The sequence below is a fragment of the Corallococcus silvisoli genome (genome assembly GCF_009909145.1).
Classification (GTDB): domain Bacteria; phylum Myxococcota; class Myxococcia; order Myxococcales; family Myxococcaceae; genus Corallococcus; species Corallococcus silvisoli.
The window spans coordinates 402108-459363 of the sequence record NZ_JAAAPJ010000008.1 but is presented as its reverse complement, the minus strand read 5'-3'; the positions used below and the strand labels follow the sequence as shown (position 1 = coordinate 459363).

Annotated in this window: 47 protein-coding genes and 1 other RNA gene (1 of these 48 running past the window's edge); 26 read left to right on the top strand and 22 right to left on the bottom strand. The window is 70.0% G+C overall.

Features of this window, described 5'->3' with window-relative positions:
* Nucleotides 1-215 precede the first annotated feature (215 nt).
* Both GTY96_RS18390 and GTY96_RS18385 read left to right on the top strand, forming a co-directional pair.
* Entirely contained in the window at nucleotides 216-3344 is a 3129-nt protein-coding gene (locus GTY96_RS18390; RefSeq protein ID WP_235685683.1) for a glycosyltransferase family 4 protein, read from the top strand.
* Between the two features lie 99 nt (nucleotides 3345-3443).
* Entirely contained in the window at nucleotides 3444-8033 is a 4590-nt protein-coding gene (locus GTY96_RS18385; protein ID WP_161665377.1) for a response regulator, read from the top strand.
* 93 nt (nucleotides 8034-8126) lie between these two features.
* Here the strand turns inward: GTY96_RS18385 and GTY96_RS18380 are convergent, their stop codons facing one another.
* Nucleotides 8127-8351: a hypothetical protein gene (locus tag GTY96_RS18380; RefSeq protein ID WP_143901480.1), complete on the bottom strand. Its 225-nt coding sequence runs from the start codon at nucleotides 8349-8351 to the stop codon at nucleotides 8127-8129.
* A gap of 192 nt (nucleotides 8352-8543) precedes the next feature.
* Here GTY96_RS18380 and GTY96_RS18375 point away from each other — a divergent pair, with 192 nt between their 5' ends.
* The 6 genes from GTY96_RS18375 to GTY96_RS18350 all read left to right on the top strand — a co-directional run bounded on the left by GTY96_RS18375 (nucleotide 8544) and on the right by GTY96_RS18350 (nucleotide 15390).
* The gene (locus GTY96_RS18375; protein ID WP_143901482.1) at nucleotides 8544-9485 is read left to right on the top strand and encodes an AAA family ATPase; all 942 of its coding nucleotides are present in this window, start codon (nucleotides 8544-8546) and stop codon (nucleotides 9483-9485) included.
* Nucleotides 9486-9635: 150 nt separating this feature from the next.
* Complete coding sequence (locus GTY96_RS18370) at nucleotides 9636-10583, top strand: branched-chain amino acid transaminase (protein ID WP_143901484.1); 948 nt, start codon at nucleotides 9636-9638, stop codon at nucleotides 10581-10583.
* Nucleotides 10584-10642: 59 nt separating this feature from the next.
* Complete coding sequence (locus GTY96_RS18365; protein ID WP_143901486.1) at nucleotides 10643-11980, top strand: AAA family ATPase; 1338 nt, start codon at nucleotides 10643-10645, stop codon at nucleotides 11978-11980.
* Between the two features lie 120 nt (nucleotides 11981-12100).
* Complete coding sequence (locus tag GTY96_RS18360; protein ID WP_143901488.1) at nucleotides 12101-12940, top strand: Fic family protein; 840 nt, start codon at nucleotides 12101-12103, stop codon at nucleotides 12938-12940.
* A 180-nt stretch (nucleotides 12941-13120) separates the two neighbouring features.
* Nucleotides 13121-14242: a DHH family phosphoesterase gene (locus GTY96_RS18355; RefSeq protein ID WP_143901490.1), complete on the top strand. Its 1122-nt coding sequence runs from the start codon at nucleotides 13121-13123 to the stop codon at nucleotides 14240-14242.
* Complete coding sequence (locus GTY96_RS18350) at nucleotides 14239-15390, top strand: cysteine desulfurase family protein (protein WP_161665376.1); 1152 nt, start codon at nucleotides 14239-14241, stop codon at nucleotides 15388-15390. Before GTY96_RS18355 ends, GTY96_RS18350 begins: the two co-directional genes overlap by 4 nt.
* A 26-nt stretch (nucleotides 15391-15416) precedes the next feature.
* Here the strand turns inward: GTY96_RS18350 and GTY96_RS37235 are convergent, their stop codons facing one another.
* From GTY96_RS37235 to GTY96_RS18340, 3 genes are all read right to left on the bottom strand, one after another.
* A complete protein-coding gene (locus GTY96_RS37235; protein WP_186001889.1) occupies nucleotides 15417-15590 on the bottom strand; it encodes a hypothetical protein in 174 nt (57 codons plus the stop codon).
* Nucleotides 15591-15697: 107 nt separating this feature from the next.
* Nucleotides 15698-16690, bottom strand: coding sequence for a serine/threonine-protein kinase (locus GTY96_RS18345; RefSeq protein WP_161665375.1), 993 nt, complete (start codon nucleotides 16688-16690; stop codon nucleotides 15698-15700).
* Nucleotides 16687-17703 (bottom strand): tetratricopeptide repeat protein, encoded by a 1017-nt coding sequence (locus tag GTY96_RS18340; protein ID WP_143901496.1) that lies wholly within the window; start codon nucleotides 17701-17703, stop codon nucleotides 16687-16689. Before GTY96_RS18340 ends, GTY96_RS18345 begins: the two co-directional genes overlap by 4 nt.
* Nucleotides 17704-17862: 159 nt before the next feature.
* Between GTY96_RS18340 and ssrS the strand changes: the two genes are divergently transcribed.
* The 3 genes from ssrS to tyrS all read left to right on the top strand — a co-directional run bounded on the left by ssrS (nucleotide 17863) and on the right by tyrS (nucleotide 20059).
* Nucleotides 17863-18053: non-coding RNA, 6S RNA (ssrS, locus tag GTY96_RS18335), on the top strand.
* Nucleotides 18054-18072: 19 nt separating this feature from the next.
* Nucleotides 18073-18702 carry a 5-formyltetrahydrofolate cyclo-ligase gene (locus GTY96_RS18330; protein ID WP_143901498.1) on the top strand — a complete coding sequence of 210 codons (630 nt, stop codon included), beginning with the start codon at nucleotides 18073-18075 and terminating at the stop codon, nucleotides 18700-18702.
* Between the two features lie 94 nt (nucleotides 18703-18796).
* Nucleotides 18797-20059, top strand: a complete 1263-nt coding sequence (tyrS, locus tag GTY96_RS18325; RefSeq protein WP_143901500.1) for a tyrosine--tRNA ligase — start codon at nucleotides 18797-18799, stop codon at nucleotides 20057-20059.
* Nucleotides 20060-20089: 30 nt separating this feature from the next.
* Here tyrS and GTY96_RS18320 read toward each other — a convergent pair whose 3' ends face one another.
* Nucleotides 20090-20914, bottom strand: a complete 825-nt coding sequence (locus GTY96_RS18320; RefSeq protein WP_161665374.1) for an SDR family NAD(P)-dependent oxidoreductase — start codon at nucleotides 20912-20914, stop codon at nucleotides 20090-20092.
* A gap of 86 nt (nucleotides 20915-21000) precedes the next feature.
* On the opposite strand from GTY96_RS18320, the gene GTY96_RS18315 reads away from it, so the two are divergent.
* Complete coding sequence (locus GTY96_RS18315) at nucleotides 21001-22191, top strand: EndoU domain-containing protein (protein WP_161665373.1); 1191 nt, start codon at nucleotides 21001-21003, stop codon at nucleotides 22189-22191.
* Between the two features lie 252 nt (nucleotides 22192-22443).
* Here the strand turns inward: GTY96_RS18315 and GTY96_RS18310 are convergent, their stop codons facing one another.
* Nucleotides 22444-28485, bottom strand: a complete 6042-nt coding sequence (locus GTY96_RS18310; protein WP_161665372.1) for an alpha-2-macroglobulin family protein — start codon at nucleotides 28483-28485, stop codon at nucleotides 22444-22446.
* Between the two features lie 49 nt (nucleotides 28486-28534).
* Complete coding sequence (locus GTY96_RS18305) at nucleotides 28535-29170, bottom strand: SAM-dependent methyltransferase (protein ID WP_143901508.1); 636 nt, start codon at nucleotides 29168-29170, stop codon at nucleotides 28535-28537.
* A gap of 79 nt (nucleotides 29171-29249) precedes the next feature.
* Here GTY96_RS18305 and GTY96_RS18300 point away from each other — a divergent pair, with 79 nt between their 5' ends.
* Nucleotides 29250-29657 carry a hypothetical protein gene (locus GTY96_RS18300; RefSeq protein ID WP_143901510.1) on the top strand — a complete coding sequence of 136 codons (408 nt, stop codon included), beginning with the start codon at nucleotides 29250-29252 and terminating at the stop codon, nucleotides 29655-29657.
* Nucleotides 29658-29737: 80 nt separating this feature from the next.
* Nucleotides 29738-30025: a hypothetical protein gene (locus tag GTY96_RS18295; RefSeq protein ID WP_143902157.1), complete on the top strand. Its 288-nt coding sequence runs from the start codon at nucleotides 29738-29740 to the stop codon at nucleotides 30023-30025.
* Here GTY96_RS18295 and GTY96_RS18290 read toward each other — a convergent pair whose 3' ends face one another.
* Nucleotides 30026-31165 (bottom strand): acyl-CoA dehydrogenase family protein, encoded by a 1140-nt coding sequence (locus GTY96_RS18290; RefSeq protein ID WP_143901512.1) that lies wholly within the window; start codon nucleotides 31163-31165, stop codon nucleotides 30026-30028.
* 321 nt (nucleotides 31166-31486) lie between these two features.
* Here GTY96_RS18290 and GTY96_RS18285 point away from each other — a divergent pair, with 321 nt between their 5' ends.
* From GTY96_RS18285 to GTY96_RS18270, 4 genes are read left to right on the top strand one after another with little or no spacing between them, the layout of a single operon-like run.
* On the top strand, nucleotides 31487-32587 hold the full coding sequence (locus GTY96_RS18285; protein ID WP_161665371.1) for an efflux RND transporter periplasmic adaptor subunit: 1101 nt from the start codon (nucleotides 31487-31489) through the stop codon (nucleotides 32585-32587).
* Between the two features lie 39 nt (nucleotides 32588-32626).
* On the top strand, nucleotides 32627-35779 hold the full coding sequence (locus GTY96_RS18280; protein WP_143901516.1) for an efflux RND transporter permease subunit: 3153 nt from the start codon (nucleotides 32627-32629) through the stop codon (nucleotides 35777-35779).
* Entirely contained in the window at nucleotides 35779-36342 is a 564-nt protein-coding gene (locus tag GTY96_RS18275; protein ID WP_161665370.1) for a MarR family winged helix-turn-helix transcriptional regulator, read from the top strand. Before GTY96_RS18280 ends, GTY96_RS18275 begins: the two co-directional genes overlap by 1 nt.
* Before the next feature lie 53 nt (nucleotides 36343-36395).
* On the top strand, nucleotides 36396-37499 hold the full coding sequence (locus tag GTY96_RS18270; protein WP_161665369.1) for a hypothetical protein: 1104 nt from the start codon (nucleotides 36396-36398) through the stop codon (nucleotides 37497-37499).
* A 10-nt stretch (nucleotides 37500-37509) separates the two neighbouring features.
* On the opposite strand, the gene GTY96_RS18265 is transcribed toward GTY96_RS18270, so the two are convergent.
* From GTY96_RS18265 to GTY96_RS18225, 9 genes are all read right to left on the bottom strand, one after another.
* Nucleotides 37510-39261 carry an AMP-binding protein gene (locus GTY96_RS18265; RefSeq protein ID WP_161665368.1) on the bottom strand — a complete coding sequence of 584 codons (1752 nt, stop codon included), beginning with the start codon at nucleotides 39259-39261 and terminating at the stop codon, nucleotides 37510-37512.
* Between the two features lie 24 nt (nucleotides 39262-39285).
* Nucleotides 39286-40206 (bottom strand): alpha/beta fold hydrolase, encoded by a 921-nt coding sequence (locus GTY96_RS18260; protein ID WP_161665367.1) that lies wholly within the window; start codon nucleotides 40204-40206, stop codon nucleotides 39286-39288.
* Nucleotides 40203-40649, bottom strand: a complete 447-nt coding sequence (locus tag GTY96_RS18255; RefSeq protein ID WP_143901525.1) for an acyl-CoA thioesterase — start codon at nucleotides 40647-40649, stop codon at nucleotides 40203-40205. Before GTY96_RS18255 ends, GTY96_RS18260 begins: the two co-directional genes overlap by 4 nt.
* A gap of 39 nt (nucleotides 40650-40688) precedes the next feature.
* Nucleotides 40689-41054: a holo-ACP synthase gene (locus tag GTY96_RS18250; RefSeq protein WP_235685707.1), complete on the bottom strand. Its 366-nt coding sequence runs from the start codon at nucleotides 41052-41054 to the stop codon at nucleotides 40689-40691.
* A complete protein-coding gene (locus GTY96_RS18245; protein ID WP_201756160.1) occupies nucleotides 41054-42019 on the bottom strand; it encodes a ferritin-like domain-containing protein in 966 nt (321 codons plus the stop codon). The genes GTY96_RS18250 and GTY96_RS18245 overlap by 1 nt, the downstream gene beginning before the upstream one ends.
* Nucleotides 42016-42312 (bottom strand): hypothetical protein, encoded by a 297-nt coding sequence (locus GTY96_RS18240; RefSeq protein ID WP_143901529.1) that lies wholly within the window; start codon nucleotides 42310-42312, stop codon nucleotides 42016-42018. Before GTY96_RS18240 ends, GTY96_RS18245 begins: the two co-directional genes overlap by 4 nt.
* Before the next feature lie 147 nt (nucleotides 42313-42459).
* The gene (locus GTY96_RS18235) at nucleotides 42460-43638 is read right to left on the bottom strand and encodes a CaiB/BaiF CoA transferase family protein (RefSeq protein ID WP_143901531.1); all 1179 of its coding nucleotides are present in this window, start codon (nucleotides 43636-43638) and stop codon (nucleotides 42460-42462) included.
* A gap of 93 nt (nucleotides 43639-43731) precedes the next feature.
* The gene (locus tag GTY96_RS18230) at nucleotides 43732-44061 is read right to left on the bottom strand and encodes an SCP2 sterol-binding domain-containing protein (protein WP_143901533.1); all 330 of its coding nucleotides are present in this window, start codon (nucleotides 44059-44061) and stop codon (nucleotides 43732-43734) included.
* A gap of 97 nt (nucleotides 44062-44158) precedes the next feature.
* Entirely contained in the window at nucleotides 44159-44536 is a 378-nt protein-coding gene (locus GTY96_RS18225) for a response regulator (protein ID WP_143901535.1), read from the bottom strand.
* 208 nt (nucleotides 44537-44744) lie between these two features.
* On the opposite strand from GTY96_RS18225, the gene GTY96_RS18220 reads away from it, so the two are divergent.
* A complete protein-coding gene (locus GTY96_RS18220; protein ID WP_143902161.1) occupies nucleotides 44745-45773 on the top strand; it encodes a sensor histidine kinase in 1029 nt (342 codons plus the stop codon).
* Nucleotides 45774-45851: 78 nt separating this feature from the next.
* Nucleotides 45852-46085, top strand: coding sequence for a twin-arginine translocase TatA/TatE family subunit (locus GTY96_RS18215; RefSeq protein ID WP_143901537.1), 234 nt, complete (start codon nucleotides 45852-45854; stop codon nucleotides 46083-46085).
* Nucleotides 46086-46254: 169 nt separating this feature from the next.
* Here GTY96_RS18215 and GTY96_RS18210 read toward each other — a convergent pair whose 3' ends face one another.
* The 5 genes from GTY96_RS18210 to folE form a co-directional block, all read right to left on the bottom strand.
* Nucleotides 46255-48123 carry an AMP-dependent synthetase/ligase gene (locus GTY96_RS18210; RefSeq protein WP_143901539.1) on the bottom strand — a complete coding sequence of 623 codons (1869 nt, stop codon included), beginning with the start codon at nucleotides 48121-48123 and terminating at the stop codon, nucleotides 46255-46257.
* Nucleotides 48120-48860, bottom strand: coding sequence for a tetratricopeptide repeat protein (locus tag GTY96_RS18205; protein WP_143901541.1), 741 nt, complete (start codon nucleotides 48858-48860; stop codon nucleotides 48120-48122). Before GTY96_RS18205 ends, GTY96_RS18210 begins: the two co-directional genes overlap by 4 nt.
* Nucleotides 48861-49001: 141 nt before the next feature.
* A complete protein-coding gene (locus GTY96_RS18200) occupies nucleotides 49002-49742 on the bottom strand; it encodes a sigma-70 family RNA polymerase sigma factor (protein ID WP_143901543.1) in 741 nt (246 codons plus the stop codon).
* A 230-nt stretch (nucleotides 49743-49972) separates the two neighbouring features.
* Nucleotides 49973-51400, bottom strand: a complete 1428-nt coding sequence (locus tag GTY96_RS18195; RefSeq protein WP_143901545.1) for an FAD-binding oxidoreductase — start codon at nucleotides 51398-51400, stop codon at nucleotides 49973-49975.
* Entirely contained in the window at nucleotides 51397-51966 is a 570-nt protein-coding gene (folE, locus tag GTY96_RS18190) for a GTP cyclohydrolase I (RefSeq protein WP_221938237.1), read from the bottom strand. The genes GTY96_RS18195 and folE overlap by 4 nt, the downstream gene beginning before the upstream one ends.
* A gap of 347 nt (nucleotides 51967-52313) precedes the next feature.
* On the opposite strand from folE, the gene GTY96_RS18185 reads away from it, so the two are divergent.
* The 6 genes from GTY96_RS18185 to GTY96_RS18160 form a co-directional block, all read left to right on the top strand.
* Nucleotides 52314-52733, top strand: a complete 420-nt coding sequence (locus GTY96_RS18185; RefSeq protein ID WP_143901549.1) for a hypothetical protein — start codon at nucleotides 52314-52316, stop codon at nucleotides 52731-52733.
* A gap of 135 nt (nucleotides 52734-52868) precedes the next feature.
* Complete coding sequence (locus tag GTY96_RS18180) at nucleotides 52869-54194, top strand: zinc-regulated TonB-dependent outer membrane receptor (protein ID WP_186001890.1); 1326 nt, start codon at nucleotides 52869-52871, stop codon at nucleotides 54192-54194.
* Between the two features lie 22 nt (nucleotides 54195-54216).
* Nucleotides 54217-55140 carry a metal ABC transporter substrate-binding protein gene (locus GTY96_RS18175; RefSeq protein WP_161665366.1) on the top strand — a complete coding sequence of 308 codons (924 nt, stop codon included), beginning with the start codon at nucleotides 54217-54219 and terminating at the stop codon, nucleotides 55138-55140.
* 4 nt (nucleotides 55141-55144) lie between these two features.
* A complete protein-coding gene (locus GTY96_RS18170) occupies nucleotides 55145-56008 on the top strand; it encodes a hypothetical protein (RefSeq protein ID WP_143901554.1) in 864 nt (287 codons plus the stop codon).
* On the top strand, nucleotides 55995-56816 hold the full coding sequence (locus GTY96_RS18165) for a metal ABC transporter ATP-binding protein (RefSeq protein WP_370456575.1): 822 nt from the start codon (nucleotides 55995-55997) through the stop codon (nucleotides 56814-56816). Before GTY96_RS18170 ends, GTY96_RS18165 begins: the two co-directional genes overlap by 14 nt.
* On the top strand, nucleotides 56797-57256 hold the 5' portion of the coding sequence (locus GTY96_RS18160; RefSeq protein WP_143901556.1) for a metal ABC transporter permease. Its footprint extends 413 nt past the window's final position; 460 of the gene's 873 nt are visible here — the first part of the coding sequence; it begins with the start codon at nucleotides 56797-56799; its stop codon lies beyond the right edge, outside the window. Before GTY96_RS18165 ends, GTY96_RS18160 begins: the two co-directional genes overlap by 20 nt.

Here is a 57256-nt window from a genome sequence, read left to right as displayed (position 1 = left end):
TCGTTATGTCGCGGCATACAGGGGGTCAACGCATCCGTCACGGGATGTGTTGGTCTGCCGACCCCGTTCTTCTCCGTCACGCCCGATGACACCTCCGCCTTGTCCAAGTATCCTGCGACCGCTTGAGTGACCTGCCCAGACTTCTCCTGTGCAGCTTTGACGTCATCCCCGGCCCGTCTGGCTCCTCACGCCGACTGACCGAGTATCTGAAGGCGTTGCCTGATCGCTTCTCCGTGGTGGTGCTGTCGGCGAAGACGCCCGACCACTCCCATATCGAGAAGTACCAGGGCGCCCGGCTGCTCCGGGTCCCGGTAGGCTCCGGGGACCTGGCGTCGCGCATCCAGTCCTTCGAACGGGCCGTGCGTCGGCAGCTGGAGAGCGAGGACTACGCCCTCGCCCACTTCACGGACCCCTTTGGCGGCTACGCGCTCTGCGAGCTGAAGGCGGACTACGGCTACCGCCTCATCTATGAGGCCCAGACGTTCCCGTCCCAGGAGCTGCGCTACACCCATCCGCAGACGGACGGGGACCGCCGCTTCCTGTCGAAGATCCGCCGGCAGGAGCTCTTCTGCCTGATGAACGCGGACCTCGTGGTCACCGGCTCGCAGACGACGCGCGCGTACATCCAGGGGCTGGGAGCGGCGGAGGACCAGCTGCGCATGCTGCGCGCGCCGGTGGACCTGCAACCGTACGACCCCGAGGTGCTCGGCGTCCCGGATGGGTCGCCCCTCCGGATGATGTACCTGGGCAGCCACGTGGGCTGGCAGGGCCTGCCCACCCTGCTGCGGGCCACCGCGCTCGCGGCCCAGCAGGTGGACGTGCGGTTGACGCTGGTGGGCGCGCACCATCCGGACTGGAAGCCCCACCTGGACGACCTGGTCAACGACCTGGGACTCAAGGAGAAGGTCGACTTCCAGCCGCCGGTCACGCACGACGACCTGGTGAAGGTGCTGGCGCTCGCGGACGTGGGCGTGCTGCCGCTGGACGACTCGGAGCGCAACCGGCTCCAGGGTGGACCGCTGGCCAAGGTCTCCGAGTATCTGGCCGCCGGACGGCCCGTCATCGCCGCGGACCTGCCCGTCACCCGTGAGCTGATTCCCAAGGACGCCGCGGTCTTCTTCCCACCCGGCGACAGCCGCGCCCTCTCCGAGCGCATCCTCGATCTGGCGCGCGACGTGCCTCGCCGCGTGGCGCTCGGACGGGCTGGGCGCGCGTTCGCGGAGAAGGTGCTGGACGCGCGCCTCATCCGGGGCCAGTTGCTGGACCTCTACGACTCGCTGCTGGAGAAGCGAGGGCACGTGCCGGTGGAGGCCTCCAGCGAACCGCCCGACGTCACGATGACGGGCACGCCCACGAACCGGCTCGCGAGCCTGGGCATGCCGGAGGCGTCGAAGCCCGCGCCGATGCCCAAGGCCCCCGCGAAGCCCGCCGTTGAGGAAGCGGCGGCGCCCCCCGCGAAGGAAGGCGCGGAGGACCTGCCCCTGGTGATGGGGATGGCGCTGGACGATGGGATGGACACGCGGCTCGTGAAGACCGAGCCGGACATGCGGCCCGACGAGGTCCCCATGGTGATGGGGCTGCCGCTCCGCGAGTCCGCCGCGAGCCCACCCGCCGCGGCGCCCGAACCCGCGTCCACGCCGACGTCCAAGACGACCGACGGGGCCGCGAGGAGCGCACTCCCGGTCCCTCCCGAGAAGGAGGAGCCCGAGCCCCTGGGCGGACGGATCGGCGACGCCCCCCAACCCACCGAGATGCTGACGCGTCCCGCCGCGAAGCCGCTCGCGGCGGGGGACGACGCACAGTCCTCCGACACGGGTGACGACAGCGCGGATGCGGCATCGTCCGGGGTGACGGTCGTGCGCCGGCCTTTCGGGGACGGCGAAGGCGACGCGCCCGCCTCTACGGCCACCGTGCGCAAAGCGCCCGGAGACGCCGAGGAGTCGGCCCCGGCCGCCACACCCATCGTGCATCGACCGGCCGGAGATGATGTGGACGCCGCACCGGCGCCCACGCCCATCGTTCGCAGGCCCACGTCCCTGGACGACGACGAGAGCGCCGCACCGGCGCCCACGCCCATCGTCCGCAGGCCCACGTCCCTGGACGACGACGAGCGCGCCTCACCAGCGCCCACGCCCGTCGTCCGCAGGCCCGCCGACCCGGACGACGACGAGCGCGCCTCACCTGCGCCCACGCCCATCGTCCGCAGGCCCGCCGACCCGGACGACGACGAGCGCGCCTCACCTGCGCCCACGCCCATCGTCCGCAGGCCCGCCGACCCGGACGACGACGAGCGCGCCTCACCTGCGCCCACGCCCATCGTCCGCAGGCCCGCTCCTCCAGAGGAAGAGGACTCCGCGCCCGTCGTCCGCAAGTCCTCCTCCACGGAGGACGAGCCTTCCGCGTCCAGCGCACGCCGCCCCTCATCACTCTCGGAGGACGAGGAGCGAGCCCCCACGCCCATCGTGCGCCGCGCCAGCGTCACCCGCGATGACGAGTCGCCCGCTCCGACGCCCATCGTGCGCCGGTCCTCCGTGCTGGCGGAGGACTCCCCGGAGCCACCGGCGCCCACGCCCATCGTCCCCATGCGGTCCGTGTTGAGCGGAGCCCGTAGCACCGGGGCCGGGCGGTCGACGCGGCCGAGCGCCACGCCGGATCAGGCCCCCTTCGAACCGCCTCGCCTCTCTCCCTCTCCCCTTCCCATGGCCGACGCGGACAAACCGCTCATCCGTGGCGGCCTCGTCGCGGATGCTGGCCGGCCCTCCTCCTCCCGTCCTCCGGTGCTCACGGAGTCCGACAAGCCGCCCCTCCGAGGGGGTCTCGCGCCGGACGCGGACCGCCCACCGCAGCTGCCGCCCCGCGCCACCGCCCCGCCTCCCGTCCCCCGTCAGGGGCCGCCGCCACGGCTGCTGCCCACGCCGGATCCGCAGGCGAAGACACCACCCGTGCTGAGGCCCTCCACGCCCGCGCACGCCGACGACGAGCCGGAGGAGATCGCCGCCGACGAGGCCCAGTCCCTGGACGACGACGTGAGCCACACGCCGTCGAACGCCAGCGCGGCGCTGGACGAGCCGGAGGAGATCGACAGCGACGAGGTCCACGACGCGGACTCGCTCGACATGGAGGACGCGGAGGCCGAAGACGCAGGGCCCGCGCCCGCGCCCCCTGGCTCCACGCTCAACCCGTGGTTCGCGCAGCTCGCGCACGGGTACTGCCCGCCCGAGGGCGCGCGCTTCGCCCGGCACACCCCGCCCACGAACTTCCCCGGGCGGGATCCGGATGAGGCCGCGTCCCCAGGGGCGACTCCCCCTGTCGGCCAGGGAGCGGTTCGCGGCAAGAACTCGTGAGGCAGCCGACCGAGCACCGCCCGGAAACTTCCCAAGCCTTATACCCGCCCGCTAGGATGTCGCGGTTTTCACTGCACTTTTTGCTGGGTGAAGGGCTTCATGGAGCGTCGCGTCCTCATCGTCGAAAGCCAGAACGACTTCGCACTCAGCATGGCCTCCGTGCTCAAGAGCGCGGGCTACAACACGGCCATGGCCACCACTGCGTCAGACGCGCAGCGGGAGCTGGAGAAACGCCGACCCGATCTGGTCGTCGTGCGCGCGGAGCTGCCGGACCAGTCCGGCTTCGCCCTCTGTGGTCAGATCAAGAAGGGCAAGTGGGGACAGAACCTCAAGGTCCTCCTCCTCTCCTCCGACTCCGGCGTGGAGGGGCTGAACAAGCACCGTGAGACGCCCGCCGCCGCGGATGGCTATCTCGTCATCCCGTTCGAGATGGGAGAGCTCGCGTCGATGAGCGCGGGCATCGTGCCGCCCGGCTCCGATGAGACGGACGCGGACCTGGACGCCGCGCTCTCGGGCGCCCCGCGGGAAGCCCCGCCCCCCATGCCCGGCGTGCGCACCGGCGCCCCGCCCAAGCTGCCCAAGCGCGAGCGCCGCAGCGCGATGACGGACGAGGACAAGTCCTTCATGGACCGGGCCTTCTCGTCCATCGCGGACCGCAAGGCGGAGCTCTTGGCGGAGTCCCGCCAGTTGAAGCGCCCGCCCCCGCGCCGCGAGCTGATGGGCACGCCCGAGGGGAAGATCCAGATCCTCCGGGACGAGCTGAAGACGCGTGAAGCGCAGCTCGCGCGCCTGTCGGAGATCTGGAGCGTCCGCGAGCGGGAGCTGCTGTCCGTCGAGGACCGCCTCCACGAGAAGGACGTGGAGCTGCAGGGCCTGAAGATGCAGGTGGATGACCTGCTGCGGCGCTTCAACGACGCCCAGCAGTCCATCGTCCAGAAGGAGCGCGAGCACGGCGCCACCGTGGACGACCTGCTCCTGCAGAAGTTCTCCTCGGAGAAGGACCTCATCGAGGTCGTCGCCTCCAAGGAGAAGGACATCAACGTCCTGCGCAAGGAGGTCAACCTCCGCGACGAGGAGCTGGCCCGGCGCGGCGCGGACCTGGAGAGCTGGCGCAACGAGTTCGACAAGCTGGAGAAGCACCTCGGCGTCGTCACGCTGGAGTTCGAGGTCAAGGAGCAGAAGCTCCAGGACACCGTCCGCGCCAACGAGGCGGACATCCTCCAGCTGCGCGAGCGCGGCGACCAGTTCGAGTCGGAGCTGGGCCGCACCGTCAGCGAGCGCGACCAGCGCTACGCCGAGCTGGACGGCGAGCTCCAGGCCCTCCAGGAGCGCCTGAGCCAGACGGAGCAGGAGCGCGACGCCACCGTGCGCGGCCTGGAGACCCGGGCCACCACGGCGGAGGAGCACGCCAGCCGCTCCGACGCGGAGATCGAGCGCCTCAACGCCGAGCGCGCCCAACTGGAGCAGCGCCTCACGCAGCAGGTGGCGGACCTGGAGTCGGACATCGCGCGCGTCACTGGCGAGCGCGACCAGCTGCGGCTGGACAAGGACGCCCTGGAGGCGGACCTCACCCAGCGCGTGGAGGAGCGGGACGCGAAGCTCTCCGCGCTCGACCGCGAGCTGCAGGAGGCCATCGCCCGCAACGAGAACAGCGAGGCGGAGCTCAACGCCACCATCCAGCAGCACCGCGAGCGCATCGGTGAGCTGGAGGGCGAGGTCGAAGCCGTCAAGACGCACCTGGAGGACCGCGAGTCGGAGCTGAACGCGGAGCTCCAGGCGCTCCAGCAGGCCAAGGACGCGCTGGAGCAGGATCTCACCAGCCAACTGGAGGACCTGCGCGCCGCGAAGGACGCCCTGGAGGCGGACCTCAACGGTCAGATTCAAGCGCTCAGCGAGCAGCTGGACGCCGCCCAGCGCCAGGGCGAGCAGCTCTCCGCGCGCGTCGCCTCCCTCGAGGACACCGTCGCCCAGCGCGACGGCACCATCGAGGGCCTGCAGTCCGACGTCGCCGAGCGCGACTCGCGCATCTCCGAGCTGACCGGCAACCTGGAGGCCACCAGCCAGCAGCTCTCCGAGACGCAGGGCACGCTCTCCAGCACCGAAGCCACCCTCGCGGAGACACGCGGCGAGCTGGAGGCCACCAGCCAGACCCTCGCGGACACCCAGGCGACGCTGGCCCGCACCGAGGGCACGCTGTCGGAGACACGCGGCGAGCTGGAGGCTACCAGCCAGACCCTCTCCGAGACTCAGGCGAACCTCGCGCGGACGGAGGAGACGCTCTCCACCACCCGCGGCGAGCTGGAGGCCACCAGCCAGACGCTGGCCACCACCGAGGCCACCCTCGCCCAGACGCAGGACACGCTGGCGCGCACGGAAGGCACCCTCGCGGAGACGCAGGGCACCCTCGCCAGCACCGAAGGCACGCTCGCGGAGACGCGCGGCGAGCTCGAGGCCACCAGCCAGACGCTCGCGGACACCCAGTCCCGGCTCGCGCAGACGGAGGAGACACTCTCCACCACGCGCGGTGAGCTGGAGGCCACCAGCCAGACCCTCTCCGACACGCAGGGCACGCTCGCCAACACCGAGGGCACGCTCGCGGAGACGCGCGGCGAACTCGAGGCCACCAGTCAGTCGTTGACGGACACGCAGTCGCGGCTGGCGCAGACGGAGGCCACGCTCGCGTCCACCCAGGGCGAGCTGGAGGCCACCAGCCAGACGCTGGCCACCACCGAGGCCACCCTCGCCCAGACCCAGGACACGCTGGCGCGCACGGAGGGCACCCTCGCGGAGACGCAGGGCACCCTCGCCAGCACCGAGAGCACGCTCGCGGAGACGCGCGGCGAGCTCGAGGCCACCAGCCAGACGCTGACGCAGACCCAGGACACCCTGGAGGCGACGCGCGGCGACCTGGCGAAGGTGACCACGCACCGCGATGAGCTGGACGCGGAGCTGAACGAGACGCGCGACATCCTCCAGGAGACCAACGGCCTCCTGGCGCGAACCACCGAGGAGCGCGACGCTCGCATCGCGGAGCTGAAGGCGCTCCACGAGGCGAAGGATTCGCTGGAGCAGGACCTCACGGGCCAGATTGGCCAGCTGCGCGCGGACCTGTCGGAGACGCAGGGCCTCTACGACGCCGAACGCGGCGCGCACGCGAAGCTCGCCGAAGAGACCACCGCGCACATCAACGCCCTCACCGGCGAGCGCGACGGGCTGACCTCGGACCTCTCCGCCACGTCGCAGCAACTGGCGGACACGCAGGGCCAGCTCGCCGGGACCCAGGACGCGCTGGCCCGCGAGGAGCAGGCCCACGCCCAGGCCCGCCAGGCCGCCGCCAACACCCAGGCGGAGCTGGAGCGCCAGCTCTCCGATTCCCAGGCCAACGGCGAGGACCTGGCCGAACAGCTCATCGTCACCAAGCACGAGCTGGGCACTCGCGTGGCGGAAGTCACGCAGCTGTCCTCCACGCTCGCGCAGACGGAGGACGCGCGCCACCACCTGGAGGACCGCCTCCAGACGCTCACCCACGAGTCGCAGCGCCGTGAGGAGCTCCTCCAGAACGAGGTCGACACCAAGGGCAAGGAGCTGTCGGACACGCTGCGCAAGCTCACCCACGTGACGCAGGAGAAGATGCGTCAGGCGGAGGTGCTCAACCGCGAGGTCGCCACCCGCACCGAACAGGTGAAGCAGCTGGAAGGCCAGCTGGAGGCCCAGGCCGCCGAGTCCAAGAAGCAGGCGGACGCGCTGAACCAGCAGCTCTCGTCGGTGTCCGGCGAGCTGGACGGGACGCGCAAGGCCGTCGCCGACCGCGACGCGCAGCTCCAGCACGCCGCGCAGCACCAGAAGAAGCTCACCAGCGAGCGCGACGGGCTGGCCGGACAGCTCCAGCAGGCCCAGGCCCAGGCCCAACAGCAGGCCCAGCAGGCCGCCGCCGCCGCCGCCGAGGCGAAGAAGCAGGCGGACGACCTGGCCGCGAAGCTGGCCAAGTCCGAGCAGCGCATCGCGCAGCTGGCGCAGGAGGCCCAGAAGTTCGCCGCCGACACCGACGCGAAGCTCAAGGACGCCCAGGCCCAGCTGCAGGCCCGCACCAAGAAGGCCCAGGACCTGGAGCTGGCGCTGGAGAACGCCCAGAGCACCCGGGCCCGCGCGGAGAAGGACCTCAACGCCCGCGTCGCCGCCGCGGAGACCAAGGCCAACGAGGCCGCCGCCCGGCTCGCCACCGCGCAGAAGGAGCGCAAGGACCTGGAGGCCCGTCAGGTCAAGGAGCTGGAGGACCTCAACGCCAAGCAGAAGGCCGAGCTGGAGCGCCGCGAGGCCATCAAGGCCCAGGAGGTCGCCCGCCTCCAGACCTCCGTCCAGGAGAAGAGCAAGGCGCTCAAGGTCGCGGAGCTGGAGCTGGCCCGCTTCAAGAGCAAGGCCCCCGCCCCGGCCGCCGCCCCCGCCGCGAAGGCCGCCGCCAAGCCCACCGAGGACGAGCACCTCGCCGCCACGGTCCAGGCCAACCCGGTCATCCCGGCCGCTGCCAAGCCCCCCGCCAAGGCCGCCGCCAAGCCCGCCGCGAAGAAGGCCGCCCCCACCCCGGTGCCCGTGGACGAAGACGCCCCGGAGCGCACCATGGTGATGCAGCTGCCCACCGCGCCCGCGGCCGAGGACGACTGGACGGCGCTCGTCGACGAGCTGGACAAGTAGCCCGCCCCCCTCCCGGCGGAAACGACAAGGGCCCGCGCACTTCCGAGGAAGTGCCGGGCCCTTCGTTCGTCGCTCGGGGACAACCGGTCCGCGCTACAGCGCCGTGGCCGCCCGGGCCTCGCGGATGAGGTCCCGGAAGTGCAGCGAGCCCAGCACGTCCCGCACCGACACCGGCCGCCCCTCGTCCTGGGCCTGAGCCTGCGCCGCCCGCCAACGCTCCACCAGCGTCCGCGTCGCGATGTACGCCAGCGCGAGGGGGAAGCCCCCCGGCATCACCACCACCACCACCGCCATCGCCAACTTCAGCCACGCCCACATGACCCGCGACCTCGTTCGTCCTGAGATACGCACGCTTTGATGCACGGTACGTGCCCAAGGTGCGAAAATAGTTACGCACCCTGATTCCAAGGGGTTGCATCCCCCACGGCCCTCAAGAGTGCGGACGACGCCCCCACAACCCTGGCATTTTTGCCGCAGTGGGAGGGGTGGGCGTCGGTTAAGTTGACGGGCGTGAGCCCCCCTCGACTGACTTCGGAGATTCGCTCGTTCACCAGCGTGGAGGACGCGGCGCGTCGCCTGGAGGCGGTGGGCTACCTGTCCTCGCCAGAGATCGCCACGGCGGTGTTCCTCGCGGACCGGATGGGCAAGCCCATCCTGGTGGAGGGCCCGGCGGGCGTGGGCAAGACGGAGCTGGCCAAGGCCCTGGCGCAGGCCCTGGACCGGACCTTCCTCCGCCTCCAGTGCTACGAGGGCCTGGACGAGGCCAAGGCCCTCTACGAGTGGGAGTACGCCAAGCAGCTGCTCTACACCCAGCTGCTCAAGGACAAGATCGGGGAGATGACCCAGGGCACCCGGACCCTGGCGGAGGCCGCGGACCGGCTCGCGTCCGGCGACGCCGTCTTCTTCTCCGAGCGCTTCCTGCTCCCCCGCCCCATCCTCCAGGCCCAGCTGTCGGAGACCCCGGCGCTGCTGCTGGTGGACGAAATCGACAAGGCGGATCCGGAGTTCGAGGCCTTCCTGCTGGAGGTCCTGTCTGACAACGCTGTCACGGTGCCGGAGCTGGGCACCATCAAGGCCCGGCACATCCCGCGCGTCATCCTCACCAGCAACAACGCCCGCGAGCTGTCCGACGCGCTCAAGCGCCGCTGCCTGCACCTGCACATCGACTTCCCGGACCGCGAGCGCGAGCTGCGAATCGTCCGCTCGCGGCTGCCGGAGGTCCCCCAGGTGCTGGCCGAGCAGGTGGTGGAGGCCGTGGCCGCCATCCGCGCGCTGGACTTGAAGAAGGCCCCCTCCATCAGTGAGACGCTGGACTGGGCGCAGAGCCTGGCCCTGCTCAACGCCGAGGCGCTGAGCGCGGACGTCGTCGCCGCCACGCTCAACCTCGTCCTCAAATACGAGGGCGACATCGAGAAGGCCCGCGCCAACCTCCCGCAGATCGCCCAGGCCTGACGCGGGGCGCCGTAGCGAGGCGACGGGGAGGGCCCGGCCCGGCGGCTCCCCTGGCGTTTCACGCTTTGCCTCCCCTCGGGGCCTGGGTACAAGGCCTGGAGGCACAAGACCTCAAGCCGTCCCACCCCTAGCCCGACAAGGAACTTCCCGATGAGCTCGACCTCATCCTCCGTGCTGCGCGCCGAACACATCTGGCTCGATGGGAAGCTGATGAAATGGGACGAGGGCAACGTGCACGTGATGACGCACGCCCTCCACTACGGCCTGGGCGTCTTCGAGGGCATCCGCGCCTACAAGACCCATGATGGCCGGCTCGCCGTCTTCCGGCTGCGCGAGCACATCCAGCGCCTGCTCGACTCCGCGCACATCATCATGCTGCAGATGCCCTACACCGAGGACCAGCTGGTGGAGGCGACGCTGGAGCTCCTGCGCAAGCAGAAGCACCTGTTCGCCAACGGCGCCTACCTGCGCCCGGTGGCCTTCATGGGCGACGGCGCCATGGGCCTGGGCGCGGTGAACCCCACCCGCGTGGGCATCACCGCCTGGGACTGGGGCGCGTACCTGGGCGACAAGGGCATGCGCGAGGGCATCCGCGCCAAGGTCAGCTCCTTCACGCGCAACCACGTGAACGTGAACATGGTGCGCGGGAAGATCACCGGCCAGTACGTCAACTCCATCCTCGCCAAGCGCGAGGCGGTGATGGCCGGCTACGACGAGGCCATCCTCCTGGACATCAGCGGCTTCGTCGCGGAGGCGTCCGGCGAGAACATCTTCATGGTGAACAAGAAGGGCATCATCAAGACGCCGCCCCTCTCCTCGCCCATCCTCGACGGCATCACCCGCGACACCGTGCTGCGGCTGCTGCGCGACAGCGGCCGCGCGGTGGAGGAGGTGACGTTCACCCGCGACGCCCTCTACATCTGCAACGAGATCTTCTTCACCGGCACCGCCGCGGAGATCACCCCCGTGCGCGAGGTCGACAACCGCCAGGTGGGCACCGGCAAGCCCGGCCCCATCGGCCAGTTCGTCCAGGACACCTATTTCCGCGTCGTCCGGGGCCAGGAGCCCCGCTATGCGGACTGGCTGACCTACGTTTGAGGACAGTCCGTTGACGTGAAGTCCCGGCCGCTGGGGGAATCGGGTAGAACCCGTACCCGATGCCTCCCGCCGGCCACACGTACGACGACAATCCGTTCAAGCTGGAGAACCCGTCCATCCTCGACATCGCTCCCTTGGAGCCGAAGTCGCTGGAGGACACGGGCCTGAGAATGGGCCTGCTGGCGGACCTGGGCCTCAAGTTCCTCTACTACGCCGGCACGGGCACGGGCGTGGCCATCGCGGAGAGCATGTGCCTGCCCTGGTCCGGCGTCGTCGAGCACGTGGTGGACTTCCTCGCCGCGGAGAAGCTCGTGGACCTGCGCGGCGGCAAGGGCTTTGGCCGCGCGTCCGTGGAGTTCGCCCTCACGGAGAAGGGCCGCGAGTACGCCCGCGACGCCCTCACCCGCTCCACCTACGTGGGCCCCGCCCCGGTCCCCATCGAGCAGTACAACGCCCTCATCAAGAGCCAGACAGAGGAGACGCCCGTCGTGGGCCAGGAGGACCTGCTCATCGCCCTGGGCCACCTCACCGTGCCCGCGGAGCTGATGGACAAGCTGGGCCCGGCGGTGAACTCCGGCCGCTCGCTCTTTCTCTACGGCCCCCCGGGCAACGGCAAGACGAGCCTCGCGGACGCCATCTCCCACATGTTCGGCGGGGAGGTCTTCGTCCCGCACTGCCTCGAAATCGACAACCAGATCATCAAGGTCTTCGACCGGATCATCCACACGCCCGTGTCGCTGGAGATTGGCCGCGACGCCAACGGCCGCCGGCAGACCTTCGAGATGGACAAGCGCTGGGCGCTCTGCCGGCGCCCCTCCGTCGTGGTGGGCGGCGAGCTGACGCTGGAGACGCTGGACCTCATCTACTCGGAGAGCACCCGCTTCTACGAGGCGCCGTTCCAGGTGAAGGCCAACGGCGGCATGCTCCTCATCGACGACTTCGGCCGCCAGAAGGTCCACCCCACGGACCTGCTCAACCGGTGGATCGTCCCCCTGGAGAAGCGGGTGGACTACCTCACCCTGCACACGGGCAAGAAGTTCGAGATCCCGTTCGATCAGCTCCTCGTCTTCTCCACCAACCTGGACCCGAAGGAACTGGTGGACGAGGCCTTCCTGCGCCGCATCAAATACAAGATTGAAGTCGGCAATCCGGACGAGGAGTCCTACCGGGAGATCTTCCGCCGGGTGTGTGAGGCGGCGGGCATCCCCTACGTCGACCAGGCCGTCACCTACCTGGTGGAGCACTACTACAAGCCGCGCAGCATGGAGATGCGCTCCTGTCACCCCCGGGACCTCGTGTCCCTCATCCGAGACGCTGCCCGATACCGGCAAATCCCGCCCGCCCTGTCCAAGGACCTGCTCGACCAGGCGTGCGAAGTGTTCCTGGTGAATCTCTAGTCGGGTTTTATTTGTTCCAACCGCGCGGAATTTCTAGAATCCGCGTGCCGTTGTACCGCCCGGCGCAGCCTCTGAGAAAAAGCGCCCGGGGCGGGCCGGGGCGAGAAGGAGCCGCAGTCCGTGAAGGAACGCTACCAGGACATCGACGAGAAGAACGAGCAGCTGCGCGAGTACCTTGAGATCTACAAGGACAAGCAGCCCGCGCGTGAGTTCCTCGACCGCTTCGAGATGTCGTGGATCTACCACGACGCCGCGCTCGAAGGCGTCGTGTACACGCACCAGGAGCTGATGGCCGCGCTCTTCCCCGAGCGCACCGCGGCCGAAGCCTCCATGATCCCGGTCGTGTTGGAGATCCGCAACCACAAGGCGGTGGCGGACTACATCCGCGAGGAGGCGCAGGGCGCGAAGAAGCAGTCCGCGCTCACGCTCACCACCATCAAGCGGATGCACGACCTCTTCCTGGGCAACACGCCGGAAGCCCTGGCCGAGCGCGCGCGGATGGAGCGCCGCGAGCGCACGGAGAAGGAGCTGGCCAAGGAGCGCGACCGCGCGGGGCTGCGCAAGGACATGCCCCTGCACCGCACCTACTTCCACGACATCACCCAGCCGGCGAAGATCCAGGCCCGGCTGGAGAAGCTCGTGGACCACACCGCCAGCGCGGAGTTCCGTGAGTTCCACCCCATCAAGCAGGCGGCGGTGGTGCAGCACGAGTTCCTGCAGATCTTCCCGTTCACCGAGCACAGCGGGAAGGTGGGGCGCATGTGCAGCAACCTCATCCTGCTGCGCAACGGCTACATGCCCGCGGTCATCCACTCCATCGACCGGCAGCGCTACTACGAGTCCTTCCGCCTGCCCGTCGCCACCTTCCGCACGGTGCTGATGGACGCGATGGAGAACTCGCTCGACAACGGCGTGAAGTACTTCCGCGACCTGGGCCGCAAGTACAAGACCGTCGAGTAGCCGGTACCGGCGGACGGCTTGCCGGGGGAGCGGGCGCCGCGAAGGCGCCCCGCTCTTCCGTGAAGGCCGGGGGGTTCGTCGACACCATTGGGGTGCTGCAACCACCCTGTCCGGAACGTTACGGGGAGAACATCCGACTTCTCGAATCCCCGTGCCGGAGGAAGTAAAAGAAGAACCCCCATGCCTGTGACCCCCTCCATCCAAAGCCGCCGCTCCCAGCTGCCCGCCGGCGGCGAGCTCACGGAGCCTCCGCCAGCGCGGCTCGCGAAGCTGCCTGCCGCCGACAAGCTGGGCCGCCTGCTGCAAGTGGCCAAGGGCCACCGCCGGGCGCTCATCCTGACGCACGACAACCCGGACCCCGACTCCATCGCGGCAGCCGTGTCGCTCGCCCACCTGCTGGAGCGCAAGGCGGGGCTCGAAGCCCACGTCGGCTACGGCGGCATCATCGGCCGGGCGGAGAACATCGCCTTCGTGCGCGTGCTGCGGCTGCCGGTGTCGCACGTGTCCCAGCTGGACTTCAGCCAGTACGACCTCTTCGGCCTGGTGGATACGCAGCCGCCGGTGCGCAACCACTCGCTGCCCCCGCGCTTCCGCGCGGACCTGGTGGTGGACCATCACCCGCTGCGCGAGGAGAGCCTGCTGTCGCCCTTCGCGGACGTGGGCGGTGACTTCGGCGCCACCTCCACGATGCTGGTGGAGTACCTCCGGGCCGCGCGCCTGGAGCCGTCCGTGGAGATCGCCACCGCGCTCTTCTACGGCATCAAGGCGGACACCCGAGACCTGGGCCGCGAGACGACCCAGACCGACGTGGACAGCTACCTGTGGCTGTTCCCCCGCTGCGACAAGCAGCTGCTGGGGCAGATCGAGCACCCGGAGCTGCCCGCGCGCTTCTTCCAGCTGTTCCACACGTCCATCGAGAAGGCGAAGGTCTACGGCACCGCCATCATCACCGACCTGGAGGAGGTCTACTCCCCGGACATGGTCGCGGAGGTCGCCGAGCGGATGATGTTCCTCGAGGGGATGAAGTGGTCCCTGGCGTACGGGAGTTTCCGCAACCAGCTGTTCCTGAGCCTCCGGGTGAAGGACCGGCGCATGAACGCGGGCCGCCTCATCCGCGAGCTGTGCGAGGACCTGGGCGGCTCCTCCGGCGGCCACGGCAGCATGGCGGGCGCACGGCTGCCCCTGTCCGGCAGCGCCAACAAGCGCAAGGCGCTCAAGCGCGAGGTCGTGTCGCGCTTCCTGGAAGCCTTCGGCGTCGCCGAGGAGCGGCCGGTGTCGCTGCTGTCCGCGCAGGACACGTGATCTACTGGGACCACAACGCCGCCGCGCCAGTGCGCCCGGAAGTGGGGACGCTGCTCGCGCGGGCCTTCACGCAGGGAGGCTTCGGCAACGCGTCCAGCGTGCACGCGGGCGGGCGCGAAGCACGAGCCCGGCTGGACGCGGCGCGGGCGAAGGTGGCGCGCGTCCTGGGCTGTGAACCCAAGGAGCTCTGCTTCACCGCGTCCGGCAGCGAGGCGGACGCGCTGGCGCTGGTGGGCGCGTACGCGGCCCGGCCGGTGAAGGAGCGCCGCCGCGTGGTGTCCTCCACGGTGGAGCACCCCGCGGCGCTCGGGGCGCTCACGCGGCTGGAGCAGGAAGGCGCGCAGGTGGTGCGGCTGTCCCCCGCTCCCGACGGCCGCGTGCCGCTGGAGGCCGTGCTGGAGGCGCTGACGCCGGACACCGCGCTGTGCTCGTTGATGTGGGCCAACAACGAGACGGGCGTGCTCCAGCCGGTGGCGGAGGCCGCGCGCGCGTGCCGCCAGCGAGGCATCCTCTTCCACACCGACGCCGTGCAGGCCGCGGGCAAGGTGCCGCTCACGCTGCGCGAGGTGGACGCGGACCTGCTCTCCCTCTCCGCGCACAAGTTCGGAGGCCCGCAGGGCGTGGGCGTGCTGGTGGTGCGCAAGGGCGTGGACGTGCGCGCGCTGACGCCCGGACACCAGGAAGGCGGCCGTCGCGGGGGCACGCAGAACGTGCCCTACGCCGAGGCCCTGGCCCTGGCCCTGGAGCTCGCCGCGGCGGAGCAGCCCCAGGTCGCCATGCGGGTCGGCGCGCTGCGCGACGCGTTCGAACAGCAGGTGCTCCAGCGGCTCCCCGGAGTGACGGTGAACGGCGCCGGCGCGCCCCGGGTGCCCAACACGAGCAACCTGCGCTTCGAGGCCGTCGAGGGCGAAGCCCTCCTGATGGCGCTGGACCTGGAGGGCATCTGCGTGTCGTCGGGCGCGGCCTGCGCCTCCGGCACGCTGTCCCCGTCCCACGTGCTGCGCGCCATGGGCCTGTCCCCCACCGAGGCGCGGGCCAGCCTCCGCTTCAGCCTGGGCCCCACCACCACGTCCGCCGAGGTGGAGCGCGTCGTGGAGGCGCTGTGCACGCACGTCCCTCGCGTGCGGGCCCTGGACGCCACGGGCTGAGCCCCGCCCCGGCGTCGCGCGCGGGGCTACCACTTCTGGTCGGGCAGGTTCTTCTCGCGGACCTCCGGGTCGGGCTGGCCGTAGCCAGGAATCCCCTCCTTGGCCTCGTCGGGCTTGGGCGGCAGCCGCTCGTCGCCGTGCCGCGTCTCGCGGGTGGGGGTGTCCTGTTCGGGCTGCTGCTGCTTGCGCTCGTTCGCCATCGTTCCTCCCGGTGCGTGTTCGCGGGAGGAAAGGTCATCATCTGGCGCACGCTCCGCAGCGGCCCGCGCCGTCCGGGAGCCCGCGCGCCGGAGCCCTGCCCGCCCGGCTACTCGGCGCCGTCCATGGAACCTGTCGGCGGAGGCCCCCGGTAGGCCGGCATCTCGTCGGTGGTGCCGAACAGACCGCGCACCACCGCCGCGATGGCCAGGGGCGTCCCCACACGCTCGTCGAAGTGCGGCGACAGTGCCCGCGCGTACTCCTCCGCGGAGGGGAAGCGGTCCTCGGGGTTCTCCGCGAAGGCGCGCGCGAGCACCGCGTCCAGGGCCTTGGGCACGTCCGGACGCACGGCGCTCAAGGGGCGGTACTTGCGCGACAGGATGCTGGCGAAGACGTCTTCAGGCGAGGTGCCCACGAAGGGACGCCCCAGCGTGAGCAGTTCGTAGAGCACGACGCTCGCGGCCCACAGGTCCGCCTCCGGCGTCACCGCGCCCTGCAGCGACTCCGGGGACAGGTAGTACGGCTTGCCCAGGACCTCACCGCCCTGGAGCTTCCCGTCCACCAGGACGCGCGACACGCCAAAGTCGCCCAGCTTGATCTCCCCTACCCGCGAGATGAACAGGTTGGACGGAGACACATCGCAGTGGACGATGCCCAGCGGCTCACCGTCCGGCCCGGTGGCGGTGTGCGCGTACGCCAGCGCCTCCATCAGCACCTTGGCCAGGTACACCGCGAAGTCGACGGGCAGCGGAATCCCGCGCGCCTTGCACCGGCGGAGGATGTGGCCCAGGTCGCGCCCGTCCACCAGGTCCATCACCAGGAAGGACACGTCCTCCAGCATCCCCGCGTCCAGCACCTTCACGATGTTGGGGTGGTCCAGCTGGCGCGACAGGTGCGCCTCGCGCGCGAAGAGATCCACCGACGCGGGGTCCCGGGTGAGCGCGGGCAGCAGCCGCTTGAGCGCCACCGTCCACCCGGCGTACGGCCCGCTGCGCACGCGCGCGCGGTACACCTCGGCCATGCCGCCCTTGCCCAGCAGCGACAGGATTTCGTAGTTGCCGAAGACCCGGACGGGCTTCGACACGGGGGTCGGCGCGTTCACGGGCTGGCGCTTCCAGCTCCTTGCGACTCTCGACCCTGGGTCCGCTTGCGACTGCCGCGGGCCTGCTTCAACAGCTGCTCGTACACCGCTCCTTCATTGGCGAACTGTTGCAGCTCCCGCTCCACCAGCGCGTTGCCTTCCGGCGGAGACCAGCCGTCGTTCAGCGCGCGGCGCAGCGCTTCGTTCGCCATCCGCGGATCCTTCGTCGCCCGCATCACGCACGCCGTCCAGAAGAACGCCTCCGCCCGCGCCTGCGGACTGCCCGCGGCGCGCGCCCGGTCCAGGTACGTGAGCGCGTCCGAGTGCTGGCGCCGCAGGAAGTAGGACACCCCCATGCCCATCAGCGCCCAGGCGTTGTTCTTCTCCTTCTCCTGCGCCAGCACGAGCTGGAACTGCTGCGACGCGCCAATCGGGTTCTGCGCCAGCTGGGACAGCCCCTGCTTCAGGGTGGCCGCCACGTCCACCGGCTCCAGCCGGCGCTGCGCCGCAATCTGCGCGGCACCTCCGGACGGAGGGGACACCGCAGCGACCGGGGATGGGGCGGGGGCGGGGGCCTGAGCTTGACGCTCCGACGCCTGGACCGTCACGGGCGTCAGCGCCGCGCCCTGGTCCGGGGCCCGCAGCAGCAGCAGTCCATTCTTGAGCAGGGCCGGTGACTCACAGCCTCCCTCCAGCTTCACCATGCCTCCCAGGGCCCGCTCCTCGACGTTGTAGACGAGCATGACCACGTAGGACTGGGACGGACTGCACGTGTCCCCCGTCTGGCAGAGCGTCACCTCGCCCAGGAAGACGTTGCCCTGGAAGTCCCCGGTCAGGGCCTGCTGGGCAGCCGGGCGCTGGCAGGGCCCACCGGCCGGAGCCATGCCCACCAGGTGGTCCCCATCCGAGCGCAACTCGATGGGGCCGAAGGCCTCTCCCTGGAAGGTGCCGTTGAAGGTAGGGCCCGCCCAGGCGAGCCCGGAAACGAGGCAGACTCCCGCCGCGAGAGCCAATGTTGAGGTCGGGGGCGACATGTCGGGGACCCGGGCATCATAGAAGTCCACGGGGCGGCTTGTAAACGCGCGAGGACGGCTTGACCGCACGCTGCTCCGTCCTTATCATTTTCCCAGAACGCCTTGGGATTTTCCCAGTGATTCTAAGGGCTTGTAGCGAGATTTGAGCGGTAAAAGGTCTGTTCCCTGCGGGGTGCGTGATGCCCAGCAGAAATTCGAACCGATACGTCCATTCCGGGGTCCGTTTCGGTCGCCATGTGCAAGCCCTCCCCCTTCCGGGGATGAGGGAAGCCTGCGGTGACATGATTTCGGTCCCCACCTGGCTTTCAAGGGTTCAATGGATGCTGGACACACGGCTCGGCGGGGGACTCTTTCTTTGGAGCGGCGGCGGTGAGCGAGACGGCGGTGGATACGGCGGCGGCGGCGGAGAAGAAGGTAACGCTTCGTGAGGAGCTGACGGCGCGCCGCAAGGCGATGACCAACGACCTCATCGACGAGCGGGGCCTGAAGGTCCAGTCTCGATTCCTGGCATCGCCCTACTATCAGAAGGCACGGACGGTGGCCCTCTACGCCCCCATCCGGGGCGAGGTCCCCACCCGGGACATCCTCATCGCGGCCCTGCAGGACGAGAAGATCGTCTGCTATCCGCTGTCCCATGTGCATGGGCGCATCCTGGCGTTCCGGGCCATCAAGTCGGAGAGCGAGCTGGAGCCGGGGCGCCTCGGCGTCCGGGAGCCCAGCAACTCCTCGGACCTGATTGGCGTGGACCAGATCGACCTGTTCGTGGTGCCCGGTCTGGGCTTCAGCCGGGACGGCAAGCGGCTGGGTCGCGGAGGGGGCTACTACGACGCCACCCTCAAGGCGGCCAGCCCGCGCAGCCGGCGGGTCGGTCTGGCGTTCAGCGACCAGATCGTCCGGGACCTGCCCACGACGAGCGACGACGTGGACATGGACCAGATCGTCACGGAGATGGAGGCGCTGCGCGGGCTGTGGCGCAGCTTCGACTTCCTGGACACCTGAGCCTCAGGCGACCAGAGGGACCTTCCACGGGCGGAGCGCGGACCCCAAGTCCGGCCCTGCCCGTCGTCGTTTCTGGGCTAGTGTCCGCGGCGCCATGAACCCGGACGCACTGCGCAAGGCGACCCCCGAAGAGCAGTATGAAGAAGTCACTCGCGGCACCGTGGACCTCCAGGTGCCGGAGGACCTCAAGAAGAAGCTCCAGCGCTCGTATGACAAGGGCAAGCCGCTCGTCATCAAGGCGGGCTTCGACCCCAGCCGTCCCGACCTGCACCTGGGCCACTCGCTGCTGCTCACGCGCATGCGGCGCTTCCAGGAGTTCGGGCACACGGTGGTGTTCCTCATCGGTGACTTCACCGCCCTCATCGGCGACCCCACCGGCAAGAACGCGACCCGGCCCGCCCTCACCCGCGACGAGGTGAAGGTCAACTCGGAGACGTACAAGCAGCAGGTCTTCAAGGTCCTGGACCCGGACAAGACGGTGGTGAAGTTCAACTCGGAGTGGCTCGACGCGCTGGGCACCGAGGGGATGATCCGCCTGGCGGCGCGCTACTCCGTGCAGCGCATGCTGGAGCGCGACGACTTCAAGAAGCGCTACCGGGAGAACCGCTCCATCTCGCTGCATGAGTTCCTCTACCCCCTGCTCCAGGGCTGGGACTCCGTGGCGCTGAAGGCGGACGTGGAGCTGGGCGCGACGGATCAGCTCTTCAACCTGCTGGTGGGCCGGCAGCTGATGAAGGACGAGGGCCTGGAGCCACAGGTCATCATGACGGGCCCCATCCTGGAGGGCCTGGACGCGAAGCTGGTGGACGGCGTCATCACCGGCGACAAGATGTCCAAGAGCCTGGACAACTACGTGGGCATCGACGAGCCGGCGGACAGCATCTTCGGCAAGCTGATGAGCATCACCGACGACCTGATGTGGCGGTACTACAAGCTCCTGTCGTCGATGCCGCTCAAGCAGGTGCTGGAGCTGGAGGAGCGCACGCGCTCCGGCGCGGCCCACCCCAAGGCCGCCAAGGTCGCCTTCGCGCAGGAGATGGCCTCGCGCTTCCAGGGCGAGGAGGCCGGGCGCAAGGCCGCGGAGGACTTCGAGAAGCGCTTCGCCAAGAAAGAGCTGTCGGCGGAGGAGCTGCCCCTGGTGGAGGTCTCGCTCGCGGGCGCGGAGAAGCTGCCGGTGACGAAGCTGCTGCCGGAGACGAAGCTCGTGGCCTCCGCCACCGAGGCGCGCAAGCTGATGGCCCAGGGCGGCGTCCGGGTGAACGGCGAGAAGGTCACCGACCCCAAGGCGGAGCTGGGGGCCGGCGAGTACACCGTGCAGGTGGGCAAGCTGAAGGCGGCGCGGGTGAAGCTGGCCTGAGTCGCGACGACGGACCGCCCGCGCCCTGAATCAGGGCGCGGGGGGGCCCTTCGGGAGTCCGCCTTCGTACAGCGCGGCGGAGCGCCCGACGATGAGGGCATGGGGGAGCAGCTTCATCATCAGGGCGAGGAAGCGGTTGAGGACGCCGGGCACGGCGAGCTCGCGGCGCCGCACGAAGGCCTCCACGGCGATGCGCGCGCAGGCCTCCGCGGACATGATGCCCAGGTCGCCCGCCTTGAACTTCCGGTCCAGCCCCGACAGCGACAGCATCTCCGTGGCGATGCCCCCGGGCGCGAAGACGGTGACGGAGACGCCGGCCTTGCGCAGCTCATGGGCCAGCCCGCGCCCGAAGCTGATGATGAACGACTTCGTCGCCGCGTAGGCCGTCTGGTACGGCAACGGCGAGAAGCCCGCCATGCTGCCGACCAGCATCAGCGCACCGCCATTGCCCCGCCGCACGAAGTCCGCGGCGAAGAGCTGCGACAGGCGCACCACGCTGGTGATGTTGGTGGCGAGCATCGCGTCGAAGGACTCGGGCTGCTGCTCCAGCGCCATGCCGTAGAAGGTGACGCCCGCGTTGAGGATGACCCCGTCCACGGTGCGCCCGGCCATGGCGGCCTCGAACACGCGCGCGGGCTCACCGGGCCGGGAGAGGTCCGCGGCCAGGGGCAGCACCTGCACGCCATGCGCGGCCTCCAGCTCCGCCTTGAGCGCGGTGAGCCGGTCCTCGCGACGGGCGACGGCGATGATGTGGGCGCAGTGCTCCTTCGCGAGCAGGCGGGCCATCTCCAGCCCCAGACCGGACGATGCACCGGTGATGAGCACCCAGCGGCCTCGGAAATTCATCGGTTTCATATCGGGCGCTCTTATTCTCCGGCGCGACGTCGGACGCAACCGGGGAACAGCGGGCTTCAAGCCCCCCTGTTAGAGTCCGGCGCACCATGCGCCTCTCCGGGTCGCTCGCCTGCTTCTTCCTGGCCCTCTCGATGCCGCCCACCGTGCTCGCGGGCAGCGGCGTCTTCGTCTCCGACGAGCCCGTGGACGCGGTCGAGCAGCCCGAGTCCTCCAAGGTCGTCTTCGCCGTGGAGCCCGGCGTCTCCTATCCGCTCGTGAAGAAGGGAGGGCCCGCCCGGGCGTGGTGCAAGCTCCAGGGACCCAAGGCCGAAGGATGGGTGCTCTGCGATGGCACGCCCACGGAGGCGGTCCAGAAGGCCCCCGGCACGGACGCCCTCGTCAGCGCCGACCACGCGAACACGCGCCAGCAGCAGGCGGCCCGAGGCGGCGGCGTGGCCTTGTCCGCCGTGGTGAAGCAGCTGGGGAGCGGGGCCGGCGCGGGCATCGCCGGGACCGAGCAGGAGGCAGGCTCCCCGTCGAGCGAGAGCAGCGTCGAGGTTCGCGCCCCCGCGGGCCGTGTCGCGGCCGCTGCCCCAGGTGATGCGGAGGCCTGCGCGAGCACCTGCGACAACGCCCCCTTGTTCGCCAAGGCCCCAGCGCTGTCCGCGCTGGACCGCGAGGTGCTGGACCTGTGCCCCGCGCGCCCCGACGCCAGCGTGAGCGCCGGGGACGTGCAGCGCTTCTTCGCCAGGCACTATGACGATGCGCGCGTGCAGCGGGCGCTGTCCGCCGCGGGACGGCCGGGGACGGGCTCGCGGCAGGCGAACCTGGAATGGCTCACCAGCCTCTGGGTGAGCACGGGCCCGCGCAACGCCTTCACCCACGTCTTCTGCGGCGATGACTGGCAGCGCGGCCCGATTGGCGGACTCCACTTCCTCCCGCGCTACGCCCAGCTCGAGGCGGAGGGCAAGGTCTGCTACCAGGGCCCCGGCAAGGGCGAGCAGGCCATTCAAGGGGCGCAGTACGCCATCCGCTTCAAGGGACTGTCCCCCTGGTCCTGTGGAGTGAAGCGGCTGGGCGGCTTCTCCACGTCGCAGGACGCCGTCTCCATCGCCGCCATCGGGACCCGCGCGTTCGCGCGCTGCTGCGCTCGCGGCGGGGCAAAGAAAGAGGGCGGCGTCTACTCCGCGCCGGACATCGGCGGCGGCAACTGGCGCATCTGGTGCGGCACGCGCAACGGCACCTACGGCATCGCCACGCTGCATCCAACCGACGAAGCAGCCACCTGCGCCGAGTAGGCCAGAGCGGGGCGCCTGCCCCGCGACGGCCCTCACGCGCCAGCCACCGACACGACGTTCCGCGCGGCGGCAATCCCCCCAGCACCGCAAATACCTCACGCCCCTGGCGACCCGGTTGAAGCACCGGAGCCAGGGGACCCGCATCCCGAAGGGATGCCAGCCCAGCCCGCCCCGGGCACGTCCTTCGCCACGGAGGCGGGAGCCGGGGGACCCGCATCCCGAAGGGACGCCGGCCCCCTGCCCCGCTGGGTCCTACGGCGCCTTGTCCACCGTGAGCACCGCACCCGTGGAGTACGCGGTGAACTCCGGCGCGTACATGGACTGAACCGTCGCGGGCCCCACACGGAAGGTGCCCGCGAGGTTGGCGCGCAGCCGGTACTTGAAGGTGTACTCACCGGCCGGGAGCGCTTCGAAGAAGAAGTTCGTCCCCGAGTCGCGCGTCTCCTCGTACCAGACGATGCCCAGGTCCCACTTGTGGCGGGACTGGGCGCTCTCCGGCTCCAGGCCCGCGGCGCGCGGGTCGCGCAGGTGCACGTACTCCGCGGCGTGCTTCGTGCGCAGCGACAGCTGCACCTCCACCTCGTCACCGGGCTGGAGCTTCGCGCCCTCCGCCAGCGGGCGCAGCAGCGTCTGACTGCCTTCGCGGACGCGCACGAAGTAGCGGCGTGACACCTGGAAGAAGTCGCCGCGCTCCTCCTTCGGCAGCTCCTCCGTGGAGAAGTGCCATGTCGCGGACGCGAACGCGAAGCCCGGCGTCGTCTTCTCCACCACCGTGGTCGCCGTGTCCGGCTTCACCTCCGGACCGGTGAGCACCACCTGGTTCTTCTTGCCCGTGTAGATCTCCGGCGGGAAGCGCATGGGCACGACCTTCGAGCCCACCGTCACCTTCAGCTCCTCGGTCACGCCCAGCGAGCCCTCCGCCTGCAGGTAGTTCACCAGCGCGTAGAGCGCCTCCGCCGTGGCGCGCGTGGACTTCCAGTGCCCCAGCTTCTTGTCCAGGAACAGCCACTGCGCCAGCCCCGCTCGGCGCGGATCCTTCGGACGAAGCTCCGACAGCGTGCGCAGCGCGAAGGCCTGCGTCTCCGTGGTGTCGTTGTACCAGAGCCAGCCGCGGTCCTCCGGCGCCCAGAACGTGCCCTGGTCCGCCGTCGTCTTCGCGGAGTCCATCACGCTGTCCCAGACCTTCAGCGCGTCCTTCGTGCGCTTCGCCCGGTGCAGCGTGAGCGCCAGGTAGCCCTTGAGGAACGGCGAGTGCTCCTTCCAGTGCTTGAAGGAGAAGTCGAGCACGCGCTGGCGCTCGGCGGCGGTGAGCGCCTCGCCCGTGTAGCGCGCATCAGGGTACGACGACGCCACGAAGTTGAGGAACGTCAGGAACTCCCAGCCCAGGTTCTTCTTCATCAGCCGGCTCGCGTACTCCTCGCGGAAGTGCGTCGACAGGTAGCCCCAGGCCTGCTTCGTCAGCTCGGGTGACACGTCCACGCCGTGCTCCATCGCGCGCGACAGGCCGTGGAGGAGGTAGAGCGTCATGTACGGCGAGGACGGGCCGCCCGGCCACCAGGGGAAGCCGCCATCCGCGTTCTGGGCCTTGGCCAGCTTCTGCTGCGACGACAGCCGGTTCGCCTCGGCCACCCGTGGGTCCAACACGCGGACCAGGTCGTCCGGGGCCTCGGCGCCTCCCTTGGCCATGTTGAGCCAGGGCGTCTCCTCCAGCGACATCTTCCGGTTCGGATCCACGCTGTCCCAGGTCTCGTAGCGCGTGGACCGCTGGCTCAGGTCCTGGGCCACCTTCGCCACCGACGGGTACTTGAGGAAGAGACTGGAGACGATGCCGGTGGACACGAAGCGGTTGAGCGTCTGCTCCGTGCACTCGTAGGGGTAGTTCACCAGGTACGGCAGCGACTGGAGCACCGAGTAGAAGAGCTGCGCGTCCACCGTCACGACCAGCTGCTCGTTCACCCGCGTGGGGTCATCCGCGCGCTTCAGGTCGTCGAACGTCAGCGTCTTGCGGTCCTGGTCGCGCAGCGTCACGAAGCGCGACTGGGACAGATGCATCCGGCCGGGAAGCACCGGCAACGGCCGCAGCTCTCCGTCACTGAAGTTGCCCGTCTTCGCGACGACACGGAAGGCCACCGGGCCCACGCGCGCGGGCGTGGTGATGGGGAAGCGCAGAGGCGTGCCCTTCCCCGCCGCCACCGTGAAGGCCTGCGCGGCCGTCTTCACGCCGAAGTCCGCGAGCAGGCTCTTCTGCGTGTCCGGGTCCACGATGTCGAGCGTGAGCTGCCCCTGCTGCGGCTGCGTCCCCGCGTTGTTCACCACGACCTCCAGCTCCGCCCGGTCGCCTTCGCGCAGGAAGCGCGGCAGGTAGGGACGCACCATCAGCTCCTTCACGCTGCGGGTGGAGCGCTGGGTGGAGCCCCCGCGCAGGTCGCGCGTGAACGCATGCACCCAGACGTCCCACGCCGTCACGGAGTCCGGCACCGTGAACTCCAACACCGCCGTTCCCTCCGGCCCGGTGAGCAGCTGCGGAATCCAGAACGCCGTCTCCGCGAAGTTCGTGCGCAGCGGCCCCGCCGGAACGGACGGCTCGCTCTCCGCGACGACACCATTGCCACTCTTGATGATCTGGATGATCTCGCGCCGCTTCTGTTCGGCCACCGGAATCGCCGAGGGCTTCGGGGCCGCCGGCGGAGGCGGAGGCGGCACCGCCCCCTTTCCCGGAGCTCGCGCACCGGAGCTCGCCACCGCCCCGTACCGTTCGCGCCGATAGGAGTTCCGGTAGCCCGGCCCTCCCAGCCCATACCCCTCCTCGAACCTCAGCTGGTCCCCCTGGAGCTCCTGCCCGGACCAGGGCGGGTTGTTGTCACTGACGAACCAATCCCCATGGGAGCTCACCGCCGACGACGTGGCCTCCAGGTACAGCGTCTGCTGCGGGTACAGCTGCGCCACCTGCGGAGGCGAGTGGGGCCCGAAGATGTTCAGCGACTGGTCGTACATGTACGCGAGCACCTCCGCGGCCCCCGCCTCCAGCTTCGCGCCATTGGGCCCCTTCACCGTCACGCGGAAGGTCTCCTTCGCTCCGGGCCGCAGCGTGTCGCGGAACGTGGCGAACTCCAGGCTCAGCTCCTTGTCGTCGAAGGGCACCGCCACCGTGCGCGTGAAGTCCACGACCTGCCAGTCGCGCACCATGGAGAGCGCCACCGTGAAGCCGCCGCGCAGCGCTTCGGTGACGGGAATCTCCACCACCGAGCGCCCCTGCCCCGCCGTCACCAGGCGGTGTTCGACGCGCATGCGCCCCTGGTAGACGTCCAGCACCAGCGGCTGTCCCTCGAAGCCGGACGCCAGCAGCACCCGCGCCACCTCGCCCACGCGCACGGACGAGCGCTCCAGCTCCAGCACCGCCGGCAGGCCCGCCGGAGCTCGCGCCCCGGCCACCAGGAAGTCCCGCTGCGCGGTGGCCTGCTGGCCGAACGCATCCGTCGTCTCATAGCGCAAGCGGTAGGCGCCCGCGCGCAGCGCCGGCAGCGTCACCGCCGCGACGCCGTCCGCGCCGTGCGTCACCGCCGCCTGCGCCACCGCCGCGCCGTCCTCCCAGCCGCGCAGCGTCTGCTCCATGTTGTAGTCCGCGCTCCAGCGAGGCTTGAGCGCGTCCCCCGGCGTCGGCGTCAGCTCCGTGCGCGCGTTGGGGTCCAGCGGCAGCTGCGCGACCAGCGGCTCCTCCGACGGCATCAGCGGACGCGCGGGCGCCTTCAGCGCGACGAGCCGCCAGCGGCCCGGGCCGGGCCGCGGAGCGCCATCCAGGTTCGAACGGATGAGGCGCACCTCCGAAGGGAAGTCCTCGCGCACGAAGCCCACGTCGGACTCCACCCGGCCCTCCACCGAACCGAAGCCCAAGCGGAAGGACCGGCTCGCGGAGCGCGTCTCGCCGCCTTCGTCCGTGAGGTCCGCCTCCACGCGGTAGCGCCACGACAGGCCCTGCGTCTTCGAGAGCCGCTCGTCCGCCTCCGGGGTGAAGGCCACGGAGAAGCCACCATCCTCCCCCACCGTCGCCGTGCCAGAGGCCACCAACTGCGTCGCGACGGGGATGCGCACCCACTGCCACCAGGGCGGAAGCACCGGCTCGCGAGACACGCGCCACTTCACCGAGCCACGCGTCACGGGCAGCCCGAAGTAGTAGCGCGCCTCGCCCTTGAAGGTGGCGCGCCGGTTGATCCGCAGCGCCTCCGCCGCATCCTTCAGCGTCACCTCGAAGGTGGGCCGCTTGTACTCCTCCACCCGCACGTGGGTGCCGCCGTAGGGGGACATCGTCCGCACGGTCCATTCGCCCAGCGGCCGCCCCGCGGGCAGGTCGAACGCCCCCGCCACCGACCCGAACCTGTTGGTGCGGACCCGCTGCGTCTCCACCTCCTGCCCATTGGGGTCGATGAGCGACACCTCCACCGCCGACTCCGACAGGACATGGTACCGCTTGGAGCCGTCGTTGCTGCGGTAGGCCACCACCTTCCACAGCAGCTTCTGCTGCGGCCGGTACACGGCGCGGTCCGTATAGACGAGCGTCTGTTCCTGCGGGCCCGAGGGGTACGACGGCGAAAGGAACAGCGAACCCGGGTACACCATCAGGTTCTTTCCGCGCCCCACCAGGATCAGCAGGTTCTCGAAGCTGTCGTGGGTCCGCGTCTCCACCCGCACGTCGCCGTTCGCGTCGCTGCGGCTGCCGTACAGACTGAAGCGGCGGCTGACGTGGTCCAGCGTCACCATCCGCACCTCCACGTTGGGAGCACCGGCTCCCGTGGCCCCGTCCAGCACGCGCAGCTCCGCCTCGCTGGCGCCGGCCTTGCGCGTCACCACCGCCCACGGTGACACGGACATGGGCAGCGAGATGAGCCTGTTGTTCTTCTGCTGGAAGTCCTCGCGCAGGGACATGACGATGACGTACACGCCCGGCGCGAGCGGCGGCGGCGTCACGAAGCTGCGGTGCATCTGGAAGTCGGGCGTGGCCGGCAGCGCCGCCTTCCACGCGGCGTCGGGCTTGCGCTTCTCCACCCACTGGCGCACCTCCTCGCCCGAGGCGATGAGCGACAGGTTCTCCGGGGGCTTCGCGAGCCGCGCCTCCACGTCCACGGCGTAGGCCCGGAAGTACACTGCGGCCAGGTTGCGGTGACGGACCTCGATGGAGCGCTTGCCCGCGCCATCCACCTGCATCACCGTGGCGTACGCGTCCGGCCACTCCAGCCGGGTCACCATGGCGGCGCACAGCTCGCCCCCCGCTGACTTCGGCCAGGCCTGCGCGCCGGCCTTCGCCACGGCGTAGGCCGTCACCGGACGGGACGCCTTCTCCTCCAGCCCCGCGAGCCGGAACTGGCCCATGGACCACCACGGCACGTCCCGGAAGCCCACCAGGTGGGCGGCCAGATGCGTCCGCACGCGCTTCTGATCGTCCCCGTCGGTGAATGACGTGCCCAGGACCTCGTAGCGCCGCAGCCGCGCCTCCAGCGCCGCTTCGCGCCGTCCCGCCGCCAGGTGCCACGCCTCCAGGTCCCCCAACAGCGCGGCCACCTGCGTCAGCGGATGCAGGGAGGGATCCGCCAGGTCGACTTTCGGCGTGCCCTCCAGCAGCGTGCCCAGGTCCAGCCGGTACACGCCCTGGGACTGCTCCGGGCGCCACAGGTCCGTGCGCTCCAGCGACGCCACCCACAGGTACGTCACCGCGTCGCGCAGCGTGGAGCGGATGCCGTCCGGGTACGTGTTGGGCTGGATGTATTCGGCCAGCACCTTCACGGGCTCCGTGCCGAACTTCAGGCGCAGGGCCCACACGGCGGCGTAGGACTTCTGGATCTCCGCCACCAGCTGATCCCGCGTCCAGGCCTTGAGGTCCACCGGCCCCGCGGACACCACCTGCTCGCGCTGGCCGATTTCATAGCCGTAGGCGTCCAGGTAGTTCGTGAGCACCGCCGCATAGAACAGGTGGAGCGTGGCCTGCTGCCGCAGTCCCTCCGGCCAGGACTGCTCGCGCAGGAAGCGCACCGCCGTCTCGTAGCCATGGACCTGCGTGCGCAGTTGCACCGTGCGCACCAGCGCGCGCGTCCACTCGTCCGCGTCGCCCCGAGCCTTCGCGTCGGCGAGCCGCGCCTCGGCCCCCTGCGCGGCGGACTCCACCTTGTCGTCCTCCACGAGCGCGTCGATGGCCTTCCACGTCGGGGGCACTGACGCGGGGGCCGCCACGGACACGGAAGCGAGCGCGAAGCACAGCAGGGACAGCACGACGGCGAGCGCACGCGGGCGCGGGGTTTCACACATGGGCGGCACTCTAGACGCCGCCCGCGCCCGTGGCGGTCCCTTCTCCTGCTCAGGATGCCGCGGGGGCCCGGCGCCGCAGCCCGACCACGTAGACCTCCATGCTGGCGCCGCGCGTGGCCTCCGGACGCACCACCTTCACTTCTTCGAAATGCTGGCGCACCTCGTCGCGGAAGGCCTCGAAGTCGCCGCCCATGAAGACCTTGGCCACGAACGTGCCCCCGGCCTTGCCCCGCGTGGCGGCCACCTCCAGCGCCTTGCCCGCGAGCCGCAGGCTGCGCGCCTCGTCCGTGCCCTTGATGCCGGACGTCTTGGGCGCCATGTCGGAGATGACCGCGTCGTAGAGCCCGTCGTACAGCGCCAGCAGCTTCGCGTCGAAGTCGTCCGCCAGCACGTCCAGCACCGCCGTCGTCACCTGCTTCTGCGAGAATGGCCGGATGGCGACGATGTCCACGCCGACGATGCGCCCGTTCAACCCCACCGCGTCCGCGAGGATCTGCAGGAAGCCGCCCGGCGCCGCGCCCAGGTCCAACACCGCCGCGCCCTTCTTCACGGACGTCGGGAAACGCTTGAGGATCTCGTCGACCTTGAACGCGGATCGCGCGCGCAGCCCCTCTTGCTTGGCTTTCTGGAAATAGTGGTCTTTAGGACGGTAGGGCTTGCCCATGTCAGAAGCCGTCCCTAGCATCCGCTACTGTCTTCGGAAAGCCGGAGCAGTCGCGGCCTGTTCGCCGGCCGCGCCAACGGAATTCCGGAGGGTGGGTGGCATGGGCACTCGGAGCGTGACGGCGGCCTTGTGCGTCTCCCTGCTCTTCGCAGGGGGGGCGGCGTTCTGCTACACGCGCGCCGAGACCCTCCAGGCGGAGGGCCGCTGGCTGATGGCCCGGGGCAGCGCCCAGGCCAGCGACTTCGCCCAGAAGCTGGACGGCACCTCCGTGGACGCCCAGCTGAAGACCTTCAAGGAACGGCGCGGCGTGATGGAGCAGGCCCACCGCTGGCAGCGCGGCATGCTGCTGGGCATCATGGCCGCCGTCCTGTCCGCCCTGTCCGCGTACGTCCTCTTCCTGCTCAAGCGGCTGGACGACCAGCTGCTGGACGCCACGGGAGAGCTGCGCCGTCCCCAGGAAGCCGCCTCCCTGTCCGCTCCGGCGTTCACACCCAGCGTCCAGCGCTGACGCGGGCCCTCGCCGGGGCTTTCGGCCCCCGGGATTCTGGCAGGATGCCGCCCCTGTTGCTGTTCACGGGGAGGACTTCCATGCCCGGCTGCGCGCACTGCGGACGCACGCTCGACATCATCGCCAACCAGGTGGGCCGGCGCGACACGTGCCCCGGCTGCGACGAGGACCTGCGCTCGTGCCGCAACTGCCGGCACTTCGACGAGTCCGTGGCCAAGGCCTGCAAGGAGCCCTTCGCGGAGGTCCCCCGCGACAAGGACGAGGCCAACTTCTGCGAGCTCTTCCAGCTGGGCGAAGGCGGCCTGCACGTGAAGGACTCGCGCGACGCGCTGCTCAGCGCCGCGGAGTCCCTCTTCGGCAAGAAGTAGCTAGAAGCCGTACAGCTTGGAGATGATCTCCTTCATCACCTCGGAGGTGCCACCGCCGATGGTGATGAGCCGCACGTCGCGCCACATGCGCGCGATGGGCGTCTCCTCGATGTAGCCCATGCCGCCGAACATCTGCTGGCAGTCGTAGGCCACGCGCTGGGCCAGATCCCCGGCGAACAGCTTCGCCATGGAGATCTCCTTCACCGGGTTCTCCTTCCGGTCGTAGAGGTCCACCGCGTGGTAGGTGAGCCACCGCGCCGCCTCCACCGCGGACAGGTGCTCCACGAACTTGTGGCGCCACACCTGGAACTTCATCAGCGGCCTGCCGAACGCCTCGCGCTCGTTGCCGTACTGGATGGCGTCCTCCAGCATCCGGTCCATCCCCCCCACCGTGGTGATGGCCCCCACCAGGCGCTCGCCCTGGAAGTTGGTCATGATGTGGTAGAAGCCCTGGTTCTCCTCGCCCAGCACGTAGCGCGCGGGGATGCGGCAGTCCTCGAAGTAGAGGATGGCCGTGTCGGACGACAGGTTGCCCACCTTGTCCAGCTTCTTGGAGACGCTGAACCCCTTCACATCCGTGGGGAACGTCACCAGCGACACGCCGCCGTAGCCCTGCTCACCGGTGCGCACCGCCAGCGTGATGAAGTCCGCGCGCGTGCCGTTGGTGATCCACATCTTGGAGCCGTTGATGACGTAGTCGTCACCGTCCCGGCGGGCGGTCGTCTTGATGCTCGCCACGTCCGAGCCGCACCCCGGCTCGCTCACGCCCAGCGCCGCGATGCGCTCGCCCTTGAGCGCCGGCTCCAGGAACTCGCGCTTCTGCTCGTCGGTGCCGATCTCGTTGATGATGGGCGTGGCCATCTGGCTCTGCACCAGCAGCGCCATGTTCACGCCCGCGTTGCGGCTGCGGCTGAGCTCCTCCGCGAACGCCGTCACGTACCAGTAGTCCAGGCCGCTGCCGCCGTACTTCGGGTCGTGGTTGATGCCCAGAAAGCCCAGCTCGCCGCACTTCTTGAACAGCTCCCGCGGGAAGATGCCCGCGCGATCCCACTCCAGCCCGTACGGCGCCATCTCCTTCTCCACGAAGGTGCGCACCGTCCTGCGAAAGGCCTCATGCTCGTCGGTGAACGGGTTGAGCATCCCTGCTCCTGGGGGGAGACCCCGGTGGTGGATTGATTTTCAAATCAATAACAGGCGCTCCCGGTCAGCCACAAGCAACGCCCCCCGTCACTCCGCCGCGCGACGCGGACCGTCATGGTGACGCATCGCGCCGCCCTGGGTGTTAGGGAGCCGGACGGCAGCCAGGCAGGCCTCCGGGGCTCCCCGAGAGTGGATAGTCCGCACTCCGGAGTATCCTCTTGACAGATAATCGAGTGTCGGTAATTTCTAGCCCCCAAAGAATTAGCCGGAGCAGGAGCCAGGGCGGGTGTCCCGCCGGCGACCCGGCAGGAGTTCGGACGCGTGAATCAGCGAATCTTGGCTGCCGTGGTGGCCGTGGCGGTGTCGACGGCGGGGTGCTCGCAGGCGGGCGCGGGGAAGGCGCAGTTGCCGGCGCAGCAGGAAGGCTCCAACGCGCTGGGCGTCAAGGCCATCACTCCGGCCACGGAGCTGGAGCAGAACGTGACCCGGGTCACCGGGCAGGTGCGCTCCAAGCAGGAGGCCGTCCTGGGTCCCCAGGTCACCGGCACGCTCGCGAAGGTGAACGTGCGGGTGGGTGACAAGGTGAAGAAGGGCGACGTGCTGGCGGTGCTGGACACGTCCAACGTGAGCATCGCGGTGGACCAGGCGAAGGCGGCCCGGGACATGGCGGAGGCCTCGCTGCAGCTGGCGACGAGCAACCTGGAGCGCACGCGCAAGGTGGCGGAGTCCGGCGGCGTCGCGGCCAACGCGCTGGAGCAGGCGGAGATCGGCCAGAAGCAGGCCGCGGCCCAGGCGGCCCAGGCGGGCGCGGCGTACCGGCTGGCGGCGGAGAACCTGCGCGACCACTCCATCCTGGCGCCCTTCAACGGCGTCATCACGGCGCGCACGAAGAACGTGGGCGACTCCGTGGCGGTGACGCCCTCCACGCCGGTGTTCTCCATCGTGGACACGGACGGGCTGGAGGTCCGGATGATGGTGCCGGAGTCCGTCATCGACAACGTGGCGCCGGGCACCGTGACGCCGGGCATCGTGAACCCCAGCGGCATGCGCTTCGAGGCGAAGGTGGCCAACGTGGGCGCCGTCATCGACGCGCAGAGCCGCACGGTGGAGGTGCTGGCGGACGTGACGGGCACGACGGAGCGCCCGCTGCGCCCGGGCGCGCTCGTGGAGATGGACTTCTCCAAGGCCGCGGGCGACGCCGGCAACGGCCTGTTCCTGCCCGCCCAGGCGGTCAGCAGCAAAGGCCAGGAAGGCTTCGTGTGGGTGGTGCAGGACGGCACCGTGCGCAAGCGCGACGTGCGCGTACAGCGCGTGCTGCCGGGCTACGTGAAGGTGCTGCAGGGCCTGACGGCGGAGGAGCGTGTGCTCGCCGACGCGTCGCTGGACGTCAAGGACGGGACCGCCGTGCGCGTGGCGCAGTAACGCGGTCCCTCCTCCCCTCTTCTTCTGCTGGGTACCTGAATGCTCAAGACCTTCATTTCACGGCCCATCTTCACCGCCATGCTGATGCTGGCGGTGGTGGTGTTCGGCCTGTTCGCCTATCCGAAAATCGGCGTGGACCAGTTCCCCGACGTGGACTTCCCCGTCGTCACGGTGACGACGGTGCTGCCGGGCGCGGACCCGGAGTCCATGGAGAAGAACGTCTCCGACCCGCTGGAGGAGGCCCTCAACACGCTCAACGGCGTGGACGTGCTGAAGTCCATCAACCTGGAAAGCGTTTCGCAGATCGTCGTGCAGTTCAAGCTGTCCACCAAGGTGGACATCGCGGCGCAGGACGTGCGCGACCGCGTCCAGGCCACGCTCAGCAAGCTGCCGGACGAGGTGGAGACGCCCGTCGTGGAGAAGTTCGACATCGGCGCGGCGCCCATCATCACGCTGGCGCTCGCGGGCGCCCTGCCGGTGGAGGAGCTGACGCGCGTCGCGGATGACGTGGTGAAGCCGGCCCTCCAGCGCCAGCAGGGCGTCGGCAGCATCGACATCGTCGGTGGCCGGGAGCGGGAGATCCAGCTCGTGGTGGATCCGCAGCGGCTGCGGGGCTTCGGGCTGGCCATCAGCGACGTCTCCCAGGCGCTCAAGGCCCAGAGCCTGGACGTCCCGGGTGGCCGCAGCATGGACAACGGCCGCGAGCGCGTGGTGCGCCTCACGTCCGAGGCCAAGAGCGTGGAGGAGATCCGCAACATCATCATCACCAGCTCGGGCGGCTCGCCCATCCGCGTGCGCGACATCGCGGAGGTGGTGGACGGCCCCGCGGAGCAGCGCTCGGGCGCGAAGAGCGGCGAGCGCAGCGCGGTGGCCATGGTGGTCCGCAAGCAGTCCGGCTCCAACACGGTGCAGGTGGCGGACCTGGTGAAGGAGTCGCTGGACGAGATCAACAAGAACCTGCCGGCGGGCGTGCAGGTGGAGACGGTGACGGACAACGCGCGGTTCATCCGTTCGTCCATCCACGCGGTGCAGGAGGACCTCATCCTGGGCGGCGTGCTCGCGGTGCTCATCGTGTTGGTGTTCCTGCGCAACCTGCGCTCCACCGTCGTGGCGGCCATCGCGCTGCCGGTGTCCGTCGTGGGCACGTTCGCGGTGATGGCGGCGCTGGGCTTCACCTTCAACATGATCACGATGCTGGCGCTGACGCTGTCCATCGGTCTGCTCATCGACGACGCCATCGTGGTCATCGAGAACATCGTGCGTCACATGGAAGAGGGCGCCACGCCCATGCAGGCCGCGCTGGAGGGCGCCGGACAGATTGCCCTCGCGGTGCTCGCGGTGACGCTCGCCATCGTGGCGGTGTTCATCCCGGTGGCCTTCATGGACGGCATGATCGGCAAGTTCTTCTACCAGTTCGGTGTCACGGTGGCGGTGGCGACGCTCATCTCCTACGTGGTGTCCATGACGCTCACGCCCATGCTGTCCTCGCGCCTCTTGCGTGAGCACGGCCACCCGACGGGCCTGTCCGCGTCGGTGGAGAAGGTGCTGGTGGGCATGGAGAACGGCTACCGGAAGATCCTGGGGGGCATCCTGCGGCACCGCGCCCTCACGATGATCGTCGCGGTGGTGGTGCTCTTCGCCACCTTCGGTCTGGCCCGGTTCCTCAAGTTCACGTTCATCCCCGAGCAGGACAACGGCAACATCAAGCTCACGGTGGAGCTGCCCATCGGGTCCACCATCCAGGAGACCCAGGCCCAGCTGGACAGCATGGCGGCCCAGGTGCGGGCGCTGCCGGGCATCGACTCCACCTTCACCACCGCCGGTGGTGGCGTGCAGGAGGAGGTCCACAAGGGCGAGGTCCTCATCAACCTGAAGTCGGTGAAGGAGCGCGCCTTCAAGCAGAGCGAGCTGAAGGCCTACCTGCGCGAGACCATCCATCCCCCCGCGGGCGTGACCGTGGCCGTGCAGGACGTGGCCGCGGTGGCCGGCGCGGGCTCGCGCTCGCAGCAGGTGCAGTTCAACCTGCGCGGTGACAACTGGAAGGAGCTGACCGAGTCCGCGGAGAAGATGCGCAAGGAGATGCTCAAGAACCCGGGCCTCACCGACGTGGACATGACCTACCGCTCCGGCAAGCCGCAGTACGACGTGCAGGTGGACCGCGACCGCGCGGCCACCCTGGGCGTGCCGGCCGCGTCCCTGGGCGCCACGCTGCGCGCCTTCCTGGGCCGCGACAAGGTGCTGGACTACCGCGAGGGCGGCGACACGTACGAAGTGAAGCTGCGCCTGCCTCCAGAGACGCTGGCGTCCGCGGACTCGCTCGGCCAGCTCGCCGTGCGCGCGCCGTCCGGGCAGCTGGTGGAGCTGCGCAACCTGGCGCGCATCGTCCCCGCCGAGGGCCCGGTGCAGATCGACCGTCAGGCGCAGAAGCGGCAGATCACCATGCTGGCGAACCTGAAGCAGGGCTACGCGCTCTCCGACGCCATCTCCTACATGCAGGGCTACGCCGCCAAGGAGCTGCCCAAGAGCGTCACCGGTGAGCTGGAAGGCAACGCGAAGGAGCTGGGCAAGTCGGTGGCCGCCTTCGGCACCGCCCTGCTCCTGGGTATCATCCTCATCTACATGATCCTCGCGGCCCAGTTCGAGAGCCTCATCCACCCGTTCACGATCATGCTGTCGCTGCCCTTCGCCTTCATCGGAGCCATTGGCGGCCTGCTCATCACCGGCCAGTACATGTCCATGTTCGCCCTCATCGGCGTCATCATGCTCATGGGTCTGGTGGTGAAGAACGGCATCCTCCTGGTGGACTTCACGCTCCAGGTCCGTGAGAAGGGCCGCACCGCGCACGAGGCCCTGCTGGAGGCCGCCCCGGTCCGTCTGCGCCCCATCCTGATGACGACCATCGCGATGATCGCCGGCATGATCCCGGTGGCGCTGGCGAAGGGCGACGGCGCGGAGACGCGCGCGCCCATGGCCATCACCATCATCGGTGGTCTGGTCACCTCCACGTTCCTCACGCTGGGCGTGGTGCCGGTGGTGTACTCGCTGCTGGATCAACTGGCCGCGCGCTTCAAGCGCGACAAGGGCAAGGACCCGGGCTTCGCGGGTGGCGCCGGCCCGGCCCATGGGGGCCCGGTGAACCAGGACCGTGAACGGGAAGCCGCGGCCGCCGCGGCTCGGGTGGAGACGGCCTGATGCGCCGCCCGACCTCCATCACTCCCCCCTCGGAGCTCGACACGCGCTCCGAGGGGCAGGACGAGGCCGCCGACGGGCTGTCTCCGATGGAGCGGCTGATCCAGGAAGGCGACCGGTCCACGCCGGACTCTCGCCGCTTCATCGCCCTCATCAAGGAGCTGGCCTACTTCCGCTCCTTGAGGGATCCGCTGGCGAGCCTCTGCGACGACATGCGGCTCACCCCCACCCAGGTGCACGCGCTGGGGTGGCTGGGCATGGACGGCCCCACCCAGGTGGGGGTGCTGGCCCAGCGCATCGGCATCACCAAGAAGACCATCACCGGGGTGGTGGACCGCCTGGAGGACATGGGCATGGTGGAGCGCGGCCGGGACGCGGAGGACCGCCGCGCCGTCACCGCGAAGCTCACCCACAAGGGCTGTGAGCTCTATCAGGCCATCCAGTTGATGACGGACTCCGGCATCCGGCGCCTGATGGACCTCTTGCCCTCCGAGGACCGCGAGTCGCTGTTCGGCATCATCGAACGGATGATTTCACGGATGAAGGCCGCCGCCTCGGCGCGCTGAATCCGTCCGGACAGGTGCGTGGACGGGCGCGGGCTGCGACACTGCCCGCGCCCATGCTCCCCTCCTTCCTGGCCCTGCTCGGGCTTGGCCTGAGCGCCACTCCCCCACCCGCCCCGTCCGCGCCCGACCTCCTGCGCGCGCAGTGCCGCACGCACGCCGCGGATCCGCGCCACCCCTGGGCGCTCGCGCACGGCATGGACCTGGACGGGAAGGCCTTCCGCGCCCGTGACGGCCGCCCCGCCGCGGACGCCATCGTCGCGGGGTTCCTGCACCGCGAGGCCCCGGACGCGGGGGGCGCCCCGCCGCGCTTCTACTTCGACGCGTTCACCCCGGAGGGCGCGCCCGTGGAGCCACACCCGGCGCTCCAGGTGAAGACCTTCGTGCTCGCGGGCTACCCGCTCACGCACGCGTTCCCCGCGCCCTGGGGCCCGGTGACGCTGCGCGACCTGGTGGCGTCACTCCAGCGCGACTTCCGCCCCGCCCTGGCGTCCTCGCCGGAGGGAGCCTGGGCGCTGGACGCGCTGTCACACGTGCTCAAGCCCGGGGCCTCGTTCGTCAACGGCGCGGGAGAGACCGTGCGCATCGACGCGGTGATGGACACCGCGCTCGGCACGCTGGAGGCCGCGCAGGCGGAGCTGGCCCGGGGGATGAAGGCGGGCCTTCCGGAGGTGCCCAAGAACAAGCAGGGCATCTACGCGCACCCGTGTGGAGGGCTCCACTTCTTCCAGGCCGTCGCGGGTTGGGCGCGCTTCCCCCAGGTCCGCAAGGCGTGGGGCGCGCGGCTGGATGCGCAGGTGGACGTGCTGGTGTACCGGCTGGGTTCGGAGACGCGGCAGTACGAGGCCGCGCTCGCCGCCGCCCCCGCGTACCGCATCCCCGTGCTGGTGCAGATGGTGAAGTTCCACGGGCACTTCCTGGAGGCGCTCGGGCGCTACCGGGACGAGGCAGGCTGGAAGCCCACGCCCGGGCAGGCCCGCGCGGTGGAAGCGGCCCGTGCGGCCCTGGAGCGCGCCACCCTCCTGCTGGAGGCCACCGGCGCCTTCCGCGACACCGCGACGCTGGCTCGGACGCAGCCCCAGCTCGCCCTGGACCTGGTGGGGGACGCGTGCCACGCGGCGCGCGGCTGGGACCTGTGGGGGGCCCCGCCGGCGAGGTGAAGCGCGGACGTCACGGGCCGTCCGAGCGCTGCCCTCCTGGCCGCAGCCTACGGAGTCCCGCCGACAGCGCCGCGCGCCCGGAGGCCATCCACCTTCGGCCCCGCTGGCGCGCGACCATCACCGAGCCCAACACGAGCCGCTGGGCGCGCATCTGGAAGAGGTCCGCGCGCAGCTCCATGGGCGTCACCGTGCGGATGCGGCCCTGCTCATAGGCCTCGGTGATGGCGCGGCGCTGGAGCTTGCCGCTGCTCGTCTTCTGGAGCTGGCCGTAGCGGATGAAGAGGACGTCCTGGGGCGCGAGCGTCACGCCCACCGACTCCAGCACCGACTGGCAGACCCGCTGGCGGCTCTGCTCCATCCGCTCCAACGCGGACGGGTGGTTCACCTCCGCCAGCACCACCAGCCGGCCCTTCACCTGGATGACGGCGGTGCGGCCCGCGCGGATGAAGGACAGCCGCTCCACCGCCTGTTCGAAGTCCGCGGAGAAGAAGCTCTGGCCGTTCACCTTGATGCGGTCGTTGATGCGCCCGGTGATGAAGAGCTCGCCCTCTCGCTGGAAGCCCAGGTCTCCCGTGGCGTAGTAGCCGTCCTCTCCACGCAGGGGGCGGTCGTCCAGGAAGTACGACGGCGCGAGGCTGCCACCGCGCAGCTCGATCTCCCCCATCTCGTCCTCGCCGCACACGCGGCCGTCCTCGGCGCGCAGGCGCACCTCGAACTCCGTCAGCGGCCGGCCCACGGAGATGGCGGGCTGGCCATTGGGCGCGGTGATGACGCGCACCATCTGGCCCGGCGGCACGCTCGCCACCATCAGCACCGTCTCCGCCATGCCGTAGCACGGCATGAAGACGTCGCGCCGGAGGCCGCACGGGGCCAGCAGCGCCAGGAAGTGCTCCAGGTTGGGGATGTTGATGGGCTCGCTGCCCAGATAGATGCTGCGCACCCGCGAGAGGTCCAGCCGCTGGACGGCCTCCGCGTCCAGGTCCTTCAGCGTCTTGAGCGCGTAGTCGATGGCGAAGTTGGGGATGACGGAGCCCATCACCTTCTCGGAGGAGATGAGCTCGAACCAGCCCACGGGATCCATCAGGAAGGAGGCCGGCTGCGACAGGAGCAGATCATTGCCCACCGCGAGGCAGGTGAGCAGCCCGCCGATGAGCCCCATGTCGTGATAGAGCGGCAGCCAGCTCGTCACCCTGTCCTCGGACGTGCGTCGGTCGTGGCGGGTGATCATCCGCAGGTTCGCGGCCAGATTCTCCTGGGTGACGGGGACGCCCTTGGGGAACGACGTGGACCCCGACGAGAACTGCACGAACGCCAGCTCCCCCGGCGCCACCTCCCGGAGCCGCGCGCCCGCGCGCGTCGCCCCCGCGGGAGGCAGCGGCAGCCGCTCCAGGGGCAGCTCCAGGCCCGCGAGGCTGGGGGCGTCCAGCACCAGGGAAGCGCCGTAGCGCTCGTGGATGCGCGCGAGGAAGTCCCGGTAGGGGCCCTTGGGCGTGCTCAGGATGTATGGCTTCACCGACAGGGGCACCGCCCCCAACTCCATCAGGCCCAGGAAGGCGAAGATGACGGCCGAGGAGGTCTCGAACGGGAGCACCACGCGGGTGCCCGGCGTCACGCCCCGCGCGCGGAAGTGCTCCGCCGCGGCGGCCACCCGCGCGGGGAAATCCCGGTAGGGAACGACCTCCGGCGGGCCGATGAAGTCGTCATAGAGAAACAGCCCACGGCGCGGATCCGCCGCCTCCAACCGCTGGATGATGTCGAGCATGTGGACTTCCCTCCTCGTCAACCTTCAGGGCGCGGACGCCACCTGGCGCATCCACGCGAGCACCCGGGGCAGCACCTCGCGGCGGGCGCGCTCCCCGCGCACCACGTCGAAGTGGCCCGCGTCCCAGCTCAGTCCCTGCGCACGGCCCAGGACGGCCAGCACCTTCTTCCCACCGCCCAGGTGCTCCACCAGCTTCTGGGCGCGCCGGGGCGAGGCATGGAACCCATCCGCCGCGCCCACGCCCGCGAACACCGGCAGCGTCACCTTCCCCAGCGCGCCCCAGTAGTCCGTCGCGCCATCCGCGCTGCGGAACGCTCCGGTGGGCGCCCAGTCGGTGAACTGCCGCATCACGCCCGCGGGCTCGTCCCAGGGGCCCTGCTTCAGGGCCTTCGCCGGGAAGCGGCCCAGCAGCCCCGCCACCGCGGTGGAGAACCCCAACTGGAAGCGCTTCTTGAGCCCGCCGTCGCTGTAGTCATTCACCGCCGAGGACAGCGTGCACACGCCGGCCAGCATCGCCTGGGCCTCCAGGTCCAGCCCCAGCGCCGCCAGCACCGCGTAGCCGGCCATGCTGTGGGCCAACAAGAACAGCGGTCCCGAGTGGCGCGCGCGCACGGCTCGCACCAGGTCCGGCACGTCATGGCGCACGTAGGTGTCGAAGTTCCAATCGAACGCGCGCGTCTGGGGCCAGCGGCTCTTGCCGTGCCCGCGCAGCGACGCGACGTACGCCGTGCAGCCCTCGTCCACGAAGGAGCGCGCCGGCCCGTCGCCCTGCCCTCCCAGGAAGAAGCGCCCGTCGGAGAACAGTCCCGGGACGAAGAGGATGCCGGGCGTGGAGGCAGGGGCCGCGGCCAGGCTCGCCTCCACGACGTGCAGCGCGTGGCCCCCCGACGTGGGCACCCAGAAGTCCTCCATCAGGGCGGCGTCGGGCTTCGTGTTCGTGCTCATGGACGAGACTCCTCCGAGGGGACCACGGGGCCGCCCGCGGCGGCGAGGAACTGCTGGAGCGACGCGAGCGAGCGCGTCCGCGCATCCAGGAACGCCACGCTCACCACCGCCTCCACCGCCAGGGGTCCGTCCCCGGAGAGGAACACGCGCTGGCGGAACCGGGCGCGGTAGTTCAGCCCCTCCACGTCCAGTTCGTCCTCGGCGGGCGACTCCAGCACCGTGTGCACCCGCACGTCGCCCGGGGGAATCTCGCGGCGGTAGTCCACCTCCACGCGCGACACCACCGCCACCACCGCGGCGCCGCGCTTCAGCCCCTGCCGCTCCAGCCAGGCCCAGCGGCCGGCCTCCAGGTACTCCAGCACGGTGGCGTTGTTCACATGGCCCAGCGTGTCCAGGTCGTTGGGCCGCACGCGCAGCGTGAGCGAGGACTCTTCGAAGTGCACGGGGATGTCCTTCTGGCCGCGAGGGGAACCACGGCGACTTCAGGGAGACGGAGCGCGCGTCACGAGGACCACCGTCGAGACGAACCCTCCGCTGTGGGACAGCGACACGGCGACCTGCCAACCCTCGCGCGAGAGGCGCTCCGCGAGCGCGCCGTGGAACTGGAAGCGCGGCGCGTGCCGGGCATCGTGGACGAGCTCGGCGTCCGTCCAGAACCAGTCCTCCATGGCGGGCAGCGCCTTGAAGAGCGCCTCCTTGGCGCTGAAGCCCGCCGCCAGGCTCTGCTTCGGGGACGCGGAGTGCTCGAAGTAGGCGAGCTCCGCGGCCGTGAAGAAGACGTCCGGCTCCAGCAGGGACCGTGCATCCTCCAGCTCCGAGATGGCCTGGAGGTCATGGCCCAGGCCCATCAGCACCCGACGAGGTCCATCCAGGTGTCTTCGACGCTTTCACGCGACGTCACGGTGATGCCGGTGATGCGCTTGAGCGCGTGGAAGATGAGCTGCTCCTTCTTGCGCAGTGACTCCGGGACCTCGAAGCCGTCCCGGTGCTCCAGCTGATCCCACCAGTTGACGTGGGTGTCGCGAGACTCCACCCGCTCGCGCTTGCTGCCATGCACCTCTCCGCCGTCGCGCAGGAACAGGTGCGCCACCGCGAACGCCTCCTTCGCCTGATAGCCACCGCTGTCCACCAGCGCCTTGGCGAAGGCGATGAAGTAGTTCATGTGCTGGATTTCGTCCGCGGCCACCTGCTTGAACAGCGCGCGCAGCCCCGGATCCTCGACGCGCTGCGAGCACTGGCCGTAGTCCACCGCCGCCACGACCTCCGAGATGGCCAGCAGCGTGAGCGTGCGCAGCATGTCGTCGTCGGGGAAGACCTTGCGGAACTCGATGAAGGTGGCGTCCGTGATGGGCTCCAGCCGCATCACCGTGGACAGGCGGTTGAACGCCGTCTCGTGGTGCGCCTCCTCCTCGTTCCAGTAGCGGCTCCACGTGCCGCACGCCTGCATGATGGCGGCGACCGTGGGGTCCTTCTCCTGCCAGCGGCGGCACTCCGCGTCCGCCAGGCGCTCCAGCCGGTCAGCGCCTGGCTTCGTCGTCAGCTCCGCCCGCCCGGCGTTCCACACGAGGTGCCGGTCGGCTTCTCCCAGGCGCTCGAAGTCCACCGCCGCCAGCATCTCCATCACGCTCCAGCGCCGCGACTCGTGCAGCCGCTGCTGCTCCCACGCCAGGTCCACCAGCGACAGCCCCCGTTGCGTGATGGCCTCGTACAACTCCGCCATGATCGCCGGACGGCCCTCCTGCGCCTGCGCGCCCGGAGTGCTGCTGGGCCCGTCCTCCAAGTCCTGCTCGAGGCTTCCCGCCTGGATGCTCATGCCGACTGTCGCCCCGGGTTCGAGACCTCGGCCATGAACACCTCCAGCACCTTTGATACCGGTGTATCAAGTGACAAGGCAGGCAGTCGTACTCGCAGTCCATACTCCTTGCGCAACCCGTTGGAGGTGCGGGCAAAGGCTTCCATCAGATCGACGCTGTTGGTCATGCGCTCCGAGCGGGTGATGAGGGCCGCGAGCGTCAGGTCGTCGGAGAACAACTCCGCCACTGACAAACCCACGTTTTCTGCGAATTTCTGTCGGATATAGGACTCGAGCTCCTGCGCGTCGGGCACGGGGGACCTTCCTTCCCAGGGCTTGAAAGTCGTTTTCCCAGTCAGAAACCAGGAAAGATCTAACTGTCGCTCCTGAACTGTCAATCGGCAACGGGTCACTTTGGAGCCGCGCGGGAATACGGATCCACGCACGTGTTCTCACGGTGTTCATGCAATGAGACGCGAGATTTCCTCGGCTGTGAAACCTGCTTCTTCCAGGATGACGCGGGTGTGTTGTCCCAGCGCGGGCGGTGGACGCAGTGCGACGTCGCCCATGCGCAGCGGCGTGAGCAGGTGCGTAACACGGATGCCGCGCTGCGCATCGTCCGCGTCCACGAAGAGGCCCCGCGCGCGCAGCTGCGAGTCCGACAACACGTCGTCGCCCTCCGCCACCGGCTCCACGCACAGCTCCGCGCCAGCGAGCCGTTCGCGCCAGTGCGCCATCGGCTCGCTCGCGAAGATGCGGGTGAGCTCTGACTTCACGCGAGCCCCCGCTTCACCGCCCGTGTATGCGTCATCCAGCAGCTCCGGGCGGCCCAGCCGGGCGCAGAGCGCGCCGAAGAACTTGGGCTCCAGCGCTCCCACGGCGAGCCAGCGATCATCCGCGGTGCGGTACAGGCCGTAGCTGGGGTAGCCGCCGTTGAGGGGCTCGCTGCCGCGGGCAAGCGGCGTCCCCGCCTCGCCAGTGAACAGGCGAGCGGCTAGGTGCAGGTGGAGGAACGCGAGCGCGCCGTCCGTCATGGAGACATCCACGAAGCGGCCCACGCCGGTGCGCGCGCGCTCGTGCAGCGCGGCGAGGATGCCCACCAGCGCGAAGAGGCTGCCACCGCCGATGTCCGCCACCTGGACGCCCGGGAACGCGGGCGCGCCGCCCGCCTCGCCGCCGTAGCCCAACAGCCCCGCGCGGGCCACGTAGTTGAGGTCGTGCCCCGCCTTGAGCCGGTCCGGCCCTGTCTGCCCATAGCCGGAGATGGCGCAGTAGATGAGCCGCGGGTTCCTGCGCCGCAGCACCGCTTCGCCCACGCCCAGCTTGTCCATCACGCCCGGACGGAAGCTCTCCACCAGCACGTCGTAGCCGTCCACGAGGCGCAGGAGCGCCTCGCGTCCCTCCGGCGTCTTCAGGTTGAGCGTGAGCGAGCGCTTGTTGCGGTGCAGTCCGTAGAAGAGCGCGCCCTCGCCGTCGCGGTGCGGCGGCATGTGCCGGGTGGCGTCCCCCACGTCCGGGTCCTCCACCTTGTCGACGGTGGCACCCAGGTCCGCCAGCACCAGCGTCGCGTACGGGCCGGGCAGCAGCCGCGACAGGTCCAACACCCGCAGGCCGGCGAGAGGAGAGGACGGCTCGGACATGGAAGGGGACTCCAGGGGGAGGGGCACGACATGACGACGGCGCGTCCCCTCGAGGGTGACGCGCCGTCGGTACGACCCGAGACGGAGGGTGTATCAGCCGAGCAGCTTCGCCAGCTTCATGGCGAGGCCCATGTCCATCGGCTTGAACTTCAGCTTGCCCTGCATGGCGGCCATCTGCGCGTTCAGCTTCTTCTCCGTGATCTTCACGAAGTCGTCGTTGCTGACGGTGACCGTCATCTTGGACGCGCCATTGATGCCCTCGGACACCCAGCCCTCGGTCTTCGTGGTGTCCAGCGTCCACTTGCCGCCGCCCTCACCCGAGACGTCGAAATGGATGACGGCGTTGATCTCCTTCGCCAGCTCCGGCTTCGCCTGCAGCCGGTTGGGGATCTCCGTCTCGATGATGTCCTTCGCGGTCGCCATGACTCGCTCCTTTGATCAGCGTTGATTGGTGAATCAAGCCCGCGCGGACCGTAATGGCGCCCCTCCGCCGGGTCAAGGGTGGGCCGAGGCGCTGTCCTCAGACGCGCGACGTGTCCACCGAAGGGCCCAGGGAGTGTCGCACCATCGACAGCAGATCGTTGAGCTCGAAGGGCTTGGCCAGATGGCCCACCGCGCCAATGTCCTTGGCCTTGCTGCCGACGTTGCGGTCCGCGCTGAGGACGATGAGCGGGATGCTCGCGACGGACGGCTGCTTCTGTCGCATGCGCTGGGCGAACTCCCAGCCGTCCATCACCGGCATCATCAGGTCCAGCAGGATGAGGTGGGGAGGATCCGGCTCCAGCCGCTCCAGGGCCTCCTTGCCGTTGCGCGCACGGCGGATCTCGAAGCCCTCGGCCTCGAGGATCTCCGAAAGGGCTTCCAGGATGTCGGGATCATCGTCCACGACGAGAACCACGGGCGCGCCAGAGTGCTGTGCGTTGAGCGAGGTCAGAGGTGTCTCCTCGATGCCGCTACCAGGGGCCGATCATCCACCATCAGCGGACCCACTGGCGCAAGAAATTTAGGGGGCCTCTCCGGAAGCGGGAGCCCGTTGCAAAACCGACAGTCACTGCTCACCCTTCCGTTGACCCGAAGCACGGACAGGGGAGGTCCGCGTGACGTGGATGGGGGAGACATCCGGAGCCACCGAGCCGACGCCTGGGCTCGTGCTGCTGCCCCGCCAGGGGGTGCCGCGCCTGCTCGGCCCCCTGCTGCTGGAGTACCTGGGACTGGACGCCCTGCCCCCCCTGTCGGGGACGGACGGCATCGACGGGTTGATGACGGCGGCCGGCTTCCACCAGCGAGACGGAGCCCGGGACCTGTGGGAGCGCGAGGAGCGCGCGGTGCGGGTGGGCGAGGAGCTGCTGGCGGAGGGTGGGCGCCTGGTGTGGGTGCTGCCGGAGCCATGGAGCGCCGCGGAGGCGCCCAGGCCCGAGGGGCGCGTGGCGGAGCGCGTGCGCTACCTGTCGCTCGCGTCGCATGACCTGCGCGGCTCGCTGGCCAACATCCGCTCGTACGCGGCGCTGCTGCTCAACGGGCGCGTGCCGCTGGAGCCCAAGGCGCAGCGCGGGTTGGAGACCATCCTGCGCAACGCGGACCGGGCGCTCGCGTTCGCCCAGGACTTCTTCGACTCCAGCCGCGCGGACCTGGGCGCGCTGGCGTGCGAGCGCGAACGACAACCGCTCCTGCCCATCCTGGCCGCCGCCGTGGAGCGCATGCGCGCCGCCGCGTCCGCCGCCAACGTGGCGCTGGTGATGGACCCGCTGCCGGACCTGCCCGACATGGAGGTGGACGCGGGCCGCATCCAGCACGCGGTGGAGGCCTTCGTGCACCACCACCTGGGCCACGCCCAACCGGGCGAGGAGCTCCACGTGCGGGCCACGCCCCAGGGGCACCAGGTGAGGGTGGAGGTGCGCCGCGACGGCGCGGCGGTTCCGGAAGAGGACACCTCCGCCATCTTCCAGTGCGAGGAGCGCGCCTTCCGCGAGCGCAAGCTGGAGGATCCGCTGCGCGTCTTCCTGGCCCGGCAGGAGGTGGAGGCCCACGGCGGCCAGGTAGGCGCCCAGGCGGACGCGGGCGGCAGCACCCTGTTCCTCACGCTCCCCGTGCCCCTGACCAGAGACGTGGGGCAGCCAGCAGGCTGGCAGGCGTAAGCCGCCCACGCGGGAGTTGCTAGCGCGACCCACCTCCCCCCGGTATGCTCCTGCGCGCATTTCGCGAGGAGCGAAGCCATGGGTTTGAAGCTTCCTGAGATTCTGTTGATTTTCGCGGCGCTGCTGCTGCTGTTCGGCGGCTCGCGGCTGCCACAGCTCGGCTCGTCCCTGGGCAGCGCGCTCCGCAACTTCAAGCGCGGCTTCTCCGGTGACGAGAAGGACGAGGCCAGCGACAAGAAGCAGGGCACGCTGTCCGCCACCTCGGGTGTGGACAAGGACGTCGCCGCCAAGTCGCCCAGCCACCACGCCTGACGCCGCGCGGGAGGGCCCACGAAGGCCCTTCCCCGGGACATGGACGCTGAAGGCCCTGACGCCCGTACCGCGGACCGCGTGAAGCAGTCCATGGACGGGCGTCGGGCTTCATCATGCAATGCATGCCGCGCGCTCCCCTGGGCGGTCCGGGGAGCGCGGGCGGGCGGGCCTAGTCCGCCACCTTCGCGCCTTCGTACATGGCGTCGATGGTCTTGATGTACTTCTGGCTGGCCACCTTGCGCTTCACCTTGAGGGTGGGCGTGAGCTCGCCGGTCTCCTGCGTGAAGTCCGCGTCCATCACCGCGATCTTCTTGATGCTGGAGTACGGGGGGATCTCCGCGTTCACCTTCTTGATGATCTCCTCGACGGCCGTCTTGATCTCCGGCCGCTGGGAGTTCTGCGCGTAGGTGCCCACCGCGATGCCCTTGTCCTCCAGCAGCTTGCGCGCCGGGTCCTCCGCCACCGTGATGAGCGCGACGAGGAACGGCCGCTTGTCGCCGTACACCATGGCCTGGCTGATGAGCGGGAAGGTCTTGAGCGTGTTCTCGATGTTCTGCGGCGCCACGTTCTTGCCGCCCGCGGTGACGATGATGTCCTTCTTGCGGTCGGTGATGCGCAGGTAGTTGTCGGAGTCCACCTCGCCGATGTCGCCGGTGTGGAACCAGCCGTCCGGCTCCAGCACCTCCGCCGTGGCGCTGGGGTTCTTGTAGTAGCCCTTCATCACGCAGGGGCCACGCACGAGGATCTCCCCGTCGGCGGCGATCTTGATCTCCGTGCCCGGCACCGGCGGGCCCACGGTGCCGATCTTGATCTTCTCCACCCGGTTGGCGTTGCACGGAGCGCTGGTCTCCGTGAGGCCGTAGCCCTCCAGCACCTTCAGGTCGAGCAGGTCGAAGAAGTAGGCGATCTTCCGCGACAGCGGCGCGCCGCCGGAGATGAAGATGCGCATGTTGCCGCCCAGCTTCTCATCCAGCGTCTTGCGCACCTTGGAGAAGACCAGCTTCTTCGCCAGGGTGAACATCAGCGAGTTGTACTCGCGGCCCTGCGCGCGCGCCTCCGCGTACTCGTCGAAGAGGCCGAAGGCCCACTTGAACAGCTTGCCCTTCACGCCGGGCGCCGCGGAGCCGTTGGCGACGACGTTGTTGTAGACCTTCTCGAACACGCGGGGCACCGACGGCAGCACCGAGGGGCGCGTCTCCGCCAGGTTCGCCAGCAGCTTGTCCACCGACTCCGCGATGATGAGCCGGAAGCCCAGGGCCAGCCACGCGGCCTTCACCACCTGGGCGAACACGTGCGCCAGGGGCAGGAAGAGCATCACGGTGTCGTTGGGCACCATCATGCCCATGGCCAGGGTGGCCTTCGCCTCATAGGCCCAGTTGCCGTGGGTGAGGATGACGCCCTTGGGGTCGCCCGTGGTGCCGGAGGTGTAGATGATGAGGTTGGTGTCCTCCGACTTCACCTGCGCCACGCGCTCGGCGAAGGCGGCGTCGGTCGCCTGGGGATGCCCCTTGCCGGAGGCGATCATGTCCGCGAGCGACAGCTCCTTGTCGCCGGAGACGGGCCCCTCGAAGACGATGATCTTCTGCAGCGCCGGGATGTCCCCCAGCTTGGAGCGGACGCGGGACAGCCGGCCCGCCTGCTTGGCGTCCTTCTCGTCGGAGTCGACGAGCAGGACCTTCGTCTCCGAGTGGTTGAGGATGTAGCGACACTCATCCGGCGTGTTGGAGCCGTAGATGGGCACCGTGATGGCCTGCGCCGCGGTGATGGCGAGGTCCGCGATGATCCACTGCAGGCTGGTGTTCGCGAAGATGGCCACCCGGTCCCCGGGCTGAACGCCCTGGGCGATGAGGCCCGCGGCCTGCGCCTTCACGTCCTCCAGCACCTGCGAGAACGTGACGTCCTGCCAGCGCCCATCCTTCTTGTGGGTCGCCCCCACCTTGGAGGCATTCTGGGCCCGCTGAACGAGCAACTGGACGAGGTTCTGCTCCTGCGTCCCGCCCGCCGCGGGAGCCGTCGTGACCTGACTCTCTGCCCTCACTTGAGCTCCTCCTGGATGTCAGCATCCACCTTCTTGGCCCACTGCTGCACACGCTGCCCCTCAGCGGGGTTGTACGCGGTGCTTCCCTGCTTGACCTTCTCGATGGCGGCGCTCGCGTCCTTCGCCTTGCCGTCCTTCAGGAGCGTCTCGGCGAGGTAGTAGTGCGCGCGCAGCGACTGCGGAAACCGGGCGATGGCCTTCTGGAAATACTCCGCGGACTTGCCCAGGTCACGCTTCGGCCACGGCAGCTCATAGAAGTAACGCCCCTTGACCAGCCAGGGACCGCCGGACTCGTACGTCGGGTCGATCTTCAGCGCGGTGTCCAGGCGCTCGTTGAACTTGCCTTCCAGCCCGTCGCCCAGCGCCTTCATGATGCCCACGGCCTGCGAGTAGGAACCAATGCCGCATGCGGCAAAGTAGTGCCCCTCCACGCGCGCCGGCTGGAGCTTCGCGGCCTTGTCACCGGCCTCCCAGGTCTGCTTGCCCAGGACCATCTTCAGCTTCTTCTCCGTGGCGCCGTCCGCCTGCCACTGGAGGATGCGCGCCTTGCGCCACGCGAGGTCGAAGTCCTCCGGCGCCGCCGCCAGGGCGTCCTTGAGCCCCGTCTCCAGCGCCTTCACCGCCTCGGCGTCGTTGCGTCTGGAAAACAACGCGTCGAGCTGCTCGAGCAGCGCTGGCTCCGCCGCCTCGACGGGGAGGGCCCAAAGCAGCCCTAGGGCAAGCAATTTCAGGCGCATCGAAATGCCTTAGCACGCACGCTTGCCTACCATCAACCGAACGCGCCAGACGCAGCGCGGCAAAAAAGCAGACGGGGTCGGCAAGGTGCGAACACCCCGCCAGACCCCGTCGCCGTCCGTGCTTTCTGCCGCTTCGCCGCTTCAGGCCGCGTCGGCCGTGGCGGTGTGCTCCTCGTTCTCGTTGAAGGCGATGAGGTAGCGCTCCAGGAAGTTCTTCGTCTTCAGCTCCACCTGACGGACGCGCTCGCGCGACACGCCCCAGCGCTGGCCCAGCTCCTCCAGGGTGAGCGGCTTGTCCTGCGTGAGCCGCTCCTGGAGGATGTCCCAGCCCAGGTCGCCGATGCGCTTGCGCACCTTCGCGAGGGCGTCCTGGATCTCCGTGTCCTGCTCGCGCGAGAGGAACGTCTCCTGCGGCGAGGGGCCGCCGTCCTCCAGCCGGTCGAGGAAGGTCGTCTCGCCCTCCTCGTCGATGGTGGCATCCAGCGAGAAGTCCACCATGCTGCCGCGCTCCGCCTCGCCGCCGCGCACCTGGCTGCGGTTGTCCTTCAGATAGCGGGTGATGTAGGCGCGGATCCACCACACGGCATAGGTGGCGAAGCGCACGTTCTTCTTCGGATCGAAGTGCTCGATGGCCTTCATCAGGCCCACGTTGCCTTCCTGGATGAGGTCGTCCAGGCGGGCCCCGCGGTTGGCGAACTTCTTCGCGACCGCGACCACGAAAGCGAGGTTGGAGCTGGCGAGCGTCTGCCGGGCGCTCTCGTCACCCTTGCGGGCCTGGCGGGCCAGCTCATACTCCTGCTCACGGGTGAGCTGCTGGTGCCCCCCCAGGTGACGCAGGTAATGCGAAAGGCCCTCTGCCGCGTACTTCGTCGAGTTGGCCATGATTTCCCGTCCTTCCGTTCGTAACTGCCGGACGCGATGAATCCCCCGACGAACCGCGTCCACCTGTCACTAGGACGCGCAACGACGGAAAGGGTTTCTCATTCCTGCCAAGAAGGGCATTTCGCCCGCTTACCCTTGTCAAAAGCCCGTCACGCACTCGTCCCCGCGGGCCTCGAGAGGTGAGGGACGCGACGGGTGGGACAGCACCTACGTTTCCGGCCACGAATTCTTCAACGCTTGGGAGCGGGGAAGATTTTCTCGGGGTTGAGCAGCCCTGATGGATCAAAAAAGGCCTTCAGGCGTCGCTGGAGGTCCAGCAGCGCGGGGGCCTGTTCCAGCGCCAGATATTCCCGCTTGGCGTGGCCCACGCCGTGCTCACCGGTGATGGTGCCCCCCAGGGAGACCGTCAGTTCCAACATCCGACGAAGAGCCTCCTCGACGAGCGGGCGTTGGTGGGGACCGTCGTAGAGGATGTTGGCGTGCAGGTTGCCGTCACCCGCGTGGCCATACGTGGCCACGGTGAGGCCCAGCGATTCTCCCATCTGCTTCAGCCGCTCGATGATCTCGGGAATTTTCGAGCGGGGGACCACGATGTCCTCCGAAATCTTCGCGGCCTTGAGCGCGCGCAATGCCGGAGAGATGACCCGGCGCGCGGCCCACAACCGTTCGCGCTGGGCATCGTCCTGGGCCACCAGGGTCTGGGTGGCCCCGTGCTGGTCGCAGATGCCTCCCAGGAGGTTCAGCTCCGCGAGGACACCCTCGGGTGTGTTGCCGTCCACCTCGGCGATGAGGGCCGCCCCCGCGTCCGGGGGGAACTGGAAGCTGCCCCGGTGCACGATGGCCTGCACGGCCACCTCGTCGATGAGCTCCAGGCAGCGAGGCAGGATGCCGGCGGCGAGCACCGCGGAGACGCCCCGGGCCGCGGCCAGCACGGAGGGGAACACCACCAGCGCGGTCATCACCTGGCGCGGCAGGGGAATCAGCTGCACCGTGATTTCGGTGGCCACGCCGAGCGTGCCCTCGGAGCCGACGAAGAGCCCCACGAGGTCATAGCCCGCCACGCCCTTGATGGTGCGCCGGCCCACGCGGAGCACCTCGCCGTCCGGGAGCACCCACTCCAGGCCGATGACGTAATCGCGGGTGACGCCGTACTTGAGGGCGCGGGGGCCGCCGGCGTTCTCCGCCACGTTGCCGCCCAGGGTGCAGAACTCCCAGGAGTTCGGGTCGGGTGGATAGAAGAGGCCCTGCGCCTCCACGGCCTTCATCAAGTCGCCCGTCACCACGCCGGGCTCCACCACCGCGGTCAGGTCCTCCGTGGAGATGGAGCGGATCCGGTTCATGCGCTCCAGGCTCACCGCCATGCCGCCCCTCAGGGGCAGCGAGCCACCGCTCTTGCCGCTGCGCGCGCCACAAGGGGTGAAGGGCACGCCGTGCGCCTGGCAGGCCTTGAAGATGGCGGACACCTGCGCGGTGGTCTCCGGCAGGAGGACGGCGTCCGGCGGATAGACGCCGCTGTCGGATTCATCGCGCGCATAGGCCGCGAGCGAATCCGCGTCGCGCTTCACCTGTCCCGCCGCCAGCACCTCCGACAAGGCCTCCAGCACCTGCGTCACGCGCTCGGGCGCGACCCGTTCGAAGGTCTGGGCGGCGGGATTCATCGCCAGGCCCCCGGGCGAGCGCCCAGCCGGGCCCACAGCTCGCGGCGCAGCGGGCCGTCACGGCGCAGGCGGCCCTCGTAGGCCTCCGCGTGGGTGACGGCGTCGCGCTGGTGGTCGGCCCGCAACCGCAGACACGCCTGCTCCGCCTCCAGGATGCAGGCGGTGGCGGGGCTGTCGAGCACCCGCGCCAGGGACTGCGCCACTTCACGGGCCAGGTCCTCCTGGAGGATGAGCCGGTGCGCGAAGCAGTCCACAAGCCCCGCGAGCCGGCCGAAGCCCACCACGCGCGAGCCAGGCACATAGGCCACGTGCGCGCGGCCGGTGAAGGGCAGCAGGTGGTGAGGGCACATGGAGTGGAAGCGCAGGTCCGTCACCACGACCAGCTCGCCAGAGGAGTTGGGGGGCGCGGGATAGGTCTTGCCGAGCGCCTCCTCGGGCGTGCGGCCATAGCCGTCGAGGAAGCCGTTCATCCACACGTCGGCCACGCGCTTCGGCGTGTCCACCAGGTTCACGTCGTCCAGGGACAGGCCCGCGGCGGTGAGGAAGTCTCGAACCGCGCGGGCCATGGCGGCGGAGTCGGGACGCGCGGCGCTGGGGGCCTGGGCCTGGGCCTGGGCGGCGGGGGCGCGGCGACGGGGGCGGGAGGGGGGCACGGGCGGCGGAACTCCTGGCGCGGGGGCCTGTGGGTGAGGCTCATCCAACCTAACCGATGCGGCCAGAAGGGACGCCTGGAATGAAAACACCGTTCCCGTGTCCTCGTGTTTCAGGCGCGGCCTCCACGCCAGAGGTTCGTGCGTCGACGTTGAATCGCCACCCCGCCCCACCGTCCGTCACCGGGTCGCCCCCGAGACGTACGCCCCCTGCCTGCCTTGACACTCCCGGGGGCCGACAGTAAGCCAGTCGGGAACCCCAGATGCTTTCGCGCGCCCACACCCTTGCCCGCCTCACCGCGATGCTGCTCGTCGCGCTCTGGGGTATCCAGCCGCTGGGGCTGGTGCTGCACGTGGAGCAGCACGCGCATCGGTTCTGTCCGCAGCACCAGACGTTCGAAGAGGACGCGCGGCGCGCGAACCCCTCGCTGTCCCGCTTCGCCGAGCGCATCTCCGTCATCGCGTCCGTCCCGAGCGCCGTGGCGGATGCACCGGGCCTCAACCACGAGACGTGTCCGCTGCTCACGGCGGCCCCGCAGGCGACCGCGCCGCTCGCGGGAGAGACCCTCGCCGTCTCGGCGTGCGTGGAGAGCAACCACCCGCCCACCGCGCCGCCGCGCTCCTTCGCGCCGCTCGCCGTCCTCGACACCGCGCCCAAGGCCTCGCCTCCGACGCACGCGTAGTCCGCGTGTCGTGTCCGTGAAGCAGGTCATTGGTCGACGGTCGTCGCGGGGCATCGTGCTCCCCGGCCGTCCGGTATCGAGGAGCAGTCACCCGTGTCATTTCTTCCGCGCAGGCATTCCCGCGCCCTTGCCGTCATGCTCGCCGCTCAGCTGTCCGCGAGCGCCGCCTGGGCCCAGCAGTCATCGCCCCCTTCCACCGCCGCCCCACCCGCCTCCGAGTCCCCACCCGAGCCCGCGCCGGCCAGCGATACGCCGGCCCTGAGCCCGGAGGAGATGTCGGAGATCGAGAAGGCACTGGGCTCCGACACGAGCACCCGCGCGCGCCCCTCCGGGAGCACGTCCCCGGCGTCGCCCACCGCCACCAACGACTCGGGCGTGACGCCGCTCAAGCTGCCCAACGCCATCTCCAGCGGCACCAACTTCCTCAACCTGAGCTTCATCCTGGACATGGCGCTGGCGGCCTTCTCCAGCAAGGAGCCCCTGCAGGGCGGAGGACACGACCCGACGCAGAACGGCTTCAACCTCCAGCAGCTGGAGCTGTCCATCGGCTCGGTGGTGGATCCGTACTTCCGCTTCGACAGCAACATCGTCTTCAGCCAGTTCGGCGTCGAGATCGAGGAGGCCTACGCCACCACGTTGGACCTGCCCGCGAACCTCCAGGTGCGCGCGGGCCAGTTCCTCACCCGCTTCGGGCGGATCAACTCCACCCACCCGCATGCGTGGGACTTCGTCGACCAGCCCTTCGTCATGAGCCGCGTGTTCGGCGCGGAGGGCAACCGGGGCCTGGGCGTGGAGGCGTCCTGGCTCACGCCGCTGCCCTGGTACGTGGAGGTCGTCGGCAGCGCCACCGACGCCAAGGGAGAGGCCACGGCGCGCAGCTTCTTCGGCGCGACCCCGGAGCGCGTGCTGTCACCGCTGGACTTCCAGCTCACGGGCGCGGTGAAGCAGTTCTTCCCGCTGTCGGATGACCTGTCCCTGCTGTGGGGCCTGTCCGCCGCGGCCGGGCCCAACGCCACGGGCTACCGCAACCACACCAGCCTCTACGGCACGGACGTCTACGTGAAGTTCCGGCCCATCACGGAGCAGAGCGCGCAGCAGCTGGTGTTCCAGGCGGAGGTCATCTACCGGCGCCGCCAGGTCCCGGAGGACGTGCTGTCCGACTGGGGCGGCTACGCCCAGACGGTGTGGCGCTTCTCCAACCGCTGGGCCACGGGCGTGCGCTACGAGTTCGGCACGCCCGCGAAGACGCAGGAGGGCCGCGTCGCGAATGATCCGCTCGACCCCGAGTGGATCGCCAACCGCCAGCGCATCAGCGCGTCGGTGACGTTCTGGCCCACCGAGTTCTCCCGGCTGCGCCTGCAGGCCGCCACGGACCGCGTGGGCTGGCGCGCGACGCCGGACTACTCGGCCTTCCTCGCGCTTGAAGTCGTGACCGGCGCCCACGGTGCCCATGCTTTCTGATCCCTTCTTCCGGAGCCCTTCCATGCGTTCCCTTCGCCTGTTCGCGGCCCTGTGCGCCGCCGTCGTCTGTTTCGCCGCTGCTCCCGCGCATGCGGAGCTCAAGGTCGTCGCCACCCTCCCGGACCTCGCCGCGCTGGCGAAGGCCGTGGGCGGGGACAAGGTGGACGTGACGTCCCTGGCGCTGCCCACGCAGGACCCCCACTTCGTGGACGCCAAGCCGAACCTGGCGCTCGCGCTCAACCGCGCGGACCTGCTCATCGCCGCGGGCCTGGACCTGGAGATCGGCTGGCTGCCCACGCTCCAGGTGGGCGCGCGCAACAACCGCATCCAGACGGGCAACGACGGCTACCTGGACGCGTCGCGGCTGGTGAACCTCCAGGAGGTGCCCACGACGCAGGTGGACCGCAGCCAGGGCGACGTGCACCCCGGCGGCAACCCGCACTACCTCTATGATCCGCGGCAGGCGCTGGCGGTGGCGCGCGGCATCGAGGCGCGCATGTCCCAGCTGGATGGGAAGAACGCGGCCACCTACAAGGCGAACCTCGCGAAGTTCACGCAGGAGCTGCAGGCCGCGCAGGCGGGCTGGGAGAAGCGGCTCGCGGGCCTCAAGGGCGTGCCCGTCATCGCGTACCACCGCACGACGGCGTACCTGCAGGACTGGCTGGGCTTCACCACCATCGCGTTCCTGGAGCCCAAGCCGGGCATCCCGCCGAACCCGTCCCATGTCGCGCAGGTGCTGGCCCAGGGCAAGGCGCGCAAGGCGCGGATGGTGCTGAAGGAGGACTACTACCCGGACAGCATCGCGAAGCTCGTGGCGTCGAAGATCCCCGCGGCGCTCGTCACGCTTCCCGGCGGCACGGACTTCCGCGGAGGCCAGACGTACCTGCAGCGCATGGACCTGATGGTGAGCCGGCTGGAGCAGGGCCTCACCGGGAAGGGGGAGTGACGCCATGAAGCGCTTCGCATCCAAGGCCTGGCTGATCCCCCTCGCGCTCGTGTCCGGCTGTGCGTTCGACGCGGGCGAGAACTTCGCGGTGCTGGAGCCCACCGTCGAGGCCTCCTACACACCGCTGCCCCGCCGCGACGCGGGTGACGGCTACCAGGCGCTCGCCTCCGACTTCCAGCTGCGCATGGACTCCGGCGCGGTGAGCCTGGGCAGCATCGACCTGCTGGCCAGCTCCGGCGGCGGGGGCACCACGACGTTCGACCCGTCCTCTCCGCCCCCGGGCTACACGCTGTGCCACAACGGTCACTGCCACCGCGATGACGGGGCGCTGGTGGACTACGCGGACATCGAGGCGGAGCTGGGCGGCGGTGGCGGCAGCACCACCACCACGGTGGCCAACCTGCCCGTACAGACCGAGTTCGACCTGCTCACCCCCCAGACCGTGGGCGTCACCTGCCGGCCGGGCTGTGAGCTGGGACGAACGACGCTGTCCCGCGGACGCTGGTCCGTCACCGCCCTGCGGCTGAGCGGCAGCGTGCGCGATGGCCGCGTTCCGGCGCGCTTCGCGGGGGCGCTGCCCTTCCGCTTCACCGCGGCGGCGACGGGGACGGAGGCCACCCCGGTGGTGCTGCTCACCGGCGACCTGGACGTGCCCGCCGACCGGGACAACAAGCCGCGCGTGTCGCTGGGGCTGAAGCTGGCGCTGACGCCGACGCTCTTCGACGCGGTGGACTGGTCCGCCGTGACGGTGGGCGCGGACGGCGTCATGGACCTCGACGCGCCCGCGAACGCGGCGGTGCGCGCGGCGCTGCTGGAGAAGGTGGCCCAGGTGAGCCCCACCGCGGAGGTGACTCGTGGCGCATGGTGAGCACGAGACGGAGCTGGACCGGGGGCACCGCGCCGCGCCGCCGCCAGAGCCGGGCGAGCCGCTGCTGAAGTGCGAGCAGCTCGTCATCGGCTATGGAGGCAAGGACATCCTGCCGCCCATGGACCTGGTGGTGCGCCGCCGGCAGTTCGTGGCGGTGGTGGGCCGCAACGGCTCCGGCAAGAGCACCTGGTTCAAGACGCTGCTGGGCCTCATCCCGCCGGTGTCCGGGAGGATTGCCCTGGGCGCGCCGCACATCCGCAGCGCGTACGTGCCGCAGATGTCCTCCATCGACTCGCTCCTGCCAGTGCACGCGCGTGAGCTGACCGGGTGGGGACGGCTGTCCGGGTGGAACTTCCTCCGGCCGTTCCCCAGCCGCGCGGATCGCCACAAGGTGGAGGCGGCGCTCGACACGGCGGGCGCGCGCGCCATCGCGAAGCGGCCCTTCCGCGACCTGTCCGGTGGCGAGAAGCAGCGCGCGTTGCTGGCGCGGGTCATCGCCACCGAGGCGGACGTGGTGCTCCTGGATGAACCCACCGCGGCGATGGACGCCGTGGCGGAGAAGCAGACGATGCTGCGGCTGTGCGCGCTCGCGCACGACCGGGGCCTGGGCGTGGTGGTGGTGAGCCACGACATGTCCGTCGCCGCCGAGCACGCCGACGTCATCCTCTTCGTGGACCGCGAGCACCGCTGCTTCGTCATGGGCGATGCACGCACCGTGTTCTGCCACCCCGCCTTCCGCCGCCAGTACGGCGACGACTACTGCCACAGCGCGCCCCAGGGACCCCATCGTGGAAACAACCCTGCTTGAGCCCTCGAAGTGGGAACAGTTCCAGGCGGGCTGGGAGCTGTTCCGCGACCCCATCCTCTGCGCGCTCATCGCCGGGTGCGTGCTGGGCTTCCTCAGCGTCTACGTCGTGCTCCGCCGCATGGTGTTCGTCAGCGCGGCGGTGACGAACACCGCGGGCCTGGGCGTGGCGCTGGCCTTCTTCGCGGAGATCCACCTGGGCGTCCACGTGGACCCGCTGGTGGGCGCCGTGGTGCTGTCGGTGGCGGCCACCCTGCTGCTGATGGTGGAGCCCTCGCACCTGCGGCTGTCACGGGAGAGCCTGCTGGGGTGCGCGTTCGCGTTCGCGGGCGGCGCGGCCATCCTCGTGGGTGACCGCATCGCGCAGGAGGCCCACGACATCCAGGGCATCCTCTTCGGCACCGCGGTGCTGGTGACGCCGGATCAACTCCACGCCGTGGCGG

Bases quoted from the DNA above. Each gene is read 5' to 3' on its own strand.
- GTY96_RS18275 (WP_161665370.1), top strand. From the start codon at position 35,779: ATGCGCCGCCCGACCTCCATCACTCCCCCCTCGGAGCTCGACACGCGC.
- GTY96_RS18310 (WP_161665372.1), bottom strand. From the start codon at position 28,485: ATGTGTGAAACCCCGCGCCCGCGTGCGCTCGCCGTCGTGCTGTCCCTG.
- GTY96_RS18265 (WP_161665368.1), bottom strand. From the start codon at position 39,261: ATGCTCGACATCATCCAGCGGTTGGAGGCGGCGGATCCGCGCCGTGGG.
- GTY96_RS18315 (WP_161665373.1), top strand. From the start codon at position 21,001: ATGCGCCTCTCCGGGTCGCTCGCCTGCTTCTTCCTGGCCCTCTCGATG.
- GTY96_RS18340 (WP_143901496.1), bottom strand. From the start codon at position 17,703: ATGTCGCCCCCGACCTCAACATTGGCTCTCGCGGCGGGAGTCTGCCTC.
- tyrS (WP_143901500.1), top strand. From the start codon at position 18,797: ATGAACCCGGACGCACTGCGCAAGGCGACCCCCGAAGAGCAGTATGAA.
- folE (WP_221938237.1), bottom strand. From the start codon at position 51,966: ATGGCCCGCGCGGTTCGAGACTTCCTCACCGCCGCGGGCCTGTCCCTG.
- GTY96_RS18305 (WP_143901508.1), bottom strand. From the start codon at position 29,170: ATGCTAGGGACGGCTTCTGACATGGGCAAGCCCTACCGTCCTAAAGAC.
- GTY96_RS18370 (WP_143901484.1), top strand. From the start codon at position 9,636: ATGAGCTCGACCTCATCCTCCGTGCTGCGCGCCGAACACATCTGGCTC.
- GTY96_RS18175 (WP_161665366.1), top strand. From the start codon at position 54,217: ATGCGTTCCCTTCGCCTGTTCGCGGCCCTGTGCGCCGCCGTCGTCTGT.
- GTY96_RS18180 (WP_186001890.1), top strand. From the start codon at position 52,869: ATGCTCGCCGCTCAGCTGTCCGCGAGCGCCGCCTGGGCCCAGCAGTCA.
- GTY96_RS18170 (WP_143901554.1), top strand. From the start codon at position 55,145: ATGAAGCGCTTCGCATCCAAGGCCTGGCTGATCCCCCTCGCGCTCGTG.
- GTY96_RS37235 (WP_186001889.1), bottom strand. From the start codon at position 15,590: ATGGCGAACGAGCGCAAGCAGCAGCAGCCCGAACAGGACACCCCCACC.
- GTY96_RS18245 (WP_201756160.1), bottom strand. From the start codon at position 42,019: ATGAGCATCCAGGCGGGAAGCCTCGAGCAGGACTTGGAGGACGGGCCC.
- GTY96_RS18290 (WP_143901512.1), bottom strand. From the start codon at position 31,165: ATGCTCAACCCGTTCACCGACGAGCATGAGGCCTTTCGCAGGACGGTG.
- GTY96_RS18385 (WP_161665377.1), top strand. From the start codon at position 3,444: ATGGAGCGTCGCGTCCTCATCGTCGAAAGCCAGAACGACTTCGCACTC.
- GTY96_RS18295 (WP_143902157.1), top strand. From the start codon at position 29,738: ATGCCCGGCTGCGCGCACTGCGGACGCACGCTCGACATCATCGCCAAC.
- GTY96_RS18200 (WP_143901543.1), bottom strand. From the start codon at position 49,742: ATGGCCAACTCGACGAAGTACGCGGCAGAGGGCCTTTCGCATTACCTG.
- GTY96_RS18230 (WP_143901533.1), bottom strand. From the start codon at position 44,061: ATGGCGACCGCGAAGGACATCATCGAGACGGAGATCCCCAACCGGCTG.
- GTY96_RS18355 (WP_143901490.1), top strand. From the start codon at position 13,121: ATGCCTGTGACCCCCTCCATCCAAAGCCGCCGCTCCCAGCTGCCCGCC.
- GTY96_RS18380 (WP_143901480.1), bottom strand. From the start codon at position 8,351: ATGTGGGCGTGGCTGAAGTTGGCGATGGCGGTGGTGGTGGTGGTGATG.
- GTY96_RS18280 (WP_143901516.1), top strand. From the start codon at position 32,627: ATGCTCAAGACCTTCATTTCACGGCCCATCTTCACCGCCATGCTGATG.
- GTY96_RS18220 (WP_143902161.1), top strand. From the start codon at position 44,745: ATGGGGGAGACATCCGGAGCCACCGAGCCGACGCCTGGGCTCGTGCTG.
- GTY96_RS18270 (WP_161665369.1), top strand. From the start codon at position 36,396: ATGCTCCCCTCCTTCCTGGCCCTGCTCGGGCTTGGCCTGAGCGCCACT.
- GTY96_RS18235 (WP_143901531.1), bottom strand. From the start codon at position 43,638: ATGTCCGAGCCGTCCTCTCCTCTCGCCGGCCTGCGGGTGTTGGACCTG.
- GTY96_RS18365 (WP_143901486.1), top strand. From the start codon at position 10,643: ATGCCTCCCGCCGGCCACACGTACGACGACAATCCGTTCAAGCTGGAG.
- GTY96_RS18215 (WP_143901537.1), top strand. From the start codon at position 45,852: ATGGGTTTGAAGCTTCCTGAGATTCTGTTGATTTTCGCGGCGCTGCTG.
- GTY96_RS18205 (WP_143901541.1), bottom strand. From the start codon at position 48,860: ATGCGCCTGAAATTGCTTGCCCTAGGGCTGCTTTGGGCCCTCCCCGTC.
- GTY96_RS18195 (WP_143901545.1), bottom strand. From the start codon at position 51,400: ATGAATCCCGCCGCCCAGACCTTCGAACGGGTCGCGCCCGAGCGCGTG.
- GTY96_RS18260 (WP_161665367.1), bottom strand. From the start codon at position 40,206: ATGAGCACGAACACGAAGCCCGACGCCGCCCTGATGGAGGACTTCTGG.
- GTY96_RS18300 (WP_143901510.1), top strand. From the start codon at position 29,250: ATGGGCACTCGGAGCGTGACGGCGGCCTTGTGCGTCTCCCTGCTCTTC.
- GTY96_RS18250 (WP_235685707.1), bottom strand. From the start codon at position 41,054: ATGGGCCTGGGCCATGACCTCCAGGCCATCTCGGAGCTGGAGGATGCA.
- GTY96_RS18185 (WP_143901549.1), top strand. From the start codon at position 52,314: ATGCTTTCGCGCGCCCACACCCTTGCCCGCCTCACCGCGATGCTGCTC.
- GTY96_RS18320 (WP_161665374.1), bottom strand. From the start codon at position 20,914: ATGAAACCGATGAATTTCCGAGGCCGCTGGGTGCTCATCACCGGTGCA.